Annotated in this window: 53 protein-coding genes and 1 riboswitch (2 of these 54 running past the window's edge); of the genes, 23 read left to right on the top strand and 30 right to left on the bottom strand. The window is 44.9% G+C overall.

Going from position 1 to position 57,671, the window contains the following annotated elements:
• Together GVN20_RS00950 and gcvP are read right to left on the bottom strand one after the other, a co-directional pair.
• A protein-coding gene (locus tag GVN20_RS00950; protein ID WP_114463424.1) for a CBS domain-containing protein crosses the window boundary here: on the bottom strand, positions 1-146 show its start. 271 nt of this gene lie to the left of the window's left edge; the window shows 146 of its 417 coding nt (coding positions 1-146); the start codon lies at positions 144-146; the stop codon falls past the left edge of the window.
• Positions 147-327: 181 nt separating this feature from the next.
• Positions 328-3,213 (bottom strand): aminomethyl-transferring glycine dehydrogenase, encoded by a 2,886-nt coding sequence (gcvP, locus tag GVN20_RS00945; protein WP_166556540.1) that lies wholly within the window; start codon positions 3,211-3,213, stop codon positions 328-330.
• A gap of 195 nt (positions 3,214-3,408) precedes the next feature.
• On the opposite strand from gcvP, the gene GVN20_RS00940 reads away from it, so the two are divergent.
• Together GVN20_RS00940 and GVN20_RS00935 are read left to right on the top strand one after the other, a co-directional pair.
• On the top strand, positions 3,409-5,088 hold the full coding sequence (locus tag GVN20_RS00940; protein WP_166556539.1) for a GH39 family glycosyl hydrolase: 1,680 nt from the start codon (positions 3,409-3,411) through the stop codon (positions 5,086-5,088).
• Between the two features lie 155 nt (positions 5,089-5,243).
• Entirely contained in the window at positions 5,244-5,786 is a 543-nt protein-coding gene (locus GVN20_RS00935) for a hypothetical protein (RefSeq protein WP_166556538.1), read from the top strand.
• Between the two features lie 181 nt (positions 5,787-5,967).
• On the opposite strand, the gene GVN20_RS00930 is transcribed toward GVN20_RS00935, so the two are convergent.
• From GVN20_RS00930 to ygiD, 4 genes are all read right to left on the bottom strand, one after another.
• Entirely contained in the window at positions 5,968-7,482 is a 1,515-nt protein-coding gene (locus GVN20_RS00930) for a 4-hydroxyphenylacetate 3-hydroxylase family protein (RefSeq protein ID WP_166556537.1), read from the bottom strand.
• 94 nt (positions 7,483-7,576) lie between these two features.
• Complete coding sequence (locus GVN20_RS00925) at positions 7,577-8,332, bottom strand: enoyl-CoA hydratase/isomerase family protein (protein ID WP_166556536.1); 756 nt, start codon at positions 8,330-8,332, stop codon at positions 7,577-7,579.
• Positions 8,333-8,379: 47 nt separating this feature from the next.
• Complete coding sequence (locus GVN20_RS00920; RefSeq protein ID WP_166556535.1) at positions 8,380-9,552, bottom strand: hydroxymethylglutaryl-CoA reductase; 1,173 nt, start codon at positions 9,550-9,552, stop codon at positions 8,380-8,382.
• Between the two features lie 146 nt (positions 9,553-9,698).
• Positions 9,699-10,571: a 4,5-DOPA dioxygenase extradiol gene (ygiD, locus tag GVN20_RS00915; protein WP_166556534.1), complete on the bottom strand. Its 873-nt coding sequence runs from the start codon at positions 10,569-10,571 to the stop codon at positions 9,699-9,701.
• A gap of 171 nt (positions 10,572-10,742) precedes the next feature.
• On the opposite strand from ygiD, the gene GVN20_RS00910 reads away from it, so the two are divergent.
• Entirely contained in the window at positions 10,743-11,729 is a 987-nt protein-coding gene (locus tag GVN20_RS00910; RefSeq protein ID WP_166556533.1) for an aldo/keto reductase, read from the top strand.
• Positions 11,730-11,780: 51 nt separating this feature from the next.
• Here the strand turns inward: GVN20_RS00910 and GVN20_RS00905 are convergent, their stop codons facing one another.
• A complete protein-coding gene (locus GVN20_RS00905; RefSeq protein ID WP_166556532.1) occupies positions 11,781-13,985 on the bottom strand; it encodes a family 20 glycosylhydrolase in 2,205 nt (734 codons plus the stop codon).
• 206 nt (positions 13,986-14,191) lie between these two features.
• On the opposite strand from GVN20_RS00905, the gene rhaM reads away from it, so the two are divergent.
• Both rhaM and GVN20_RS00895 read left to right on the top strand, forming a co-directional pair.
• Complete coding sequence (gene rhaM, locus GVN20_RS00900) at positions 14,192-14,506, top strand: L-rhamnose mutarotase (protein ID WP_166556531.1); 315 nt, start codon at positions 14,192-14,194, stop codon at positions 14,504-14,506.
• Positions 14,507-14,553: 47 nt separating this feature from the next.
• Entirely contained in the window at positions 14,554-15,903 is a 1,350-nt protein-coding gene (locus GVN20_RS00895) for a Gfo/Idh/MocA family protein (RefSeq protein ID WP_166556530.1), read from the top strand.
• Positions 15,904-15,951: 48 nt separating this feature from the next.
• Here the strand turns inward: GVN20_RS00895 and GVN20_RS00890 are convergent, their stop codons facing one another.
• On the bottom strand, positions 15,952-16,710 hold the full coding sequence (locus GVN20_RS00890) for a DUF547 domain-containing protein (RefSeq protein ID WP_166556529.1): 759 nt from the start codon (positions 16,708-16,710) through the stop codon (positions 15,952-15,954).
• 183 nt (positions 16,711-16,893) lie between these two features.
• Here GVN20_RS00890 and GVN20_RS00885 point away from each other — a divergent pair, with 183 nt between their 5' ends.
• The 4 genes from GVN20_RS00885 to GVN20_RS00870 all read left to right on the top strand — a co-directional run bounded on the left by GVN20_RS00885 (position 16,894) and on the right by GVN20_RS00870 (position 19,618).
• Entirely contained in the window at positions 16,894-17,682 is a 789-nt protein-coding gene (locus GVN20_RS00885) for an SDR family oxidoreductase (protein WP_166556528.1), read from the top strand.
• A gap of 36 nt (positions 17,683-17,718) precedes the next feature.
• On the top strand, positions 17,719-18,126 hold the full coding sequence (locus tag GVN20_RS00880) for a MaoC family dehydratase (RefSeq protein ID WP_114463330.1): 408 nt from the start codon (positions 17,719-17,721) through the stop codon (positions 18,124-18,126).
• 14 nt (positions 18,127-18,140) lie between these two features.
• Positions 18,141-18,719: a nucleoside triphosphate pyrophosphatase gene (locus GVN20_RS00875; protein ID WP_166556527.1), complete on the top strand. Its 579-nt coding sequence runs from the start codon at positions 18,141-18,143 to the stop codon at positions 18,717-18,719.
• A 119-nt stretch (positions 18,720-18,838) separates the two neighbouring features.
• A complete protein-coding gene (locus GVN20_RS00870) occupies positions 18,839-19,618 on the top strand; it encodes a hypothetical protein (protein WP_166556526.1) in 780 nt (259 codons plus the stop codon).
• Here GVN20_RS00870 and GVN20_RS00865 read toward each other — a convergent pair.
• Positions 19,615-20,979 carry a hypothetical protein gene (locus GVN20_RS00865; protein ID WP_166556525.1) on the bottom strand — a complete coding sequence of 455 codons (1,365 nt, stop codon included), beginning with the start codon at positions 20,977-20,979 and terminating at the stop codon, positions 19,615-19,617. The genes GVN20_RS00870 and GVN20_RS00865 overlap by 4 nt on opposite strands.
• 173 nt (positions 20,980-21,152) lie before the next feature.
• Here GVN20_RS00865 and rpmH point away from each other — a divergent pair, with 173 nt between their 5' ends.
• From rpmH to GVN20_RS00850, 3 genes are all read left to right on the top strand, one after another.
• Entirely contained in the window at positions 21,153-21,311 is a 159-nt protein-coding gene (rpmH, locus tag GVN20_RS00860; RefSeq protein ID WP_013927159.1) for a 50S ribosomal protein L34, read from the top strand.
• A gap of 85 nt (positions 21,312-21,396) precedes the next feature.
• A complete protein-coding gene (rnpA, locus tag GVN20_RS00855) occupies positions 21,397-21,825 on the top strand; it encodes a ribonuclease P protein component (RefSeq protein WP_166556524.1) in 429 nt (142 codons plus the stop codon).
• Between the two features lie 144 nt (positions 21,826-21,969).
• Complete coding sequence (locus GVN20_RS00850) at positions 21,970-22,671, top strand: response regulator transcription factor (RefSeq protein ID WP_114463326.1); 702 nt, start codon at positions 21,970-21,972, stop codon at positions 22,669-22,671.
• A gap of 73 nt (positions 22,672-22,744) precedes the next feature.
• Here GVN20_RS00850 and GVN20_RS00845 read toward each other — a convergent pair whose 3' ends face one another.
• Positions 22,745-23,965, bottom strand: a complete 1,221-nt coding sequence (locus GVN20_RS00845) for an NADH-quinone oxidoreductase subunit D (RefSeq protein WP_166556523.1) — start codon at positions 23,963-23,965, stop codon at positions 22,745-22,747.
• 252 nt (positions 23,966-24,217) lie between these two features.
• On the opposite strand from GVN20_RS00845, the gene GVN20_RS00840 reads away from it, so the two are divergent.
• Both GVN20_RS00840 and GVN20_RS00835 read left to right on the top strand, forming a co-directional pair.
• Positions 24,218-24,784, top strand: coding sequence for a hypothetical protein (locus GVN20_RS00840; RefSeq protein WP_114463325.1), 567 nt, complete (start codon positions 24,218-24,220; stop codon positions 24,782-24,784).
• 127 nt (positions 24,785-24,911) lie between these two features.
• Positions 24,912-25,835, top strand: coding sequence for a sugar phosphate isomerase/epimerase (locus tag GVN20_RS00835; protein WP_166556522.1), 924 nt, complete (start codon positions 24,912-24,914; stop codon positions 25,833-25,835).
• Between the two features lie 60 nt (positions 25,836-25,895).
• On the opposite strand, the gene GVN20_RS00830 is transcribed toward GVN20_RS00835, so the two are convergent.
• From GVN20_RS00830 to GVN20_RS00815, 4 genes are all read right to left on the bottom strand, one after another.
• A complete protein-coding gene (locus GVN20_RS00830; protein ID WP_166556521.1) occupies positions 25,896-28,364 on the bottom strand; it encodes a TonB-dependent receptor in 2,469 nt (822 codons plus the stop codon).
• Positions 28,355-28,451: riboswitch (TPP riboswitch) on the bottom strand. It overlaps the preceding gene by 10 nt.
• Positions 28,452-28,515: 64 nt before the next feature.
• Positions 28,516-29,124 carry a phosphatase PAP2 family protein gene (locus tag GVN20_RS00825; RefSeq protein WP_166556520.1) on the bottom strand — a complete coding sequence of 203 codons (609 nt, stop codon included), beginning with the start codon at positions 29,122-29,124 and terminating at the stop codon, positions 28,516-28,518.
• 25 nt (positions 29,125-29,149) lie between these two features.
• Positions 29,150-29,878 (bottom strand): sulfite exporter TauE/SafE family protein, encoded by a 729-nt coding sequence (locus tag GVN20_RS00820; protein ID WP_310586799.1) that lies wholly within the window; start codon positions 29,876-29,878, stop codon positions 29,150-29,152.
• Positions 29,879-29,943: 65 nt separating this feature from the next.
• A complete protein-coding gene (locus tag GVN20_RS00815) occupies positions 29,944-30,813 on the bottom strand; it encodes a DUF58 domain-containing protein (protein ID WP_206023170.1) in 870 nt (289 codons plus the stop codon).
• A 44-nt stretch (positions 30,814-30,857) separates the two neighbouring features.
• On the opposite strand from GVN20_RS00815, the gene GVN20_RS00810 reads away from it, so the two are divergent.
• Together GVN20_RS00810 and GVN20_RS00805 are read left to right on the top strand one after the other, a co-directional pair.
• Positions 30,858-31,217, top strand: coding sequence for a DUF4296 domain-containing protein (locus tag GVN20_RS00810; RefSeq protein ID WP_114067928.1), 360 nt, complete (start codon positions 30,858-30,860; stop codon positions 31,215-31,217).
• A 1-nt stretch (position 31,218) separates the two neighbouring features.
• Positions 31,219-31,767 carry a hypothetical protein gene (locus GVN20_RS00805; protein WP_166556519.1) on the top strand — a complete coding sequence of 183 codons (549 nt, stop codon included), beginning with the start codon at positions 31,219-31,221 and terminating at the stop codon, positions 31,765-31,767.
• A gap of 79 nt (positions 31,768-31,846) precedes the next feature.
• Here GVN20_RS00805 and GVN20_RS00800 read toward each other — a convergent pair whose 3' ends face one another.
• Positions 31,847-32,239, bottom strand: coding sequence for a biopolymer transporter ExbD (locus tag GVN20_RS00800; protein WP_114067930.1), 393 nt, complete (start codon positions 32,237-32,239; stop codon positions 31,847-31,849).
• A gap of 30 nt (positions 32,240-32,269) precedes the next feature.
• Positions 32,270-32,959, bottom strand: a complete 690-nt coding sequence (locus GVN20_RS00795) for a MotA/TolQ/ExbB proton channel family protein (RefSeq protein ID WP_114067931.1) — start codon at positions 32,957-32,959, stop codon at positions 32,270-32,272.
• 217 nt (positions 32,960-33,176) lie between these two features.
• Between GVN20_RS00795 and GVN20_RS00790 the strand changes: the two genes are divergently transcribed.
• Positions 33,177-33,935: an NrtR DNA-binding winged helix domain-containing protein gene (locus GVN20_RS00790; RefSeq protein ID WP_166556518.1), complete on the top strand. Its 759-nt coding sequence runs from the start codon at positions 33,177-33,179 to the stop codon at positions 33,933-33,935.
• Positions 33,936-33,938: 3 nt separating this feature from the next.
• Here GVN20_RS00790 and GVN20_RS00785 read toward each other — a convergent pair whose 3' ends face one another.
• Positions 33,939-34,430 carry a hypothetical protein gene (locus GVN20_RS00785; protein ID WP_166556517.1) on the bottom strand — a complete coding sequence of 164 codons (492 nt, stop codon included), beginning with the start codon at positions 34,428-34,430 and terminating at the stop codon, positions 33,939-33,941.
• Positions 34,431-34,534: 104 nt separating this feature from the next.
• Here GVN20_RS00785 and ggt point away from each other — a divergent pair, with 104 nt between their 5' ends.
• On the top strand, positions 34,535-36,292 hold the full coding sequence (gene ggt, locus GVN20_RS00780; RefSeq protein WP_166556516.1) for a gamma-glutamyltransferase: 1,758 nt from the start codon (positions 34,535-34,537) through the stop codon (positions 36,290-36,292).
• 9 nt (positions 36,293-36,301) lie between these two features.
• Positions 36,302-37,063 (top strand): alpha/beta fold hydrolase, encoded by a 762-nt coding sequence (locus GVN20_RS00775; RefSeq protein ID WP_166556515.1) that lies wholly within the window; start codon positions 36,302-36,304, stop codon positions 37,061-37,063.
• A 39-nt stretch (positions 37,064-37,102) separates the two neighbouring features.
• Here GVN20_RS00775 and GVN20_RS00770 read toward each other — a convergent pair whose 3' ends face one another.
• The 12 genes from GVN20_RS00770 to GVN20_RS00715 all read right to left on the bottom strand — a co-directional run bounded on the left by GVN20_RS00770 (position 37,103) and on the right by GVN20_RS00715 (position 49,230).
• Positions 37,103-37,765 (bottom strand): TVP38/TMEM64 family protein, encoded by a 663-nt coding sequence (locus GVN20_RS00770; RefSeq protein ID WP_166556514.1) that lies wholly within the window; start codon positions 37,763-37,765, stop codon positions 37,103-37,105.
• A 76-nt stretch (positions 37,766-37,841) separates the two neighbouring features.
• Positions 37,842-38,969 carry a DNA polymerase III subunit beta gene (dnaN, locus tag GVN20_RS00765; protein ID WP_114067936.1) on the bottom strand — a complete coding sequence of 376 codons (1,128 nt, stop codon included), beginning with the start codon at positions 38,967-38,969 and terminating at the stop codon, positions 37,842-37,844.
• Between the two features lie 56 nt (positions 38,970-39,025).
• A complete protein-coding gene (aroC, locus tag GVN20_RS00760; protein ID WP_166556513.1) occupies positions 39,026-40,108 on the bottom strand; it encodes a chorismate synthase in 1,083 nt (360 codons plus the stop codon).
• Positions 40,108-41,523, bottom strand: a complete 1,416-nt coding sequence (locus GVN20_RS00755; protein WP_166556512.1) for a BatD family protein — start codon at positions 41,521-41,523, stop codon at positions 40,108-40,110. The genes aroC and GVN20_RS00755 overlap by 1 nt, the downstream gene beginning before the upstream one ends.
• Positions 41,524-41,909: 386 nt before the next feature.
• Positions 41,910-43,670, bottom strand: coding sequence for a tetratricopeptide repeat protein (locus GVN20_RS00750; RefSeq protein ID WP_166556511.1), 1,761 nt, complete (start codon positions 43,668-43,670; stop codon positions 41,910-41,912).
• Positions 43,671-43,768: 98 nt separating this feature from the next.
• On the bottom strand, positions 43,769-44,692 hold the full coding sequence (locus tag GVN20_RS00745; RefSeq protein ID WP_255455412.1) for a PstS family phosphate ABC transporter substrate-binding protein: 924 nt from the start codon (positions 44,690-44,692) through the stop codon (positions 43,769-43,771).
• Complete coding sequence (locus tag GVN20_RS00740; RefSeq protein WP_166556509.1) at positions 44,685-44,903, bottom strand: hypothetical protein; 219 nt, start codon at positions 44,901-44,903, stop codon at positions 44,685-44,687. Before GVN20_RS00740 ends, GVN20_RS00745 begins: the two co-directional genes overlap by 8 nt.
• A gap of 5 nt (positions 44,904-44,908) precedes the next feature.
• Positions 44,909-45,736, bottom strand: coding sequence for an energy transducer TonB (locus tag GVN20_RS00735; protein WP_166556508.1), 828 nt, complete (start codon positions 45,734-45,736; stop codon positions 44,909-44,911).
• A 36-nt stretch (positions 45,737-45,772) separates the two neighbouring features.
• Entirely contained in the window at positions 45,773-46,342 is a 570-nt protein-coding gene (locus GVN20_RS00730; protein WP_166556507.1) for a biopolymer transporter ExbD, read from the bottom strand.
• A gap of 33 nt (positions 46,343-46,375) precedes the next feature.
• Positions 46,376-47,002, bottom strand: a complete 627-nt coding sequence (locus GVN20_RS00725) for a biopolymer transporter ExbD (protein ID WP_166556506.1) — start codon at positions 47,000-47,002, stop codon at positions 46,376-46,378.
• 104 nt (positions 47,003-47,106) lie between these two features.
• Positions 47,107-47,940, bottom strand: a complete 834-nt coding sequence (locus tag GVN20_RS00720) for a MotA/TolQ/ExbB proton channel family protein (RefSeq protein ID WP_166556505.1) — start codon at positions 47,938-47,940, stop codon at positions 47,107-47,109.
• A gap of 462 nt (positions 47,941-48,402) precedes the next feature.
• Positions 48,403-49,230, bottom strand: coding sequence for an NAD(P)-dependent oxidoreductase (locus tag GVN20_RS00715; RefSeq protein ID WP_166556504.1), 828 nt, complete (start codon positions 49,228-49,230; stop codon positions 48,403-48,405).
• 149 nt (positions 49,231-49,379) lie between these two features.
• Between GVN20_RS00715 and GVN20_RS00710 the strand changes: the two genes are divergently transcribed.
• The 4 genes from GVN20_RS00710 to GVN20_RS00695 all read left to right on the top strand — a co-directional run bounded on the left by GVN20_RS00710 (position 49,380) and on the right by GVN20_RS00695 (position 57,246).
• On the top strand, positions 49,380-51,704 hold the full coding sequence (locus GVN20_RS00710) for a gliding motility-associated C-terminal domain-containing protein (RefSeq protein WP_166556503.1): 2,325 nt from the start codon (positions 49,380-49,382) through the stop codon (positions 51,702-51,704).
• A 63-nt stretch (positions 51,705-51,767) separates the two neighbouring features.
• The gene (locus GVN20_RS00705; protein WP_166556502.1) at positions 51,768-54,239 is read left to right on the top strand and encodes an OmpA family protein; all 2,472 of its coding nucleotides are present in this window, start codon (positions 51,768-51,770) and stop codon (positions 54,237-54,239) included.
• A gap of 145 nt (positions 54,240-54,384) precedes the next feature.
• Positions 54,385-55,875: a GH3 auxin-responsive promoter family protein gene (locus GVN20_RS00700; protein WP_166556501.1), complete on the top strand. Its 1,491-nt coding sequence runs from the start codon at positions 54,385-54,387 to the stop codon at positions 55,873-55,875.
• A 342-nt stretch (positions 55,876-56,217) separates the two neighbouring features.
• Complete coding sequence (locus GVN20_RS00695) at positions 56,218-57,246, top strand: lytic transglycosylase domain-containing protein (RefSeq protein WP_166556500.1); 1,029 nt, start codon at positions 56,218-56,220, stop codon at positions 57,244-57,246.
• Positions 57,247-57,327: 81 nt separating this feature from the next.
• Here GVN20_RS00695 and GVN20_RS00690 read toward each other — a convergent pair whose 3' ends face one another.
• Positions 57,328-57,671, bottom strand: partial view of a YceI family protein gene (locus GVN20_RS00690; RefSeq protein ID WP_166556499.1) — the 3' portion only. Its footprint extends 196 nt past the window's final position; the window shows 344 of its 540 coding nt (coding positions 197-540); its start codon lies off the right edge, out of view — the gene reads right to left on this strand; the stop codon is at positions 57,328-57,330.

Here is a 57,671-nt window from a genome sequence, read left to right as displayed (position 1 = left end):
CCTACCACTTCTGTCCCGTCCAAAACGGGCAAGTGACGAATGTGATTCTTTTTAACTAATTCAATTACTTCGTGTAAATCGTCGGTTACTTTTACGGTAAACACGTTTTTGGTCATGATGTGCGAAACTGGTTCTCTTCTTTTCATTGGGAAATTGTTTTTTGTGATGTTCAATATTCACCATTTCCCGCCAAATACTTTATGACCAACAACATCCCCAAAAAATGCTTTTTGTCATTTTCAATAAAAATCCCCCGACCGCCAAAGCAACCGAGGGATTTATTAATTGGTGTCAGTTATCAACAACCAAAAATCTGGTTTTATTTGATTATGCTTCTGCCTGCGCGTATTCTTCAACTGGCACACATGCGCACACCAAATGACGGTCACCATAGGCTGAATCAATGCGGCTTACGCTTGGCCAAAACTTATTGAAACGCAAATGAGGTAACGGGAAAGCCGCTCTCTCGCGAGTGTAAGGGCGCTCCCAATTTTCGGTCAATACCACGCGTGCCGTGTGAGGGGCATTTTTCAGAACGTTATCGGCTTTATCGGCAATACCTTCTTCTACTTCGCGGATTTCGGCACGGATGCTTAACAGCGCATCGCAAAAACGATCCAATTCTGCTTTTGACTCCGATTCTGTTGGTTCAATCATTAGCGTACCCGCTACCGGGAACGACAAGGTTGGCGCGTGGAATCCGTAGTCCATCAAGCGCTTGGCCAAATCCTCCGCTTCAATACCCGCCGCTTTGAATGGGCGACAATCTACGATCATTTCGTGCGCACAACGACCGTTTGCCCCTGTATACAGGATTTCAAACTGACCGTCACCGGCCAAACGCTGTTTGATGTAGTTGGCGTTCAAAATCGCCATTTTTGTAGCATTGGTAACTCCTTCTGCCCCCATCATAGCGATGTAGGCATGCGAGATGGTCAGGATGCTGGCCGAGCCATAAGGAGCGGCAGAAACGGCACCATGAACTTTATCGGTCGAATCAGAAAGATTCACGTGTCCCGGCAAATACGGCACTAAATGCGCCGCTACGCCGATGGGCCCCATACCCGGACCACCGCCGCCGTGAGGAATACAGAAGGTTTTGTGCAAGTTGAGGTGACAAACATCTGCGCCAATCGTGGCAGGGCTGGTCAAGCCTACCTGTGCGTTCATGTTTGCCCCGTCCATGTATACTTGTCCACCGTGATTGTGGATAACTTGGCAAATTTCAATGATACTTTCTTCAAATACGCCGTGAGTCGAAGGATAAGTCACCATCAAACACGCCAACTCGTTGCTGTACTGCTCGGCTTTGGCTTTGAGGTCAGCTACGTCGATGTTTCCGCGTTCGTCGCATTTGGTCACCACCACTTTCATACCTGCCATCACGGCCGAAGCTGGGTTGGTACCGTGCGCCGACGACGGAATCAAGGCCACGTTGCGGTGGCTGTCGCCGCGCGCCTCGTGATACGCCCGAATCACCATCAAGCCTGCGTACTCGCCCTGCGCACCCGAGTTGGGTTGCAGCGACATGGCCGCGAAGCCCGTGATTTCGCACAGCCAATCGTTCAAATGTTTGAACAACAATTGGTAACCCGCCGTTTGATTTACGGGGGCAAAAGGGTGCATCTTACCGAACTCAGGCCACGTAACGGGAATCATCTCGGCCGTAGCGTTGAGTTTCATTGTACAACTTCCCAACGAAATCATGGAATGAACCAACGATAAATCTTTGCTTTCCAACGACTTCAAATAACGAAGCATATCGTGCTCGGTATGGTACGTGCCGAAGACGGGATGCGTCAAATAATCCGACTGACGGGCCAAATTCTCGGGGAAAATTACGTCCACTTCGCTCGGAACCGTCATCTCCACGCCTTCGCCTGAAGCCGTGGCGAACAAATCCAAGATAGCAATCAAATCACTGAATGACTTTACTTCATCAAACGACACACCTACGTGCCCATTTGCGCTGTAACGTAAGTTAATCCAACGTTTTTCAGCTTCTTCGCGCAAGTTGTCGGCATTGTGCACCTTTACCGTAACGGTATCAAAATAGTTTTGGGTCAACACTTCATAGCCCATGTGCGACACCGAATCGGCAAAGGCTTTGGTCAATCCGTGAATTTTAGAAGCAATCGCTTTCAAACCTTCGGGTCCGTGATAGACAGCGTAAGCCGCCGCCATGACCGAAAGTAACACTTGAGCGGTACAAATATTGGAAGTCGCTTTTTCGCGACGAATATGTTGCTCGCGCGTTTGGAGCGCCATACGTAGCGCCCGATTTCCTTCGGCATCAATAGACACACCAATAATACGGCCTGGAATCTGACGCTTAAAGGCATCTTTTGTTGCAAAAAAAGCTGCGTGCGGGCCACCGTAGCCCATCGGAACCCCAAAACGCTGGGCCGAACCTACGACTACATCGGCGCCCATTTCACCGGGTGCTTTTAGCAAAGTAAGGCTTAATAAATCAGCGGCAACGGCCACAAAAATATTCAGTTCGTGCGCAGCAGCGATAAAATCGGTATAATCAATGACTTCACCGTCGGTAGCAGGATATTGCACCAACACTCCATAAATGGCAGGGTCGGTCAAATCTACCTTGGTATGGTCGCCCACTACTACGTTGATATTCAATGGAGTAGCACGGGTATAGATCAAATCAATGGTTTGTGGATGACAACGGTCCGACACAAAGAACGTTTCCGCTTTTTTCTTGGCCGCAGGGCGAAGGCTGTGGAGCATCGTCATGGCTTCGGCAGCAGCGGTGGCTTCATCCAACAAAGAGGCATTAGCGATTTCCATGCCCGTCAAATCAATGACCGCCGTTTGGAAGTTGAGCAACATCTCCAAACGTCCCTGCGCGATTTCGGCTTGGTAAGGTGTATACGCCGTGTACCAAGCAGGATTTTCCAGAATATTCCGTAAAATCACATTGGGTACATGGGTATCGTAATAACCTGTTCCGATGTAAGATTGAAAAATGCGGTTTTGACGCGCTACTTTTTTCAAATCGTTCAAAAAGTCAGATTCTGACTTCGGGGCGGGTAAGTTTAACGGTTGGGCCAGACGGATAGCCGCCGGCACCGTTTGCTCTATCAACTCGTCGAGCGTAGCTACGCCGACCGTTTTCAGCATTTCCTGTAAATCTTTGGGACTTTGGCCGTGGTGACGGCGCTCGAAGGATTCTTGTTGGTGAAGACTGATTTTCATCCGATTTATCAGAGCGGTATGTGAGTGTAAATTTTCGCAAAAATAGTCAAAAAAGAGGCCGCTTGTTGCCTTCTTTTCTTGGAAAAACAAAATTCAGGAAGTAAAGTTTATTCAATCCTGCTTATTAATAAATAAAGTGGCAAAAAGCCTTAGTTGAGCCGTCATTACGTTCTCTCTTCAGTAATACTAAAAAAAATGAAAAACATACCCTTCGCCAGAATTTTGATTTTGTGGTTTTGCTGCATAAGTGGTTGGGGACAAAAAGCCACCCTCACCGTTGATTTCAGCAAAGAAATCGGCCCCATGCAACCCGCCTGGGCGTGGTTTGGCTACGACGAGCCGAATTATACCTACATGAAAGACGGCAAAAAATTGTTGACCGAAATCGCCGCTCTCAGCCCCGTACCAGTATACGTACGCGCCCACAACCTGCTCACCACTGGCGACGGAACTCCCGCGCTGAAATGGGGTTCGACCAATGCTTATACCGAAGACGCGCAGGGCAATCCGATATATGATTGGACCATTGTGGATAAAATATTCGATACTTACATTGAGCGCGGCATGAAACCGCTCGCCCAGATTGGCTTCATGCCCGAAGCCCTTTCCACCAAACCCGAGCCTTATCGACATCATTTTGTTCCCGGACAATCGTATACAACGATATTTACCGGCTGGACCTACCCGCCCAAAGACTATAAAAAATGGGCCGAATTGGTCTACCAATGGGTCAAACATTCTGTAGCGCGGTATGGGCAAAAAGAAGTGGAAAGCTGGTATTGGGAATTGTGGAACGAACCCGACAGCCCTTATTGGGGAGGCACAGTACAGGAATATTGCAAACTGTACGATTACTCTGCTGACGCTGTGCGACGCGCACTGCCCACGGCCAAAATCGGTGGCCCACACGTGACCGGCCCGGCAGGACGCAGAGGGGGTAATTTCCTGAAAACCTTTTTGAAACACTGCACCCAAGACACCAACTACGTGACGGGCAAAATCGGCACGCCCCTGGATTTTGTGGCTTTTCACGCCAAAGGCGCGCCCAAACTCGTGAACGGGCACGTACAGATGAACATGGGCACGCAGCTGCGGGATATTTCAACGGGATTTGAGATCGTGGCGTCGTTTCCGCAACTCAAAAACATACCCATCATCATCGGAGAGTCTGACCCTGAGGGCTGCGCGGCCTGCGGCATGAAAACCGATCCGCAAAATGCTTACCGCAACGGTACCATGTATTCGAGCTACACGGCGGCTTCGTTTGCGCGAAAATACGCATTGGCTGATCTGCACCAAGTCAATTTCAAAGGCGCGGTTTCGTGGTCGTTTGAGTTTGAAGACCAACCTTGGTTCTACGGATTTCGGGATCTGGCCACCAACGGCGTGGACAAACCCGTGTTGAACGTATTCAGAATGTTTGGGATGATGAACGGAAAACGCGTGGACGTCAAAGGAAACTTGATGTACCCCACGCTGACGGTACGGGATTCCAGCATTCGCCGCGCCACTCCCGACATCGGCGGATTGGGCACCAAAGACGAAGGCACGGCGGCCGTGATGCTTTGGAATTACCACGACGATGATGTCGCGGGCACGACAGCCACAATCGACATAACCCTCAAGAACATTCCGGCTAAAAAAGTCAACATCACGCACTACCGCATCGACAATGAGCACAGCAACAGCTACGAAGTGTGGAAAAAAATGGGCTCCCCCACCAACCCCACGGCGGAACAAATCACCGAACTAGAAAAAGCGGGACAACTTGCCCGTTACGGCGAGTCCAAGCGCCAAACCGTGAAAGACGGGCAATTAATTTTTTCAACTACGTTGCCTCGACAGGGAGTGGGTTTGGTGACTTTGGAGTGGTGAGATTTTAATTCCTGATTTTCATTATCCCAACAGATTAAATATCGTTTAAGTAAGCCTTTGGGGGGCAAAAACTAACATCCGTTAATCATTAATCCCTATTTTTTAGATAAAGTTTAAAGTCCCTTTCAAAACTAAGAAACATTATATCTGAAAATATGAAAAGCCTGAGGTTGCTGATTTTCGTATTGGGTGCTGTATATCTTGTAGGAGGATGTGATCAAAATAAAACAGACCCGCAGTTTCCCAGAAAAATGACCGGCCGACATAACGGAAAAGTTTGGCCAAATCCCAGACTGAACACTTATTATTTGAATTACTGTCTCCCCAAAAAAGACAGATTTGAGCTTTACATTTATGCGGATATAGCTTCTTTCCCCTTTAAGGAAGAAATGAGTATAGTTCATATCCCTACCGTTACGGGACGGTATACAGTTGTAAAAAAGATATTTCCCAGAAATTGCAACCAAGTTGAGGGATCAGTTATTTGGCTAGATTTTGACGAGGCGGTCAGCAGATACGATATTTTTGAAGGAAAAAATGAGCGCAATGAAATCATTATTTCAAAAATAGATACCGTTGCCAATACCGTAGAAGGCTCCTTCAGCTTGTCATTTGTAGTTACTGAAAAGGATTTCAGGAGTCTGACGGATACAATCCGGGTAAGTGCTGCTTTTCAGTCTCCTATTTCTAAAATTTAGGATATACTGAAACTCTCAACACATTGGTCTGCATCCTCGAAGACCTAAAATCGTTTGAGTGAGTCTGTGTAGAACAAGGCTTAAATTAACAGATAAGTCCTAATTATATTCGCTGATTTTTTTATTCTGCGAATATCAGCACAACCAAATCTGTGAACATCTGCGGGGAAACCTTTTACCTTCAAATCTCAAACACCCGTCCAAAATAACTCCCCGCCTCTTCCACCACCGCCTCTGTATCAGTTACTTCAATCCCTGCCAACACTTTCGCCAGGCGTTTTTTGTATTCCAACTGCATTAAACGCGCAATTTGAATCCGCTGGGCTTGGGGCGAACCGGCACCGTGCATGGACTCGGTGAGGTAGCCCACGGCATTGCGGCCCAAGGTCATGTTTTCGATAAGGCGAAACATGCGAAAACGGTCTTCGGTCGGTACGTTGGGCTTTCCTTTGAGGTATTTTTTGAGGAGTTCGTGGGTTTCGGGGTTGTTGTAATCCTGCTCAGAAGGCAGCGTGACCATCAATCCACCCGCCAAATCCTGCGCCAAACGGCTGATCTCGTAGGGGAAACGCGTCACGTGGTGTTTGCAGACATTGGCCAATACATCGTCGGGTAAATACGCCCCCGATTCGGTCGGATAGCCTTGGTACGACGCCGCAATGCCCGTGCCGTAAATGGTTTCGTTGAGGTGCGTCATTTCCACCAATTTATCTTTGATGTGGCTCGCTTTTTCGGCTCCGTTCATTTCCACGATATTGGCTGCGGCCCCAATCAACACATCGCCCACGCCACTTTTACAGACATAACTCCGACGGTGATAGCACGTAAAACGCTCCACCAACATCGACGCAAATTCATATTCCCCATCCATGAAAATCAGCGGATTAGGAATGAATACATCTTCAAAAATCACCATTGCTTCCTGTCCGCCAAAGTTGGCATTGCCCGCATCCATGCTGCCGCCTTCCATGCTGCGCGTATCGCACGATTGTCGTCCGTAGATGTACGTAATGCCCGGCGCCTCCACGGGTACCGCGCCTACAATGGCGTAGTCTTTGTCTTGTTCGCCCAAGCGCATGGTCGGCATCACCAGCAGCCAATGCGAATTAAGACAGCCCGTTTGGTGCGCTTTAGCCCCTGTTATATAAACTCCTTCGGAGGTACGGCGGGTAATGTGGACAAACAAATCAGGGTCAACTTGCTCGTGCGGGGCTTTGCTGCGGTCACCTTTGACGTCGGTCATGGCTCCGCCAATGACAAAATTACGACGGTGCATCTCAGTCAAAAAGTCCACAAACCGCTCGTGATAGGTTGTTTTGTATTTTTTGTCCATTTCAAACGTTGTCGAAAACAGCGCATTGAACGCGTCCATCCCTACGCAGCGCTGGAAGCAGGTGCCCGTATTTTGACCGAGTTTGCGCTGCATTTTATTTTGCAGGACCAAATCGTTGGCGCTCGTCGAAATGTGCAGAAAGCGATTGATGCACTCGCCCGTAAAAGGTGAAATCACCGACGCCAATTCGGGCTCCCGAAGCGCCAAATCATAGGTTTCGGCCACGGCATTCACCGACGGACGAATCATGGGGTGCTCGGAAGGTTCTTCAACCAATTCCCCAAACAAATACACTTTCAATTTGCGGCCTTTGAGACTTTCGCGGTAGTCTTGGGAGGTTTGGATTTTGGTTTGAACAGGCATAAAAGCAGCAATTTTAAAGTACTAAAAAGATGAGACACAGACTTGGGAAGTTTCGTATTCTTATGAGTATAAAACTTTCCAAGTCTTCGCATGCTTATTTATTCTTCTCAAAATTTCGTAAAAAATCTTCTCGGTCCGTGATTTTAAAATCGGCATCCCATTCGTATTCCAAGCCGCGGTGCAGGCCGTGATGTGCCCCGAAATAGTACATCTTTTTCATGGCGGCAATGGTCTGAGCGGAGTTGCCCTTAATTTTTTCGGCCACCTCATTCACCGTAGTTTCCAACTCCGCCAAGGGTACTGATTTATTGACCAAACCGATGCGTTCGGCTTCTTTCCCCGACACGGGTTGCGCCGTAAACGACATTTCCATGGCTTTCATCAAACCCACTTTTTGCTGTAACCGTTGAGTCATTCCCCACTTGGGAGCAATGCCCCATTTGGTGTGCGTATCGCCAATTTGTGCCTCGTCGGCGGCATAGACCAAGTCGAATGCCATCATCAATTCCGTCGCCCCAGTATAGCAATGTCCATTTACCTGCGCGATGGTCACTTGAGGCATGGATTGAAGCGCCAAAATAAACGCAACGCCCATTTCCATCACTTCAAAATTGGAGAAATGCCCGCTCTGAATACTTTCGTTGAGGGCTTTTAAATCTACTCCAGCCGACCACGCTCTGCCCGTACCCGTCACGATGAGTACTTTGACGGATTCGTCCAAAGCTACTTTTTGGGTCGCGTCAGTGAGCTCGGCGATGAGATTAGGACTGAGGGCGTTGAGCACCGATGGGCGATTGAACGTAATGCGGGCAATGCCGTCGGTTTGCGAAAAAAGAATGTCTTGATACATGATTTCAGGAGTTAGAAGTCAGAATTCAGGAGTGAGAATGACGTGTTTTAACGATTGCGGCCGTATTGTTCGTGGCTGCTGACCCATTCGTTGGCGACGATGGCCGCGCCCAGTGACAATTCGCCGCACAATACCGTAGCGGCAACAATTTCGGCTAATTTATTCACTTTTCCGGCACCATAGCAATCCATCATTTCCAAACATTCCCGTTGCGTGGGTAACCCCGTACCACCGCCGTAAGTAGCCACGATGAGCGAGGGAAGGGTAACGGAAAAATAATAGTCTCCGTTGGGCTTCAGTTCTACATACACTATTCCTGCCGAAGATTCGGCTACGTTGGCCACATCCTGTCCCGTGGCGATAAAAACAGCCGTGATGCCATTGGCAAAATGTGACCCGTTGCTGATGGCATTGGACAACATCGACCCTACGTTGGAATAGTTTCTTTGTTTAAACAAGGCCTCACTGCTCACGTGCATAATGCGCTGCAACAGTTCGTTGGGAAGTGTGATCTCGGCCACCACCCGCTTACCTCGGGTTTGGAGCGTATTCAGGTGGGAGTGTTTTTTGTCGGTATCCATATTGGCCGCCATCGTAAAATGCTCCAATCCTTCGATGTTTTGTTCCAATACCCAATGACACGCCCGGTGCGTGGCTTTGGTGACCATGTTCTGCCCGGCAGCATCACCGGTAGAGTAATTGAAGCGCAGCCAATGGAGTTTTCCAACGGTATATTGCTCAATGTCAATCAGTTTTCCAACGGAGGTTGTTTCTTCGGCCTGTGCTTTAAGTTGGTCAAAATGAGCGGCTACCCAGTCGCCGAAAGCTCTTGAACAGCGGGCATTTTCAAAAACAAACAAAGGAGCGCGTTGCATGGCGTCGTCCATTACGGTGGTAACTATGCCCCCTGCTTCGCGGCACAATTTCATGCCCCGGTTGTAGCTTGCCACCAGTGTACCTTCGGTAGTGGCCATGGGAACGTAAAAATCACCTTGGGCATATTCGCCGAGTACTTTTAAGGGCCCTGCAAAACCAATCGGAACTTGGGCGACACCCGCAAAATTTTCAATATTTCCTTTCAATACGGAGGGGTCAAACGAGTGTTTGTCAATGTGCTGAAAATCAACGCCTGTTTGCTCAGTCACAAACGTCCGACGCGCTTGCGCTATTTCAGATGTATAATTATCGGTCTTATCGATCGGTAGTTTTGCGTTACTCATGGGTAGAGGGTTGGAATACCAACAAAAATACCTTTTTTCTCTGGAAGAAAATAGTGAAATCATAAACCCATCACCAACCCTTTTATAAACCAAAAATGCGCTCGTTTGTCAGAAAAAGAGCGCATTTTTAGTACTTAGTTATGGCATTATCCTACTTTTACCGAAGTCATTGAAATAGCCCCTAACATGGTTTTATCGTTGAAGAAACTTACTTTGTCTTTCTCTTCTTTAAGTCCCAAAATATACAACAGCGGCAGATAGTGTTCTGGCGTAGGAATAGACAGTTTTCCGGCTTGCCCCAAACGCTCGTAATTAATCAGCGCCTCATGTTCATTGCGGATAATCAACGACTTAAAAGTCTCATTCATTTCAATCGCCCAATCGTAGCCTTTATCACGCAGGTGCCAGTCGATGATGCGAAGGTTATGAACCATGTTGCCGCTACCGATAATCAGTACGCCTTTTTTACGCAATGCCGCTAGTTCTTTTGCCAACTCATAGTGATAGCGCGGTGGCTTTGTATAGTCGATACTCAACTGCAAAACGGGAATATTGGCTTTGGGGTACATGTGTCGCACCACCGTCCAAGTACCGTGGTCGAGGCCCCATTCATGGTCGAGGCCTACCTTTGTTTTATGAATCAGCGACGCGGTTTCTTGGGCCAGCGCTGGGCTGCCCGGCACGGGATATCGGACATCAAACAGCGCCTTGGGAAAGCCCCCGAAATCGTGAATCGTACGAGGAGCATTCATGGCCGTTACCTTGGTGCTAGGGATATACCAGTGTGCCGACACAACCAATACGGCCGTAGGTACGGAAATTTCGGTCCCAAATTTCTTCCAGTTTTGACTGAATTCATTGTTTTCAATACCGTTCATGGGCGAGCCATGCCCCACAAACAGCATCGGCATTAGACTGTCTTTAACGGCCAGTTGTTCGTTCCATTTATACAAATCTTTTAACGATTCCATCGCAATAGCCCCTCCCAGGGCACTTTTTATAAATTCGTTTCTTTTCATTTTGCGGTGCAAAATCAATTCTACAATAAATATATGTAGATACATATAAATTACAAAACAATGCCCCATTTAGTTCCTAAAAATCCACTCCCGTTAAAATGAGTAAGTAGAAATTTCCGCGACAACCTATTAAATAGTAAACTTGAAGCAGACCATTAAAATTAATTACTGATGAATTATCGAAGATTAGGAAAGACAGGATTTGACATTTCAGAAATCAGCCTCGGTACGTGGCAGGTAGGCGGCAAATGGGGCGACGATTTCAGCCACGACAACGCCGAGAAAATCCTGCACGCCGCCGTTGATGCGGGCATTAACTTCATAGATACGGCCGACGTGTACGGCGCGGGAGAAAGCGAAAAAGCCGTAGGCAAATTTGTAAAAAGCCGCTCAGAGCGGATTTATGTAGCCACCAAATGCGGACGTCAGCTCAGCCCGCACGTCAGCGAAGCCTATCAGCCAGCGGTGCTACGCAAATTCGTAGAGGACAGCCTTCAAAACATGGGCCTCGAAACCCTCGATTTGATTCAACTCCACTGCCCGCCCACGGAAGTGTATTACCGTCCCGAAATCTTTGAATTGTTTGACCGTCTGAAAGACGAAGGGAAAATCCTGAACTTAGGCATCAGCGTCGAAAAAGTAGAAGAAGCCCTTAAAGGCATTGAATACGAAAACGTTACGACGGTCCAAATCATTTTCAACATGTTTCGTCAGCGTCCTGCCGAGCTGTTTTTTGAACAAGCGCAGAAACGCAACGTAGGCATCATTGTACGGGTACCGCTGGCGAGCGGCCTGCTCACAGGAAAGTTTTCCAAAAGTTCTTCATTTACCGAAGGCGACCATCGTTTCTTTAACCGCAACGGCGAACGATTTGACAAAGGAGAAACCTTCTCGGGGATTGATTACGAAACTGGCCTAGCCGCAGTGGAGGAACTAAAGTGCGTTTTCCCCGCCTACGCTAACCTCGCGCCCGTAGCCTTGCGTTGGATATTACAATTTGCGGCCGTCAGCACGATTATTCCTGGGGCCTCTAACCCCGAACAGGCAACTGCCAATTTGGAAGCATTGCGTATTCCCAATTTGAGCGCGGAACAATGCGCGGCTGTCAACGGTATTTATGAAAAATACATCAAGCCGCAAGTGCATCACTTGTGGTAATAACGGAGTCTTTCCAAGGTCTTGAAACCTTGGAAAGACTTTAATATATGGTTAGTTAACGATCAATTCATCCGTAAAAAGCCAAGCTTCACCGCCAGCGCCATTGTGCCCAACGGGGAGTTTACCGTACGGAATAGCTTCTACCTTTAAGTATCTTTTTTGAATAGGCTGCTTCGACTCATAGCCCACCGTTTCTTTCACGATTCCATCCAATAAGGGCTTCACGTCAAAGGTTTTCTCAATAAGAGTTGTAAAGATTATACCATCGTCAGAAGCGGAGATTTTGACGCTTTTAGGCAACAATATCCATGATTTTGCTTCCTGAATAAAATCAATTTTTACCGAACGGAACGTTGTTTTTTCGCCCATGTCAACCACTGCATCCACGGGCCGCCCCGACCAACCCATCCAAACTCCGTCGCCAAAAGATTCTCCACCTTTCAAGCCATCCACCAAACCGTATTCACCAGGTTTAGCGTACTGCGCATCGGGTTTACTATTCCAAGTGGTCTTTTTGGCCACGGCCTTATTTTCAATGATTTGGTAGCTTTGCGCGTCGCGGTACTGTTTATCTCCCCTAAACGGCGCAAACGTAATCTTGCCGGGCTTCGTTACCGTCAAAACTTCCTGCGCCTTGGGCGACTGAGCGGTGGGCTTGGTGCCGTTGAGGGTGTACCGAATGGCTAAGTCTTTCATGCCCAAATAACTGCGCAGCGACCATGATTTATGAGCCGCATCAAATTCTATTTTAGTATCAATCAAGCTTTTGTCTTCGGCACCATAGGCTACTTTTAGGGCCGTCAGAATGGGATAATGCTGCTGCACTCGGGCCCGAAACTCCTCAAAATTGCGCGTACCGTTGTTCCAAAGGCTTTCGCTAAATGCCAACATTCTAGGATACAACATATATTCGGCGTTGTAAGTCGTGACGCGCTCTGTCCACAATGGACACTCAGCTCCCCAAACTTGAGTGCTGTTTTGTCGGTAGGCTGGGTCGCTGAGGTTATCGTACTCGTAGACTTTTTTGAGGGTCAAATTGGCGTTGGGAGAATCGAAATAATAAGGCCCTGCGTGAATAATCCGATTGCCATTTGCCAGTGCTTTTCGGCCTTCGGCTTCACCCCGCCACACTTCCACAATGGCGTCTTTGTCGGCTCCGCCTTCCAAGATTTCGTCCCACCCAATGAGCGTTTTTCCTTTGGATTGCAGGTATTTTTGAATACGTTTTATAAAATAACTCTGCAATTCATGTTCATCTTTTAAGCCTTGGGCTTTCATCAACGCCTGACATTCGGGCGAAGCCTGCCACGCAGTTTTGGGCACTTCATCGCCACCGATGTGAACATAGCGACTCGGAAACAGCGGCATAACTTCATCCAGTACGTTTTGCAAAAACACGTATACGTTCTCTTTACCAACGCAAAACACATCCCCAAAAACACCCCAACTGTTGGGAACCACCCGTTTTTCATTGGTACAGGCCAATTCGGGATAAGCCACCAACGCCGCAACGCAATGGCCCGGCATTTCGATTTCGGGAATCACCGTGATGTTGCGCCGGCGGGCATATTCTACCACTTCTTTAATTTCGGCTTGGGTATAAAAACCACCGTGTATGCTACCATCGGGCTCTTTTCGCCACGCACCTACGGAAGTTAGTTTAGGATATTTTTTGATTTCGATGCGCCAACCTTGGTCGTCGGTCAGGTGCCAATGAAAAATATTGAGTTTATATAACGACATCAAATCCAGTTGCTTTTTGATAAAACTTACGGGAAAGAAATGCCGCGCTACGTCCATCATATGCCCGCGCCACCGAAAACTAGGCGCATCTTCCATCATCTGACAAGGAATTTTGGCCGAAGTCGTTTTCTGAAAAGGCAACAATTGACGCAATGACTGCACCGCCCAGAAAAACCCCTGATTGGTTTTGGCCTCAATCAAAATGCGCTCAGCAGTAACCGTAAGGCGATAGGCTTCATCGTTTTGCAGAGAGGCATCTGATTTAAGATAAATAAAAGGCAACGATTTGGCGTTGGGCAAGAGTTGTATTCCCGTTTGTGCCTTGACCGATTCGACCAAAAAACGAACCACTTCTTCTGCTTTCACCTCAGGGGCGGTCTGAATCGCCGTGGAGGGCGTCAGGGTAAATTCTCCCGTATGAAGTTGGAGGAGTTGCGGTTTGGGAATGATTGAAACTTGAGCATTGAGTTGGACCGTCAACACAATCAATAATCCGACAAAAATCTGCTTCATTGTTAGGTAATATGGTTTAAAAACAATGCGATTTTATAAAATATTTTTTATTTAAACCTGTATTTTATAAAATATATTACAAATAAGAATTTTTGCGAATAGAAATTAATTTCAAGCCATATAAGTACAGGAGGGTTGGTTCAAAACATCCTTTTCTATTTGTGTTATAAACGCCTTGCCACTTTTAAAGTAATCCATCCGATACCATGCAAAAAATTGCCTTTTTGATGAAACTCAAACCTGGTTTTGAGGAAGAATACAAAAAACGTCACGACGAAATCTGGCCCGAACTTTCGGCAGCACTGACCGAAGCTGGAGTAAGCGACTATTCAATTTATCTCGACCGTACTACGGGCGTGCTGTTTGCCGTTCAGAAACTAACGGAAAACAATACCGCCAATAATTTACCCCAACTCCCCATCGTAAAAAAATGGTGGGCCTACATGGCCGATATAATGGACACCAATCCCGACAACTCGCCCGAGAGCACGTCTTTGGAGTGCGTTTTTCACATGGATTGATTCAAATAAGCAAAATAATAACCTATTGTAAATCAAAACCTTCAAACATGCATAATCTTCAAGAAACCCTTAATCGACGGGAGTTTTTACAAAAATCAACCTTGGCCAGCGCGGGCGTGTTGGCCTCTGCTTCCGTATTTGCAAGCGGTACTTCGGCCAAACGCAAAGTAGCAATGGTAGGTACTGGCCACCGTGGTACGAGTATGTGGGGTGTAGCAGTGGTCAGAGAATTTAGCGATGTCATCGAGTTTGTGGGGCTTTGCGACATCAACCCTGGCCGCGCCGAAACCGCCCGTAAAATGCTGAATGTGAACTGCCCGCTGTTCACTGATTTTGAAAAAATGATGCGGGAAACCAAGCCTGACATCCTCATCGTCACCACCGTTGACGCCACCCACGACCAATTTATCATCAAAGGCATGGAAATGGGAGCCGACATTGTGACGGAAAAACCCATGACCACCGACGAAGGTAAATGCCAGGCCATTTTGGACGCCGAAAAACGCACGGGCAAAAAAGTAACGGTGACGTTCAACTACCGTTATTCTCCACACCGCCAAAAATTATACGAACTGCTGCGCGAAGGAGCCATTGGGAAAGTTACTTCCGTGGATTTTCACTGGTATCTTGACACCAGCCACGGAGCCGATTATTTCCGTCGTTGGCACCGTTTGGAAGAAAAAAGCGGTTCGCTTTGGGTACACAAAGCAAGTCACCATTTTGACTTATTAAACTGGTGGCTAGAATCTGAGCCCGAAAGTGTATATGCCCAAGGAGCATTAGAACACTATGGCAAAAATGGCACTATAAGAGGCACCAACTGCCGCAGCTGTGCGCATAAAGCCGAGTGTAAGTTTTATTTTGACGTCACCAAAGACAAACGACTTACCGCGCTGTACGTGGACAACGAAAAATACGACGGCTATCACCGCGACGGCTGTGTATTCAAAGAAGACATCAATATTTATGATAAAATGGCGGCCACCATTCACTACGCCAACGGCGTGAACGTGAGCTACTCTCTAACGACCTATTCGCCATATGAAGGCTACAGAATCGCGTTCAACGGTACCAAAGGGCGTTTGGAAGCATGGGTTAAAGAATCAGGAAAAATGACGCGTGAACCCTACGATGAATTGATGCTTTCCAAGAATTTCGGCGAAGTAGAATACATCAAAATTCCGCAAGCCGAAGGGCACGGCGGCGGCGATGCACGCTTACGAGACAAAATTTTCCGCAATCCCAACGCAGCAGACACCTTCCGCCAATCGGCAGGAAGCCGCGACGGAGCAATGGCCATTTTGGTAGGAATCGGTGCCCGTAAAAGCATGAAGACGGGCCAACCCGTCAAAATTGCCGACCTTACCGACTTAAAACCCGTAGCGATAAAATCATAATCGAAGATTTAGCTTCCCGAAAGTTGACTACTTTCGGGAAGCTATCAATTATTTTCCGTTCAAATCCCAGTCGTAATCCATGTGCGTAACGCTGGCTTTTTTGTCGGCTTTTACCGTTGAATATTTATTTACCCAATCAATAATGGGCATTGTCTTCGTAAAATCTCCCCCGTACCAAGACAAAATTTTCGATAAATCTGCCTTGTTTTTAGTGACGTTATTCTTGGTTTTATCATTGATAAAATCTCGTCCTTGCTCATCCAACTGCTTATCCAAACGCTCCGCCACAAATGCTTCATTGCGCAACGGTGGGCACGATTTGGCCGCGCACACCAGCGCAAAGTGAATCCGAGGCTCATCAAATTTTTTACGGATAATCCCGTGTTCGATGTTATTCAAATCCATTTTTTTTCCGCCAATGGTAATAAACTTTACATCCCAAGGGGTATTAACAAACGGAATCTTGATTTTTGAGCCAATGTCTTTGATGCTCGTGATACCCGGATAATTGTCTAATATCAACTGAATCGTAAATGCATTGTAGGCATTAATCCAGTACGCCAACTGCTCATCTTTGCTCCATTTGTCGTTGGGAGCGCTCGCACTGAGCATATCTAGGTATTTTTTAAGTTCGGCGTAATCTTTTTTGAATGCAGTGTAATTGACAAAACCTTTGTCGTTTACGTGTTTTTTCAGAAGTTTGTCCCAAGCCGCGTGGTCAACGGGGGCCGCAGTAGACGTGGGCGTAGCGGTACAGCTACTAAATACTGCCATCACCAAAAAAACAATTAAAACAAAACAGCGCATAGTTTTAAGAAGTTGAGTGGTACAATTGATATGATGTTAGTACAATGTCACAAAGCAAATAATTCACCATCAGCAGAAAACGTTTTCAGAAATCAAATCAGCATACGTTTTAGAATACATACTTAATTTTTAGCCAAAAGGATTTCCACCCGTAAAACAGCCTAAAAAATTGGGCCACTAGCTATGAATCTTGATTTAACCAAAAAAACCGCCATTGTCTGCGGCAGTACGCAAGGTATCGGGCGCGCATCGGCGGTAGAATTGGCCCTGATGGGTGCCAATGTAACGCTTATGGCGCGCAATGAAGCCGCATTGCAACAAACACTCAGTACGTTGGACGTGAGCAAAGGGCAAACGCACCGCTATATTGTGGCTGATTTTTCCAATCCTGAAAACGTAAAAAGCGCCATTGACACCTATTTGGCGACGGTTCCAGAAGTCCACATTCTCATCAACAACACAGGAGGCCCAACGGGCGGCCCCATCATTGATGCGACTCCAGAGCAATTTATGAAGACCTTTGAAATGCACCTCGTCAATAATCAGGTATTGGCGCAGGCGGTTGTTCCAGCCATGAAAAAAGCGGGTTTCGGGCGCATTGTAAACATCATTTCGACGTCGGTCAAACAGCCGATTGTGGGGTTAGGGGTTTCTAATACCATCCGCTGGGCCGTGGCGAGTTGGGCCAAAACGCTTTCGCTGGAGATTGGCAAATTCGGCATCACGGTCAATAACGTTTTGCCAGGCTACACCAAAACGGGACGTTTGGATTCGATTAATAAACAACGCGCCGAGGTTACTGGCAAAAGTGTCGAAGAAATCGCGGACCAGCTCCAATCCGAAATTCCAATCGGGCGCTTTGCCGAACCAGAAGAAGTCGCCGCCGCCGTGGCTTTTCTGTGCAGTCCAGCCGCCGCCGCCATCAGCGGCATTAATATTCCCGTTGACGGTGGAAAAACGGGGTCATTATAAAACCATATTTTTATCAAACGCTAAAACCCAACTTCTATGAAACTTTCCCTCGGCGATACCTACGAATACGAATTCCGTTTTTCTCAAGATGATGTTATTGCCTTTGCCCAACTCACCGGCGACGACAATCCGTTGCATTTAGACCCCGAATACGCCGCCACGACGCCCTTCAAACGACCCATCATTCACGGAATGCTGGGCGCGAGCGTATTCACCAAAGTGATCGGTACAAAGTTTCCAGGCTATGGCTCCATCTACGTCGGACAAACTTTCCAGTTTTTGCGACCGATGTTTGTGGATACCGATTATAAAGTAAAATTTACGGTCATCACGCTAAATCCTGAAAAACATACGGGTGAGATTTTGGGCGAAGTTTTTGATGTAACTACCAATAAAATCACCACCAAAGGCGTGGCTACGCTGATGCACAAGGAGAAAATCTAACGCCTACTATTTAAATGCTGCTGCTCACCCACCCCCTCGTTCTTGCCTCCAACTCTCCGCGCCGTCAGCAATTGTTGCGTGAGTTGGGGTTTGATTTTACCGTTGAGGTTCGCCCCACCGATGAGCTTTTTCCTGCCGATATGCCCGCCGCCGAAGTGGCGGGGTATTTGGCAAAACACAAAGCATCACAATTTGAGTCAGATTTAAGCAAATGCCTCGTCCTCTGTGCCGATACGATTGTGGTGGTAGACAACATGATTCTCAACAAACCCGCCAACGCCTTCGAAGCCAAAGCCATGCTCCAGCAGCTTTCAGGACGCAGCCACGAGGTCATCACGGGCATTTGTCTGTTGAGCAGCCGTGGTTACCAAACCGTCAGCGATGTAGCCAAGGTGGAGTTTAAAACCCTTACCGACGCCGAAATTGACTATTATATTCAGCATTATCGCCCCTTCGACAAAGCAGGTGCTTACGGTGTGCAAGAATGGATTGGCATGATGGGAATCAATCGCATTGAAGGTTCTTTTTATACCATTATGGGCCTGCCTTTGCATAAAGTATATGAACTGTTGCTGCCCTTTGTGCAGTCATAACCGTTTATCAAAAATCTGTTTGAAACGGCTGAGTGAATATCTATTTTTGTCAAACAGCAATACGATTGATTTTGAAACCATCAATCGTTCATCCAGAACAAAAAAGTATAATTCCTGCCATGAAAAACAAACTAAACATTCTTTTATGCGCGAGCCTTGTCTGGCTGGCTGGTTGTACCCCAAGCTTTTATCATTTACGCCCTGCTTCGGGCGACATCGCCTGGATTGATGGACGTGAGGTGACGCGGGTGGAGCAAAACGGGGTGGTATTGGTGGCTTCCTACGAGTTTGAAGATCCGCATCATTTGGTATTGGATGTCGAAATCAAAAACCGAACCACCGCCCCATTATTGGTTGACCCCAACGATTTCACTTACTTTCCTTTTGAAGAAAAAGGCGACACCTTACGCAAAAAAACTAATTCTCCGTACTCCGCCACTTACCGCGCTACCGACCCAGAGCAAAAAATTGAACAGGCAACCCTGGAAATAAAACGCCAAAAACAACGCTTAGTCGCGGCATCTATTTTTAATGGGGTGATGTTAGTGGCGACTATTGCGAGCGATATTCACAGTTCAAATCGCAACGACCGCTCATGGCAGCAACAGGCCAACAATCGCTACAATCATGCGCAGGCGTACAATTTTATTATTCAAAAGCAGATTGCCGACGTACAGCTTCAAAAAATACGTACCGACCAATTGCAACATGAGCGCGCCAATTGGCAAGACATGGCACTCCGCAAAACCACCTTGCCCGTGGGCGAATCGGTACGTGGTTTGCTGTTTTTACCCAAAGATACCCGCGCGTCTTACCTGTGGCTCAATTATGAAACGCCCGCCGATTCAACGAATTTACGGGTGAAGTTTTTGCAGGAAAAAATTAAGCATGAACACTAAACATCCTTTGTTGGGGCATTCCAATCAATCCCTTTTACGAATAGCTCATACACCAGACAGCCAATCACCAGGATATACTCAAACGCCACAATCCGCAGGTTTTCTTCATAAGGCTGTGAAGCGTACACAACGTAAGTAAGCGGCAACAACGCCGACCAAACCACGGGGTACCAACGCCCAGTGAGCGCCCCCAAAGCCACCAAGGTAGTGATGTACCAAGGATGGACGGTCGTGGCGCACAAAAAATAAACGGTCAGCCCCAGTAGCATTTTTTCGAGTAAACTTCGACGCTGAAACGTTATTTTAGCAATACAAACCAACGTCACCAGCGACAGCAACGGGCCCAATAAATGGATGATATTATAACCCGTAATCCAATAACCCACCTTCCGGAACAAATAGTAAAAGCTGGCGTTAAATTCAAATTTCTGAAAGTATAAATCAAGGCTTTTGCCGAAATTGACAAACAGTTCATGGCCCAGGAACGGAGCAAACAATGTCAATAAAATCAAGCCTACAATTACACAATAAACAAGACCTTGACGAAATCCAAGTCGTTTGAAAATAAGCGGTAGGAAAATCAACGGCAACAGTTTTACGGCGGCTCCCATTGCCAATGCTCCTGCCGACCCGACATTGTATTTATCTCCACGAAACGGCCTGTCAATCCACCTCACTGCCAACAAAACACAAAACAGCGTCACCGCTTCAAAATGCAAATTTCCCGTCAATTCAATGATAACGAATGGATTGAGTGCGTAAATCAGCACCGCGTTTTGCATGCCCTTTTCTTTATATTTAGGAAATCTGAAAGTAGTTAATAGGTAAATAGTGCCGAGCTCGGCCATAAAAATAAATGACCGCAATGCCATAATGTTGAGTAAGACACTATCGCCCGCCATCCAAGCCGACAGGCCAAACATCCATTGATTCAGGGGGGGATAAACCGTGAAGTAATTCGGAGAATTAAGCCCCTGAAAAAGTACTTGGTTTAGGTGCGCATCGGCGGCGACAGAAGTAGTGATTATTTCGGAAGGTAGATACAGATAGGGGTTGTAACCCGCTGATAACAAACGTCCATCCCAAATAAACCGAAAATAATCGTCGGACAGTGCAGGTACCGAAAACAGCAGTAAAACGCGGAAGCTAATGGCGTACCAAATCCATTTTTGGGTTTGTCGTTTGTCCCATTTTTGGCTAATAACTAATGCATACATCAAAAATAATCCCCCAAAGGTCAGAATAAGTTCTCCCGCTTGGGTTCGTTTCCAATGATACCCCACCAAGCTATATCCCGCCGTACTAACGAGGATAAAAAGAAGAAACCACAGAATAGAGGCATTTTGGGGGGCTTTGGGCATAGCAAACGCAGTATTTCTCCGCTCAATTAATACCCGTGAAATAACAATTAATTCACAGGCCTTCCAAATTTCGACCGTTCAATCAAAAAATAGTTTGTAAACTTTTGGAAGTTTCCGTACCTTTGCGGACTCTTTTGAAATCAAGGATTTACAAGAAATAAAAGGTCAAAAAAATGAAACGTACATATCAACCTTCAAACCGCAAAAGACGTAACAAGCACGGTTTCCGTGAGCGGATGGAATCAGCCAATGGCCGCAAGGTGTTGGCCGCTCGTCGCAAAAAAGGCCGTTGGAAACTTACAGTTTCGGACGAAAAACGTCACAAGCAATAATTTGTTTGCGTGTTTGGGGAGTTTGTTTGTTTGAAAGTTGAAGAAAGCTTCTCAAACAAGTGCAGTAGTTCAAACGATTCAAACATTGAGACAGACATTACAAAAAATAGAACGGTTAAGCAGCCCAAAAGTAATTGGCCGTTTGTTTGAAAAAGGTAGCACGGAAACCCAAACGTCCTACCTTTTTCCTTTTAAGGTATTTTACCTTTACGAACTTTCTCCCTCTGCACAGGCACTTCCTCAAGTGCTGTTTACAATTTCGAAGCGAAATTTTAAGCGGGCCGTTGACCGCAACCTCCTGCGCCGCCGCTGCCGCGAAGCTTATCGCAAAAACAAACACCTTTTTTTTGAAACACCCGCGCACCGTGCTCCTTCCTACATTGCGTTTGTATTAATTGCCAAAGAAAAAGTAGAATATGAAGTCATTGAGCGCTCGATGCAAAAACTCATTGGTCGGATGGCAAAAGCGATGGATGAAGCGGCAAATCCTTCCGCTGAGCGTTTAGATGCTTAAAAAGTGAAGAAATTACCTTTTATAACCTTTTTTCAACCTTCCATTTATACAAATCTACTGTTAACTTTGTGTTAAGAATGAATAAGCGGTGTTAAAATTCCTGACACGTCTCGTACTTTCGTCCTCGAAATCAACTCCCATGCCATGAGCGCAGCTAAATCGGCTCAAATTGCACACAAAGTATTAGTCGTCGACGACGACCCGGATATTGTTGAGCTTCTTGCTTACAATTTGGAAAAAGAAGGCTACGAAGTAGCTACGGCTTCCAACGGAAAAAATGCGTTGGAAATCGCCCGTACTTTCATTCCTGAGCTTGTCGTACTCGACATTATGATGCCCCAAATGGACGGCATCGAAACCGCCCGCCTGTTGCGGGACATTCCCGATTTTCGGAACACGTATCTCTTGTTTCTGACCGCTCGTTCGGAAGAGTATTCGGAGGTAGCCGCCTTCGAAATCGGCGCGGATGATTACATTACAAAACCCATCAAACCACGGGCCTTGATGAGTCGTATCAATGCATTGTTTAGAAGAGAGGCCCAAAAAGCCGAGCCTGAGTCGCAGATTGAGATTGCGGGTCTGTCTATCAACCGAAAAAACTACACAGTCACGAAGGCCGATAAATCGGTGGTTTTGCCCAAAAAAGAGTTTGAATTACTCTTTTTCTTAGCCAACCACCCAAACAAAGTATTTAATAGAGAAGAATTGCTCCAAAAAATCTGGGGAGCTGATATTTACGTTCTCGAACGAACCGTAGACGTGCACATCCGAAAAGTGCGGGAAAAAGTAGGCGAAACCTACATCAGAACGCTCAAAGGTGTGGGGTATATGTTTACCGACGAATAGTTTTAGCGTAAGTAGTTTGCAGTAGGCAGGTAGTAATTATATCATTTTTAAATTACCTACTGCAAACTGCCGCTTATCTATCTACCTCTCCCATCACTACATCAATAGAGCCGATAATTGCTACCAAATCGGCGAGCATTGCACCACGGGAAATTTCGGCAATCACCGAGAGATTATTAAATGAACAAGCCCGGGCTTTGCAGCGAACAGGAATATCGGATTTGCCATCCGTACGAAAGAAAAAGCCTAATTCTCCTTTGGGATTTTCAGCGCGTACATAGTAATCCATTGCCTGCGGACGAATTTTTTTGGGAACAAAAGCCTGCGGGTCAAAATCAGGCGTACGGCGGTGTTCACCCAGCAATTTCTCAACGCATTGCTTGATGATTTTAACAGACTCTCTACATTCTAGCACCCGTACATAATTTCGGTCCCAACAATCTCCGACGCTTCCGACCAGTCCTTCTCCCATCGGTACGTCAAAATCCAATTCGGGATAAACCGAATAACCATCTACTTTACGTAAATCCCATCGCAATCCCGAACCACGCAATACGGGTCCTGAGCAGCCATAATTTATCGCAACTGATAAAGGCAGTACACCTACATTGGCCGTGCGTTGTACAAAAATTTTATTGTCAATAACCAGTTGTTGAAGTTCTTCTAATTTAGGTTTGAGATAATTAACAAACTCCAAACAACGCTCCTCAAAACCCACGGGGACATCATAAAACAAACCACCCACCCAGATATAATTGTAGAGCATTCTTGCGCCCGAAAGCCACTCCAACATCCGCAAAATATGCTCACGGTCGCGCATCATCCAGAGGAAAGGCGTATACGCTCCAATGTCCATGGCGTAGGTGCCTATGGCTACAAAATGCGATGCCAAGCGGTTGAGTTCAGCCACCAATACCCGAATGTATTCGACGCGCTTGGGTAGGTCTTTATCAATGCCGAGCATCCGCTCAACGCCCATCACGTAGGCGTGCTCGGAGTTCATGGCCGCTACATAGTCCATACGGTCTACGTAAGGAATGATTTGATTGAACGGCAACGACTCGGCGTGTTTTTCGAAACAACGGTGCAGGTACCCAATATGGGGCACCACATCGACAATGATTTCTCCATCCGACACCACCTCCAGTCGCAGCACACCGTGGGTAGATGGGTGTTGCGGGCCAATATTAATGACCATTTCTTCGGTACGAAGATGCTCGGAGGTATATTTACCAGGTTCCGAAACCTGTAAATGTTCGGGACTGTACTTATATTGAATAGAATCAGTAGGCATCTCAAAAAACAATTCAAACTGCTTTGTTAAGCCAAAAGTAATAGATTTTACCAAAGAACAGGTCCAATTTTTTAACTTGCTCTTGGCTATTAGCAGAAAAATAATACCTGCGTAAGCAAGTTGTCTACGCCTTTTTTATAGCAACTGACTTCGAAATAAATAAGCCCTTCTCCCAGTTATCCTTTGCTTCTCAGATTGTATATTTGTTATTATTTGTGGGATTGCCCACCTGGGCTTTGACCGTGGTGAACTATGCATGAAATTGAGCCTTTTTATAATTGGGAAAAACACTATGTAGCCGCTGAAGACCGTAAATCCCCTTTTTATGGCCGCGACTATAACATGAATCAATACGAACACGACATTTACGGTTATTATATTCATCCTCTTTGGGATGACATCGACTCTGAAACACTCTACGTGAAAATTCTTTTTGCCGACTATAAAAAGACTTTTGCGGTCATTGAGTTGTTTGGCGAATGGAACGATACCCTCCACAACGACATCATGTATTTCAAGCGTAATGTCATTGACCATTTATTGGCCGAAGGTATCAGCCAATTTATTTTGATTGGAGAAAATATTCTTAATTTTCACGGCTCCGACGACGAGTATTATGCCGAGTGGTTTGAAGAAATTGAAGACGGATGGATTGCCGTGGTTGGCTCCCGCGACCACATCGAGCGCGAATGGAAGCGCTATCGTTTAGATTATTATCTCAATTTTGGCGGCACACTCCACTTGGAAAACTGGCGTACCATGCAGCCGCAACCCTTTTACGAACTAGTCAAAAGTTTGATTATAAGGCGATTAATGTAAATTTAACCGAAAAATAAACTTCAATTTCTGGTAAATTAACAACTGCCACGTCCCATGAAAATAGTTCCTTTGTAGCATATTAAAGTAAGTTTAGGTGCATGTAGGCCTTTTTCTTAAAAATACGCACATGCATTACAATCGTCGTCGTTTTATAGAAACCCTTACCGCCAGCAGCGCGGTCTTATTGACCAACTCGGCCACGGCTTTTGCTCCCAAAGCGAGCCCTATTTCTTCCAACCAATATGCGTGGATTACATTTTATAACCGCGACAAACGCGATTGGAACGCCGATTTGGATGCGTCTTTGGCCGAATACGTCAAATCGGGACTAACGGCCTACGAGCCCAGTTTCTCTAACGTAGAAGAGGTAAAAAGGCTGGCTCCGTTGCTCAAAAAACATAATTTGACCATGCCTTCGGCTTACGTAGGCAGTGTCTTGCACGACCCCACGGAGGGGAAACGTTCTATCGAAACGGCATTGGCAATTGCTGAAGCAGCGCAACCTCTAGGACTGAAAATATTGGTTTCCAACCCCAGCCCGTTGAAATGGGGTAGTAGCGACATTAAGAATGACTCTCAACTGATTGAGCAAGCCAAAAATCTGGAGTTTTTAGGTAGTGAACTTCGCAAACGCGGCGTGATTCTCGCTTATCATACCCACGATGTGGAGCTGCGCGCTGGTGCCCGCGAGTTTCACCACATGCTTCAAAATACCGACCCAAAAAATGTAGGTTTCTGTCTGGATGTACATTGGGTTTACAGAGGCGCAGGCAACTCACAAGTGGCCCTTTTTGATGTAGTAAAAATGTACGGCAAGCGCGTAGTAGAATTGCACATACGCCAATCTGTCGGCAACGTTTGGGGAGAAATTTTTGGTGAAGGCGACATTGACTATCCACGGTTGGTACGTGAGCTGCAAGCCCTGAAAGTAAAGCCGTTGCTTGTATTGGAGCAATGTCTGGAAGGTCAATCACCCAATACCGTAAAAGCCGTAGAAGCACACCAACGCGATTTGGCCTACGCAAAACAAGTTTTTGCGGGCTGGCTGTAAACCAACGTCGGCGAGGCCCAAAGCCTCGCCGACGTTAAATTGTGTCAATATTTCTTTTTCTTAAAACTTCAAACCAACACTCACCAAGAAATTACGCCCAGCCTGCGGGTAGTAGAAATTTTCGGTGGTAGTCTGACCGCCGTAAATATAGCTGTAGGTGTATCCGTTGGATTCGTACAACTCATTGAAAATATTGTTGGCCAAGGCACTCACCGTGATTTCATTCATCCATTTAGGCTTAATGCGATAAATCAGCCGAAGGTCATTGGTAAAATACGCGTCCAATTTACGGCCTTCGTTAGAGGTATTGTCCAAATATTGTTTCCCTACGTACTTGGTCAACAACGCCACCTCTAGGTTCTTCACGGGCGTGTAAATAAGTTGGCTTCCTACAATCACATTTGGCGAAAGCGCAATGTTTGTATTTCCGTGGTTTGTGGTCTGATAACCACCATTTTCGTCGTCGTAATTAACAATGTATTCGGTAAAATTCTTGATTTTATTTTGGCTGAACGTCGCGTTGGCATTCCATTTCCATTGTTTACTCAACTGCGCCCCAAACTCCAATTCAATTCCTGCACGATAGCTTTCTGGCACGTTGATTTTAATGGGATTTCCTACGTCGTTCAACTGCCCCGATACCACCAATTGGTTCTTGTAATTCATATAGTACCCACCAACAGACGCCGCGACGCGGCCTTTTTGGAAACGATAGCCAAACTCTAAGTCACGCAATACCTCGGGTTGGGGCTGAATCTGACGCGTAGATTCCGTAAAATCATCACGGTTTGGTTCGCGGTGCGCCAAGCTGAAAGAGGCAAAAGCTGTGCTACTTTCTGACACCTGATAGGTTAAACCTGCTTTAGGATTGAAAAAAGTATAATTGACATCATGCGATTGCTGCCGTTGCTGGTTGTCGTCGCCTTTTACAAAATAACCGATTTTTCTGACTTGGGCATCGGCAAACACGTTCAGTTTGTCAGTGAGTTGATAATACACCTTACCGTAAAGATTGAAATCCGTTTTCATTCCAACGTTTTGATAATACCGCTGACGAATGCTGCTATTGCTCGCAAAGCGCGCCCAAATCACTTCCCCAAAGTGGTTACCATCGTATTGATTCCATCCTCCACCGATGTTGGCGGTGAGTTTTTGGAAACTGTTATAGTCCAACGAAAACGTAGTACCGTAGAAAGAATTATCCAACCACCTACGACGAACCAAATCGCTGCGCGTAATGGTGTCTCCGCCCACAATTACTGAGGGTAATTTATAGTTTCTGAGCCTATCGTTGTCGCGGTATTGCTCATAATACCCACGGCCTTTCACCAAAAATCCATTAAGGTTAAATGTCCAGTTTTTGCTGAGCGTATGCGACGAAATCAGTTGATAATGGTCTTGCTGATAGTTATCTACTTGATTATCGTACAAATAAAGATTGTACGTCCGACTATCGGAATTTAAGAGATTTTGGGCATCACGCTCATTTAGGCCGTTGCGGTCGATGTAAGCCAACATTCCTTCTCGGTCGCCTTTAATTCGCGCTTCTGGGGTTCCTTCCCATGCCTGATACGTTATTTCTTTCCCCGAAAACACGTTCAAACGCACCGAGCTTTTCTTTCCAAAATAAGCCCCAGAGACATAAAACGACCCCAAATCCGACTTAGCGCGGTCAATGAAGCCGTCGGAGGTGATTTTTGATAAACGAGCGTCCAACGTAAATTTGTTGTTCAACAAACCCGTACCCGCCATAACGGTATGCTTACGGGTTTTGAAAGAACCCACCGAATTGTTGATTTCGGCGTAGGCTTCTTTTCTAAATTCGTTGGTGTTGATGTTGACCGTAGCCCCAAATGCGGCCGCCCCGTTGGTAGAAGTCCCTACCCCACGCTGAATCTGCACACTGCTGACCGACGAGCTGAAATCGGGCATATTTACCCAAAACGTTCCCTGACTTTCGGCGTCGTTGTACGGAATTCCGTTGATGGTCACGTTGATACGCGTGGCATCTGTGCCACGAATACGTAATCCCGTGTACCCAACCCCCGCTCCCGCATCAGAGGTAGTGACAAGTGAGGGCGTAAAATTGAGCAATACGGGCAAGTCTTGCCCTAAATTCTGCTTACTCAATTCAAGTTTTCCGACATTGGTAAACGCCACCCCAGAATTTTGATTGGCCCGGGTAGCGTTGATGACCACTTCGTCAGCCGAGAAAGAACTGCGGACTAATTTAATTTCTACGTTTGAATTCGAACTTTGAAGGGAAGCCAACACCATTTTCTGGTTCTCATAGCCTACGTACGAAAACTCCAGTAAATCAGTATCTTTAGGAAGATTTTTTAGCGAGAATTCGCCTTTTTCGTTTGTCACCGTTCCCCGAAAACTTCCAGCTCGGATGGTTGCCCCCGGTAGCGGTTTGCCGTCTTCGGCGTCAACGATTTTGCCCGACACAGATAGTTGGGCAAGTGCAGGCACGTACAGCAACACTCCCGTTGCCACGGCCAAAAACCAAGATGTAAACTTTAGCATTTTTAATTCCCTCCGCCGGCATTACCCGGTTCAGGTGGTAAGGGTATAATCTCAGCCCGTCATGTTAGGGCACCCCGTTTTGTAAAAAATTCTGCGCGTCAGAACTGACCGCAAAGGTAAGAGGATAACTTAGAAAAATGCAAATATGTTTTTAGTTGGGTGTTTTTCGCTTCGTTCTATTCAACCATTTCTGCTGAATTTTGTACGAAAGCCACGCGCTTGCTGCACCTGTGACTGCAGCCCCCAAAATATCACTCGGGTAATGTACCCCCAAACGCATTCGTGAATACCCCACCGCTCCTGCCCACGCATAAGCCGGCACGATGACGTACCATTTACGATAATTGATGGCCAAGGTCGTAGCCGTTGAAAACGCCACCGTGGTATGACCCGACGGAAATGAATAGTGCGGCTCTTCACCTTCTACCCGCGCCGCAAAAAGCGTAGGATGCTCAATAAAAGGCCTGTCTCTCAAGACAATTCGTTTGGTCACTTGCGTAATACCCGTCCCAATCACAAACCCGCCCAACGCCTGCCAGCCCTGCTGTTGCAAGGTCTTATTTTTGGTTGAAAAACCCGCAATCAACAAGCCCGCTGGAAGCGCCAAACTCAACGGCTTAGCGGTGGACGAAATGAACTTTGCCGCACTTACATCGGTGGGTTGGTTGGAACCATACACGTCTTGCAGCAGGCGGGTATCTAAATTTTGGGCGCTTATTTTCCACGAAAACAAACACAAAAAGAAAAGGTATTTTTTCACTGACAAAACGATTGTAGGCGAGAAGTTAGGTCAAATATAGTTTTGCTACCGCAATCAACAATACCGAAGCCAAAATATAACGTAATGTTTGCAGATTAAACTTAAAACTTCCCTGATAGGCCCCAATAAACCCACCTACCAAAGCCGCTACTAGCCAAGAAGTTAGTTGACCATTGGGTTCAAATCCTTTTTGAAACAACCCGTACAACCCCGACATGGAATTAACAAAGATAAACAAAGCCGAAACTGCGGCCGTTTCTTTCACGCGTCCCCAGCCCAACAACAAAATGACTGGACTCAAAACAATGCCCCCGCCAATGCCCAGCATCCCCGACAATAGACCAATGACCGCCCCAATTGCAAATGCACCCATCAAAGGCACAGGTTTATTTTCGGCTTTTTCCACGGGTTGAAATAGCATCCTCGCAATAGCAATGGCCAAAGCTACGGCCAATAATTTTTTATAAAGTGAATCTGTAATCGGCAGCGTAGCACCAATGTAGGAAAGGGGAATGCTCGCAAGGGCAAAAGGCCAGAATAAATTCCACCGAAAATGCCCCGCTCGGTAATATTGAATGAACGCAACGAGAGAAACAAATACGTTGAGAATCAACGCCGAAGATTTCATCAAAGCAGGAGAAGTGCCAAAAATAGCCATCAGCGCCAAATATCCACTCGCCCCACCATGCCCCACAGAAGCGTACAAAAAAGCCATGATACCAATCAACAGCGGTTGCCAATACTCTTGCATCATTCAGAAATTCGTTATTCCCTCAAATATATAACGCTTTCTGATTCTTAGCAACCCGTTACGCAATCCTACTTTTTTCGGCGTATGCGAAAGAGTTTAACCAACGGCTCAACATAGTCTTGTTGGGAATCAATGGATACGTAATTGATGTCGTTTTGACGAGCAAATTGTTCGATTTTTTTTCCCACCTGCGCAAAATCTTCTCGTACCCGTTTGCGAAACCACGGAGAAGAGGCATTTACCCAAACGGTACGGTTAGATTCAGGATCTACCATCGGAATAATGCCCAAACGCGGCAAATCAGTTTCTCGTTTGTCGAGCAAGTGCACCATGACCAAATCGTGCTTACGCGCCAAGGCCCGCAGATTGTGCTCGTAGTTTTTATCGATAAAGTCTGAAATAAAAATCACTACGCTGCGGCGTTTGAGTACGTTGAGGGTAAAAAGTATGCCTTCTGCTAAGTTGGTTTTAGAGGAGACAGGTTTGAGTTTGTACAATTCAGTAATCACCTCGTAGCCGTGTTTCATGCCGTTGGAGGGGCGAATGTATTTTTCTTTTTGGTCCGAAAAACACAGCAAACCCACATGACTTGCTTCTTGAATCGCCGATAAAGCTAGCACGCCACAGATTTCTTTGGCGGTATCCAATTTTGAATGATTGGCATGACCCACTTGTTGAGAGCCGCTCACGTCTAAAATAAAAAAAACCGTTTGCTCTTTCTCTTCCCTGAAAATCTTCACGAACGTTCCGTGGCCTTTGGCCGATACGTTCCAGTCGATGGTACGCACATCGTCGCCGTATTGGTATTCGCGCAAATCCGCAAACTCTACCCCCGAGCCTTTAAAAACCGACCGAAAGCTACCGCGCATGTCGGCATTGACGGCTTTTCGAATCCGAATCTCGTACTGACGAATCTTTGTAATAAATTGCTCAATCATGCGTATTTTTGTAGCTCAGTACCTCAAAAATACAAAATTCAGTCATGATACGCCGTACCCTCCTTTATTTTTCCGTCTTTACTTTGCTACTCTATGGCTGTCAGGATGAACCCGAAATCCCTGCGGGCACCGTACCCGAAGCCAAAATGGCGCAAATTTTAACCGATATTCACATTATCGAAGCAAGAGTGAGCAGGCTAGGAATGACATCCCTCGATTCTTCCACGATTGTTACTGAGTACATGAAGGCTAAGGTGTTTAAAAAATACGGTGTCGATTCGGCAACTTACAATCGCAGCTATCAATTTTATTCCACCAACCCTGTTTTTATGGAGCGTATTTATAACACTGTGGTGAAAGATTTAGAAATCCGCCAAAAGAAAAAAAATTACAAAGGTTTGTAAGATGACTATTCCAGAAGAACTAAAAAAGGCCATTGTCCAAATGCCACAAAAAGAAAAAGACAAACTTCTTCTTCGATTGATTGGAAAAGACGACAACCTTGTGCAACGGCTTGAATTTGAACTGATTGAAATGGGCGACACCGTTCAGAGCCGTCGCGACGACATCAAACGCCGAATTCTGAAAAGCGCCCAAATGACCCACAATACGCCAGGCTGGATGATGATGGACATGCGAAACCTGTCGGGGGATATCAGTCAACACCTAAAAATCACCAAGGATAAATACGGCGAAATTGAATTAACCATTTACCTTCTTTTAACTTTTTTTGAACAGCAGTCTTCGCTCCTCCTGATTCATAACAGCAAAAGCGATTCTTGTGCCGAATACATTGCCAAGCGCACCGACAGCGTGCTAAAAAAGTTGGCAAAATTTAACCCAGATTACTACGTAGATTTTGAAAAAGATATGCAGCAACTGCTGAATTATGTGCACAGCCATTGTCCCAGAAACTACGCCCGCCAATTAGATATTCCCAAAAATTGGCCATAAAAAAGGAGCTTGTGAGATTCACACGCTCCTTTTTTATAATTCAACTAAAAGATAATCAAGTCTATATTAATCTTCAAGACTATTTCTTCACCGCCATCACCATCTTAATATCAAGCTTGGCTCCTACCGCCAGCACGTCTATTAAATCTTGTACAGAAATACTTTGGTCTACCTGAAGAATGATTGTCTTTTCCTCAACTCCCGCAAAAGTAGACGCTAAAACACTTTCCAGCTGCTCTTTAGGCAATGGCTCACGGTCAAGAAAATAATTTTTTTCTGCATCTACCGAGAGGGTAGTCTGCTTTTTCTGCATTTGTTGGGTAGCCGATGCCTTTGGGAGCATCAACTTAATCACATTGGGGTTCACCATCGTCGAAATAATCAGGAAGAACAACATCAAGAAGAACATGATGTCGTTCAGCGATTGGGTGAACACTTCGGGGGCGAATCTTGCTTTACGGCGGATTTTCATAGTTTAGTCATTTCGGTCATGCATTATCTATCATGAACGACTCGTAATGGGTTTCTGTAAAACGTCAATAAAATCAAACGCCCCAGCCTGAAGTTTTAGCGCAATGCGGTCAATCTTCATGTTCAACAAGTGATAACCCATATACGCAACCAAACCTACAATCAGACCTGCGCCAGATGTTACCATTTTCTCATACATCCCGCTCGCAATGGTGCTGATGTCGAAATCATTAGACAACGAGATGCTATAAAAGATGTTAATAATCCCTGAGATTGTTCCTACGAAACCCAACATCGGCGCAATACCCGCAATCACCCCAAGGTAGGCAAGGTTGCTTTCCATGCGTGAAATTTCAATATGGCTGGCGTTTTCGATGGTACTTTCAATGTCTTTGATGGAATAGCCAATACGCCCAACGGCTTTTTCAAAAATTCGTCCCGCGGCAGAGCGTTGATTACGACACAATGATTCGGCAGATTTGATATTTCCTTGTTGCACAAAATCTTTCATGTTATCAATAAAACTCTCTTCGAGTTTGCCGTTGGAATTGATGGCCAACCAACGTTCAAAAATCAAAAAAAGCGTCAGGAAGAACATAATCAGGAGGGGAATCATCACCCAGCCTCCTTTTAATAATAAATCGAATAACGAGATTCCTTGGGCAGAAGTAGCAGAAGTAGCTACGGAGTCAACGGCAGTTTGCGCTTGGAGTAAAATCATTACTGGTTTGGTTTTTGCTGTGTCAAAAACGGAATGGATTAAAGGAATATTGTTTATAAGGGCCAAATATACGAATTTCTAACCGTTACGGTCAAAAATACCTGTTGAGTTACACGGCAAATAGAAACTACATTATAAACGAAAAATGTGGCAACACATTGGTATTTTTCATCGTCTATTGCCTTTTTTATTCAATATAAAAAAAACCACATTAAGGATGAGCGAACCTTCGACCATCAATCAAAAAAACAGGCCGTTTGTTCGTTTTACCGGACATCCCACCCCACACTATCACAAAGAAGAAACTGGTCTACTTAACTCTGTAGACTGCGTTATTTTTGGATTTTACGGCACTGAACTCCATCTTTTATTGCACCGTTTTCCCTACGAACCCTTGGTTGGACATTGGGCGCTTTTGGGTGGTTTTGTGCATCCCGAAGAAAGCATCGACGACGCAGCGCGCAAAACCGTGGTAAAACTTACGGGCCTTCAGGATGTGTACATGGAGCAGGTATATACGTTTGGAGATGTGTATCGAGTCCCTACCGACCGGGTCATCACTACGTGCTACTACGCCCTTATTGAAGTAGAACCCACCCTCAATCAGCTTTCCCACGAATACGGTGCTACGTGGCAACCAATTTCGAAGGTGCTTCAGTTGGAATTGGTGTATGACCACTTTACGATGTTTGAGAAAGCACTGGAACAGCTCCGCCGCAAAGTGCGCTATCAACCCATTGGATTTGAACTTTTGCCCGAAAAATTCACCATGTTGGAGTTGCGAAATCTGTACGAATCCATTCTAGGACGCCCGCTCGACAAGCGTAATTTTAGCAAAAAAATCCTAAACATGAATTTGTTGGTCAAACTCAAAGAAAAGCAAAAAGGCACTTCACGACGAGGAGCGTACTTTTTTCAGTTTGACGAAAAACGCTACCAAGAGCTAGTCTCCAGAGGATTTTTGTTTGAAATATAAACGCTAACGAAACAGATTACCCCAATTATCGGAGATATCGTTTGTTTTGTCAAAACCCTCAACCCACTCAAGAAATAGCAGTCGAAACTCCTCGATGGCGTCGCGAAGCACTTGAAGGTAACGCACGTCTTTAAAACCAAGCATTTTCAAGCCTGAAGTCTGAGCCAACAGGTTACGCGCATGGATTTTGATTAATACCGCATTTTCCATGCGCAGGCTGTACAAATCTCCCCCTTCGGCCCCCGCAATTTTGGCACAAATGATGCTTGCATCTTCAAACAACATACTGCGGTAATGAGCGATAAACGCATCATCGTCGTCAATTAATTCGACGAGCGAATCCACAATATCGAAAATCTCCCGCGCTTTTTTCATAATCGGCAGATTGTCTACCCGCTCATTTTCTCGCTGAAATTCTCGCCTCGATTCTTCCGAATTGAAATCCTCTTCGCTAAACCCAAAATCCTCGTCATCGTCATCGTCAAAATTATCCATGTTGGTCATGATTTTATGGGCCGCAATTTCTAAAACTTTTGTTATGGAAGCAAAATGAAAGACTTTTTGTAAATTGAAAGCGTAAACTTTCCAATGCCCACTTTATGAACAAATTTTTCATCAACGTACTGGCCGTATGTATCGGCTTTTCTGCTTTTGGTCAAGAAGTAAAAGAAAACAAAGGTTTTTACCAATTTCTCACCGACGACCCCAACCAAAAACCATTTTATTCAGACCGTCAGGGAGTTATTGCTTCCAATGGCATGGTCGCAACGGCTCATCCAGAAGCCTCACGAGTGGGAACTGAAATTTTAAAAAAGGGAGGCTCCGCTGCCGATGCGGCCGTGGCCGTTCAGTTTGCATTGGCGGTGGTACATCCGTCAGCAGGTAACATTGGTGGGGGCGGCTTTTTTGTCTATCGTTCCAAAAAAGGCAAAAACTACACCCTTGATTTTCGCGAAAAAGCGCCCATCCAAGGCCATAAAGACATGTATTTGGATGCCCAAGGCAACGTAATCCCTGGATTAAGCATGACGGGCCACCTGGCAAGCGGGGTTCCTGGTTCAGTAGACGGCATGGTGCAAATCCACGAAAAATTCTCAAAACTTTCTTGGGCTACCTTATTACAACCCGCCATTGATTTGGCGGAAAAGGGCGTCATTCTTACCACCAAAGAAGCGACTGGTCTCAACCGCATCAAAGGTGATTTGTTAAAAATCAACGCCGATACCACGTATTTTCGGCGCAATGATGGCCGCGATTGGCAAGCGGGTGATACCCTCATCCAAGCAGATTTGGGGAAAACGTTACGGCGTATTCAGGAACGCGGCAGGGCAGGTTTTTATGAAGGTGAAACGGCAGATTTGCTCGTGGCCGAAATGCAGCGTGGCAAAGGTTTTATTTCGGCCGAAGACTTAAAGCAATACCAAGCCGTTTGGCGTAAGCCACTCGTTGGCAAGTACAAAGACTACAAACTCATTACGATGCCGCCCGTTTCGAGTGGTGGCGTGGCTTTATTGCAATTGATGAAACTGGTTGAACCTTATCCTCTCAAACGTTGGGGTTGGCATTCAGACTCTACCGTTCAGGTCATGATTGAGGCCGAGCGTCGCGTTTATGCCGACCGTGCCAAGTTTTTGGGCGACCCTGATTTTGTGAAAGTACCCATCAAACAACTCATCGCTTCCAACTACCTGAAAAATCGCTGGAAAGATTTTGATTTCGCCAAAGCAACCGATAGCAAGGCCATCAAAGGCGGTGATATTTCGGGTTATGAAAGCATGGAAACAACGCATTTTTCGATTGTAGACCGTGAAGGCAATGCTGTTTCGGTGACGACAACCCTCAACGGCGGCTACGGCAGCCGCGTGATTGTCAAAGGAGCGGGCTTCTTTATGAACAATGAAATGGACGATTTCAGCATTAAACCGGGTGTTCCCAACATGTTTGGATTGATTGGCAACAAAGCCAACGCCATTGCTCCCGGCAAACGAATGTTATCCTCCATGACCCCTACGATTCTCGAAAAAGACAAAAAATTATACATGGTTGTCGGAACGCCCGGCGGGTCAACAATCATCACGTCAGTCTTTCAAACCATCCTGAACGTGGTAGAGCACGGTATGACCATGCAACAGGCCGTAAACGCGTATAAATTTCACCATCAGTGGCTTCCCGATAAAACTACTTTTGAAAACGGTGCTTTTACGGAAGGCGTTCTGCAACGATTGCTTTCAAAATCATACATTCTTGAAATGCAACGCAATACCATCGGACGCATGGACTGCATTTTGGTACTGCCCGACGGTCGTCTCGAAGGTGGCTCTGACCCCCGAGGTGACGATACGAGTGTTGGCTACTAAATCCTTCAAATGCGCCTCCATTATCAAACCTACGGCGATGGCCCACTGCCTCTTTTGGCATTTCACGGCATTGGACAAGACCATCGCTGTTTTTTGCCCTTGGTCAATGTCTTGAAGAGACAATACACATTTTACCTTTTTGATTTACCATTTCACGGAAAAAGCCCCGCCATGGATACCGAAAAACTGTCCATGGCGGAGTGGCAAGACACCCTAGAGGTCTTTTTGGCCGAAAATCACCTGCAAACTTTTTCGGTTGTCGGGTTCAGCATGGGAGGCAAATTTGCCTTGGCTACGCTACAACTATTCCCAAACCAGATTATCTCCTGCTGGCTATTGGCTCCCGATGGAATTACTGAAAGCCCGTGGTATCGGTTGGCAACGCGATTTTGGCTAACAAAAAAACTCTTTAAATTCGTTGTTGGGAACGTCGAACACTTTAAAAAGTTGGCTTACCCATTTCTGAAATTAGGATTGGTGGAGAAGAGCGCAGTAAAATTTGCCCAGTCCACCCTTGCCACTGCCGCCCAACGCGAGCGCATTTACCGCTCATGGGTTGGTTTTAGCACCATCCAGCCTGATATTCCCGCAGTAGCAAGTATCATTCTCAAATATAAAATTGATTTAAAGCTATTTTTAGGGCGGTTTGATGCGGTATTACCCGCTTCTTATGTACAGCCTTTAATGAAACGCCTGCCAAATTCAGCACCAATTATTCTTAAAACGGGGCATCACCGTTTAATTGAAAAAGTAGCGGAGTGGTTTGTTTAAAACCCTACTTTTACGACTCAAAGCCCGTAAACATTAAGGCTACCGCTTCACAAATACTCGGGTAAGGCCAATTACAGATACAATCACTAGAATGATCACTACCACCCGGCTGGTTATATTTTCGTTGGGATTTTCAATCAATTGACGTAATCCTTTTGCTTCAAGTCCGACCCAAACTGCCAACGCCGTACGTGGAATCATGCCAAGGAAACCGCCCAAAATGACGTTGGAAAAGCGTATTTTCAATAGTGAGAATATAAGATTGGTCAGTGCAAACGGAACAACGGGGGAGAGTTTGGTAAAAAAAACGAATTGTAATTCATCTTTCTGAATACGATTCAGCATCGACACTACCCGCGGGAAATGCGAAAGATAACGCAGTAGCACCTCACCATTCAAACGTTTGGTGATCTCGTACACGAGGGCAATGGCCGCGAGATTGAGCAAAATCAACGGGACCAATGCCCACCATCCCAGAAAATACCCAAAAGCAAAAGCCAGCAAAGTAGGCGGAATTAACGCCAATGCACACGCCAATGCACATACAACGCACACAATTGCCCAATCTTGTAGATTAAAACGCTCAATAAGCGCTTCATTTCTGATAATCCAAGCCCCTAATATCGAACTCGTAATGAAGGGTAATACCGTTAAAAAAAAAGCCGAGAGACTCGGCAGTAAAGGTGTTTTTTGCGTCGACATGGCCCATAAGCTACTGAAAAGTTGAAGGTTAGAAAACACAACAAGTCCCCTAACCTTCAACTTTTATCCTTATATATTAAGCATAGGTATTCAACATCACTGGCATGACCAGCATCAGAATATCCTCATCATCTTCTTTTTCCAACGGCACTACAAGCCCTGCACGGTTAGGTGCCGACAACTCAAATGACAATGTACTTGTATCTAAGTTATTCAGCATTTCAATTAAAAACTTGGCGTTGAACCCAATCTCCATTTCATCGCCGTTGTATTCACACAACAGGCGCTCATTGGCTTCATTAGAATAGTCTAAATCTTCGGCCGAAATGACAAGTTGGTTTGGTGGTGTGAGTTTCAACCGAATTTGGTGCGTAGTCCGGTTTGAGTAAATCGAAATACGACGCAATGAATTCAGTACCTCACCCCGACTGATGGTCAACACGTTTGGATTATTGGTTGGAATCGCGTTTTCATAGTCAGGAAAGCGCTCATCAATCAACCGGCAAATCATGCGAATATTGGCAAAACTAAAAAAGGCGTTGGCTTGGCTGAACTCGGCTTTGACGGGTACACTCTCCGAGGGGAGCGAAGTCTTCAATAGATTCAACGCTTTCCGTGGAATAATCATGGTAGTATCGACCAACGACTTGACATCATATCGACGATATCGAATCAGCCGGTGGCCGTCGGTAGCCACAAACGTGGCGTAATCAGCGCCGAGTTGCAAAAACACCCCTGTCATGGCAGGACGCAACTCGTCGGTACTGGTCGCAAAGAGCGTATTGGCAATGGCATTTGAAAGGGCATGAGACGATAACTCAACCGAGAACGCCCGATTGACCGAAGGTATCTTCGGAAAGTCGATGGGGTTTTCTCCCGAAAGTTTATAACGGCCATTGTCAGAGATAATTTCAATACCAAAGGTATCACCATCTATGTTGAGCGTAATCGGCTGCTCTGGTAAACCGCGCAGGGTATCTAAAAGCAGTTTGGCAGGAATCGCAATCGCCCCTTTATCTGATGATTCCACTGGCAATTCTGTTACCATCACCGTCTGTAAATCCGACGCTGTAACAGTAAGCAGGTTGTTATCTAGCTGAAACAGAAAATTTTCAAGAATAGGAACAATCGGATTAGTGGAAACGACGCCGTTAATCGCTGCGAGTTGTTTAAGCAAAACCGACGACGATACAGTAAATTTCATAGCTAGGAAAATATTTATTTATTAACAAATTTAGCAAAGATACGGCTAAAGTCAAACTATTTATGCCGGATTGTCCTATCTCTCAGGTAGAAATCTACCAAGACCAGCGCGGCCATAGCTTCCACGATTGGGACGGCTCTTGGCAACACGCACGGGTCGTGCCTTCCCTTGCCCTGTACCAAAATTTTCTCTCCTTCACGGTTTACACTTTCTTGCTCCTGCATGATGGTCGCTACGGGCTTAAAAGCCACGTTAAAGAAAATATCTTCACCGTTGGAAATTCCGCCCTGAATCCCTCCTGAATGATTGGTACGGGTACGTACTCTGCCGTCCTCGTCGGTATAAAAAGCGTCGTTGTGTTCAGAACCCAGCAATTCCACGCCCGCAAACCCACTGCCGTATTCAAATCCTTTAACAGCATTGATACTGAGCATTGCTTTCCCAAGCTCCGCATGAAGTTTATCAAATACGGGCTCGCCCCATCCTACTGGAACACCTTTGAGTACGCAGCTTACAATACCACCGATGGAATCGCCTTCCTTACGAATAGCGTCAATGTAGTCAAACATTGATTGCGCCATCACTGGATCGGGACAACGAACGGCGTTAGAGTCGGTCAGCGATAGGTCAAGTTCGTGATATTCTTTATCCAATTTCAACTTTCCAACCTGCGAAACATACCCCTGGACCGTTACACCGAGGTCAGCAAGTACTAATTTTGCTAAGGCTCCCGCAGCCACCCTGGCCGCCGTTTCGCGGGCAGAACTACGCCCTCCTCCCCGATAATCCCGAACACCATACTTGGTTTGATAGGTAAAATCCGCGTGTGACGGCCGATATTGATCAGCAATGTGTGAATAATCCTTGCTGCGCTGGTCTTCGTTCCAAATCACCATTGAGATGGGCGTACCCGTTGTTTTTTCTTCAAACACCCCTGACAAAACCTGCACCGTATCAGCTTCGCGGCGTTGGGTTGTAATGCGCGATTGGCCAGGTTTGCGACGATCTAGCTCTTGCTGAATAAACGCCAAATCAAACGTTACGCCCGCAGGACATCCTTCTACAACTACCCCAATGGCGGCGCCGTGTGATTCGCCGAAGGTGGCTATTTTAAATATTTTTCCGTACGTACTGCTCATTATTTTCTAAACATAAAAATCATTACAATCAACATTATTACAATTAAGATGTTGGCAATATTGCGAATAATGGTCTGGTAATCAACCACTGGTTTCATACTGTCCCATTGCTCAATGCCCGTATAAACCGACTCGGCATCCGAAGTCAACAATTGCGTATTCTGAACATTTTCTCCAACAATCGTCAGATTCAGCGTTGAATGCAGCGTATCGTATTTTTGCTTCTGAGGGTTAAAATAGACCCAAAATACCAAATTGTTTAACGAATAATTACCACTTTGTTTTGGAATCACCTGATACTGAAGCGTTTTTGCACCAGCAATCCTGTTTTTTTGTCGCACTATGTTATTTTCAATATCAGGCGGGTATACATCAAATAATGCCATATTCGTAAATGTTGGTTCACGAATAGATTGAATATTTCCTTCGCCCACTATGCTAAAATTATACCGATAACTATTTCCAGTCTTAAGTTGACTGCTGTTAATTTTTTCTTCTAATCTAAAATTTCCAACGATGACCTGATTTCGTAGCGGGTGAGGCGGAAGACTCATTACTTCAATCGTGAGCGGTTTAGAGGTATAGGTTTTTAATTCTATCACATCTTTTCCTTCTTCCGACTTTGTTATCATTTTCATCATCCAACCCACCGAAGGAAGTCTAATAGATTGGTTATTTAGAGGAAAAAAGGAAGCCTGATAAATCCGATACTCAGTAAATCGTTTTCCATTAATAGTTATCGGAATATCAGGAATTTCCTGAATACCGAAATTTTCTTCCCAACAATTGGCTGGCTTGAGTAGTTTGAGGACTTTTTCCAGCTGCTTTTCTACTTCGTAGAAATCCATTTCTGCGGCATTGTTCTCAGAAACGAGCAAGGAAAGTCGCAAGTTAAAACCCTGTTGCACATATACCCGCTTTTTATCTACACTAACCGCTAAAAACACTCCTTGTGAAGCCTCTTTTTCCAATTCTGCACTTATTTCAGCCGATTCTTGAGAGATTTCTTCTGTTTCTTCCTCAGTGGCAGATTCAACCGTCACTGTAGTCCCTTCTGAGCGCAGGATTTGCTTATTTACTAAAATTTCAAGTGAACCTATTGTAAACGTCCCCGTTTTTATCGGATAATAATTCTGTGAAATGGTGTATGTCACAATCGTTTTCCCACCCACCTGATTTGTAAGACTTGACCGCGAACTTTCTCGTTTTTGAAAATTTTTGATATTGTCAGGGAATGAAATCAATGGTACTTGTTCAAGTCCCGTTACTTTAACTGAGATGGTAAAAGGCTCCTGTACGTTAATTTTTGTACCGCTAAATTCAATCTCAAAGGGGTTTTCAGGCACTTGAGATTGAGCTATGGATATAGTCCAAAAAAAAATCAAAAAAAGTATATATCTGTTTTCTTTTTTCATCGTTATATTTAATGCAAAATTAACAGACTCGTACGACATAATACCTACACCCAGTTCGTTAATTTACCAAAGGTCCATCCTCTTATCCATTTCTTTAAAATTATGAATCTACTATGGCGACTATGTTAGAGTTTATTAAGACTGTGCTTGTGAAAGTAAGTTTTGACAAAAAGCTGTTTGAAAAAGAGTTACGAAAGGCGCTGAAGGTGCTGTTGCCTGAAGATGTAAAACGGCTTAAAACGTGGTGTTATGAACATTTTAATGAAAAATACCACGTTGTATTAAATCAGTATTTTAGTAGACAACAATTGGCTCTTTAATTTTTTAAGCGCTACAAAAAAGCCCCTCGTGATCGACACGAGAGGCTTTTTTTATACATAATGTTTTTATGCTTTTTTCTTCACTGGAGGCTTAGCTGCTGGTTGAGCAGGCTGCTCTGGTGCTGGCGGGTTCAGGAAGTCATTCGCTACTTTATTGCCTGGATCAATCTCCAACAATTTAGTAAACCATTCCTTCGCTTTGGCTTCATCCTTAAGCGTAATCACACTGTATGCCCCAAGCACTTGGTAAAACAACTTGAAGTTGGCCTTTATAGCATCGTCCATTGGAACGGCCGAAGCAAGCTTGATATAGTTTTCCATGAGCGGAATCGCAATACCATTTGTCATCGCTTCTTCACGGGTGTAGGCAAAGTAATTAGCTTTTGCCCGTTGGCCGTGAGCGTATAGATAATCTGGCTTACGCTCAATCATTTTTATATACAATGAATCTGCCGCTAAGAAGTAGTTACGCTTTTTCTCACGCAAAGCAAGAGAGTCAGGCCCCGAAGCAAAGGTTCTGTTGGCAACGTTATACAAAGGCAAAGAGAGGTTTACATAATCTTGTAAGCCTGGCGTTTTTTCGCGAGCAATTACTTTCTTGTAGTAAACAATCGCTTTTTCGTAATCCTTGGCAGCATTGTAAAACGCGGCAATTTCTTTGTAACCGTTATCAACGGTGTCCATTTCTGCTGCTTTCTCCAAATTCGCCACGGCGGCAGCGGTATCCGCTGGAGAAACACGCAACATCGCATTTCCAAGGTAGCGATAATCGTTATCAATTGCTTTTTGTGGTGCCTGTTTCAAAAACTTATTCAGGTTTTCGATGGCTTTCTCATACTGATTTTCTTTGTACGCGGCCCATCCCATCATACGATACAGCACATCGCTGGTGCGGCCACTGCTCATTACTTTCGCAATTTTCGAGTTTACTTTTGAGAACTCCTCCGCTACGAAGTTAAACTGCGCACTACGCAACACTTCATCATCTGAAGCACACGCCGCAATCTTTTCTATGTAAGCGTCCATGTAACGAGATGCTTGCTTATATTGACGAACGTAGAAGTACAGTTCAGCGTATTCTTTGTTGGCAGGTGCATAATTGGGGTCTACCTCAATTGCTTTTTTAAAGTTGGTTTGGGCCAATTCGTAATTGCGGCCACCCCAATAAATTTTAGCCACTTTAGCGAAAGCTTTTCCTAAGCCTGGAGTGACATTAATGGCATCTTCATAAGCCGACACCGCAGGTCCTGCTTCGCCTTTAATGTAAAATGCATCTCCCTTGGCCATGTAAACTTCCTGATTTTTATCTCCGCCTTTCAGCATCAATGCAATCGCAATATCAGCTAATTCTACCGCCTTGGCTGGGTCAGTTGTTTTGTAGATAGGTTTCATTGAATCTATCACCACATAGCCAGTGTACGCTTCGCTGATACGTTGCAGTACATTTACATTCTTGTTTTTGGTTGCCTTTAGCACTTCGGCAAAAATCGTTTGGGCGCCTGTACGGTCACCTTGGGCCAAAGCAACAGCTCCCATTCCTACCTTATTGAGGTTTTCTTTGCTCTTGGGGTCTGCGGCTAAGCCTTTTTCAAATGCAGCTTTTGCGAGATCAGGCTGCTTGGTGCGGAGGTAGTAGTAGCCTAAGTAGAACTGGTTGTCGGCAGAAGGGGTGGCAGTGGCCAACTTCTCAAATGTTTCTTTCGCCAAGCAAGCCTGGTTGCCGTCCAATTGCTTTAGACCGGTGGCGATGTCTTGAGCAGAAGTCTGACTGTAGACAAACGCACTTGCTGCAAACGCTACCAACCACGATTTGAATCTAATGTTCATCTTTCAGTAGGTTGAAAATGGAGGTGATATAAAAAAAAGTTTAAATGACTCAAACAACGGGTAACAAAACTATGAAATTGTTAGATAACCGAAAAATTTTATATTTCTTTCTTTAAAATTACTTCCCGATTAAATGGTTTTGCCGGCCACAGACCGCACTTTTCAATAACTAAACTCCCCACATCCCGCATAATATAATTGACCAATCCACTGCCTAAGCCCGAGTGCATCTCACGACTTATAACGTACACTTTCCGATGCAGCGGGTATCTTCTCCACTTTAAATCATCCTGAAAAGGCTGATAATAATCTTCTTTGGCAGGATTTGGTTTCTCAGCTACTCCCATTACGCGCAGCCCTTGAGAAAGTTCGGCCGTAAGTGGCGCCTCTCCATCACTTATCCAACTTACCCCAATAAACCCTAAAGCATTGGGGTGTTGCTTTACATATTCTATGACTTTTTTGTTGGAACCTGCCGAAAAAATATTAAGTCCTTTCACATCCGACAGGCCAAATTTTTTCATGATAAAATTAAGGTTACTCGAATTGGCATTGTCAAATACCAGAACAATATCCTCTGCATGATTAGCCCTTCCAAGCTGCCCCCATGTTTTGATTGTTCCTTTAAATACCCCTGATATTTGCTCTAGCGTAATCAGTGTATCGGGATTAGAACGATTTATTAACAAAGCCACCCCATCCGTGGCAATGTGTTGAGGATTGTATTTTATTCCTTTAGACTTAAAAACTTTCTGTTCTTCGGACGTGAACTCACGGGTCACAAATGCCAGACGAGCGCTGTCTTTCAACATAAAAGCAGCCGCTTGATGTTCAGGGAGATACCGAACATCAAAATGCGTTTCTGGAAAGGTATGCTCATAAGCCTGATACACCTGATCAAGCATGGGTTGGAGAGACTCATCCGCAGTAATAGTAACCCGGCCGTGAGACGTTGAATCTTCTGGCCTCTTGCAGGAAACTGCCCAAAGTACAGAAAGTATAAATAATGAGGCTCTAAACATCTTCATTTTGGTACTGAACATATCCACGATAAAATCGATATCCACCATACACAACCAGCATTCCCCCAAATAGGTACCTGATTAATCCGGAAGGTAACATCCCAAAAGTAGCAGAGGAGGCCACCAAAAAGAGGCCTCCTCCGAAATATGCCAGCCCTATACTCATCGAAAGCATCGACGAAAGTTGCCGGTAAAATGGTTTACGCTTCATGCTACTTATTCCAATACAAAACTGATTGGTAAGTTGTATTTTACCCGCACGTTACGGCCAGATTGTTTTCCTGGCTTCCATTTAGGCATACCTTTTACAACTCGCATAGCTTCTTCGTCGCAACCGAATCCCAAACCTTTGAGTACTGCAATATCCTGAATACTACCATCCGTATTTACAACGAATGTTAAAAATACTCTTCCAGATACGTTGGCACGGGAAGCAGCAGCAGGGTATTTGAGCGTTTTCTGCAAATACTGCCCTAATGCAGCCATCCCACCTGGGAATTCTGGGTTTTGCTCTACGACTTGGAAAACTTGTTCTTCAACAGGAGCGGCTTCCACAACTTTTACCTCTTCTTTTACAGGAGCGGTTTCTTCAGGGGCGATAATTGCTTCTTGGGCATTCTCATCACCTTCCTGTGTTTTGTCAGCAACTACTGCTTTTTCAAGTTCTTCCACCACTGGTGGTGGCGTTTCTTCTGGTACTTCTTCATCTTTCTTCACTTCAGGAGGAAGAAATTTGATGGTAGCCACTTTGGGCACCTCAATTGGCGGAGGTGGCGGCGGAGGTGGCTCGTTGGGGTCGATTGGCGGTGGCGGAATCTTCATCAAGTCAATTTCCGACATGAATTGTTCTTCTTCTTTCTGCGGAATCAGACTGATGAGGGCCGGAGAAAGCATCGCCAGTACAAACAGACCGATACCAATAAACATGGATTTGGTCAGCGTTGGACGGTATACTTTTCTCAGGTCATACGCACCATACGCTTTATTGCGGTTCTCGAAGATAATATCGTCGAGAGTTGCCGCGGATGCTTTATTTTCAGCCATTGCGTTTGGTTATTTTTTTAATAAAATAAGATACAATTATTCTACTTTATCGCCTAAAAGTTCTTTCTCAGCGGTCGTAAGTGCATCTACGAGGGCGTAACGTTTACTTCTAGTTACCGCCATCTCATCCAGAGCGTCTACCATATTTTTGTAGGTACTACTCTTTAAAGGCTTAATAACGACTACAAATTGACTTAAGCCTTTATCATCTTTTCCGTGTTCACGATCTACCTGTGCCTGTGATTGAAAAATCAACGTGCGCAAATCAGGACCGAAAGAGACTTTCTTCAAATCAGTTTTGGCTTTGTCGTCGTCAGCCGCAATCCGATCAAGTGCCCATACGGTATTGTCTTTCCCCAAAAACAAAGTCAATACTTTGGAAGCTTTTAGAGGCTCCGTTTCTTGAGGAGTGTCTTTGTTTTGCTTATCGGGCACCGCCAATGACATCGAAGAAGGCTTGCTGAGCGTAGTAGCCAAGATGAAGAACGTAATGAGCAGGAAGCCCAAGTCCACCATCGGGGTCATATCTACGCGTGTAGAGGCTTTTTTACTGCGGACTTTCTTATCACCGTGTCCGCCACCACCACCTTGTGCTATATCTGCCATTTCTTAAAAGAGTTTTAATAGTGGTTTGGTTAATTATTCTGCTTTCCAGCCAGCGGGGGGGGCCTCAGTTCCTGTAATCAAGTTAAACTTGTTGATGTTTTGTGCTTGTAGTGAGCCCATTACATCTTTAAATACAGCAAACTTAGAAACGTTATCACCTTTGATAGCGATACGAAGTTGGGGATTGGCACGGCGTGCCTGATAAATCCACTTAGCCAACTCGTTTTGTGCGGTTGAGTCCGTTGGAATACCAGGTTGTGGCACATCCTTCATTTTATCAGGATTAGTCACCCCTACGTTAAGCCACTGAGGTAAAGAGCGGATTGGAACACCAAAGTTAGCTTGAAGAGAAAATACTTTTTTCTGTTTGTCAGTAAATTGTACTCCTTCCGTTTGGGTGATATTATCGAGCATAGCAAGGCGCGTTTGCTGATTATCCACTCCAAAATAAACTTTTCCGTCTTTGCCTATGCTAATAATCATAATGTCCTTATCGGGAACTTTTATAGCCGATATAGACGAGGGCGTTTCGATGGTTGCCGCATCTTGTGCTTTGAACTGAGCCGTCAAGATAAAGAAGGTCAGCAGCAGAAAGGCTACGTCACACATCGCCGTCATGTCCATCATCGGATAATTCCGCTTGGGTTTTAGAGCAGGCATATTACTTTCGTTTTAAATTGACAATACAAATGTAGAACACGAACAAATACAAAGCAAATATTTATATATAATTTTTCTATATATAACATTTACCCTGCCAACTCTTAGTTATGAGCTGAGAAATTTTGCTGGATGCTCAAACCGATTTCGTCAATTTTGTAAGTCAACGTATCAATACGGCTTGTAAAGTAGCTGTACATGATTGTAGCAATAGCCGCAGTACCGATACCGAGAGCCGTGTTTACAAGTGCTTCCGAGATACCTGTTGCAAGAGCACCAGTATCAGGAGCACCAGTGTTACCCATAGCGGCAAACGCACGAATCATACCCAATACCGTTCCAAGAAGAGCCGTCAAGGTAGAAACAGACGCCAAGGTTGCGATAATGGTCAAGTTTTTCTCAAGCATAGGCAACTCAAGGCTGGTTGCTTCTTCAACTTCTTTCTGAAGAGCCGCCAATTTTTGATCTTTTGTCAGTTCGGTTTCTGTACGAAGTTCAATGAACTTGTGAAGCGCTGTTTTTACAACGTTACCAACTGAACCTTTTTGCTTGTCACACTCTTTGATAGCCGCTTCAATTTCATTTTTGTCAAGAAGGCTTTTCACTTTGCGAACAAACTCATCAATTGAACCTGAACCATTGGCACGGCCAAGAATAAAGAAACGCTCAATTGAGAAAACTAATACCGTTAAGAAACAGGTAAACAACAATGGTACGATAGGTCCCCCTTCATAAACGATACCGAAATAATCGCCAGATTTTGGTCCTTTTTCGTGGTCTCCATCTACAAAGTGACTAGGGTCACCGCAGATATACTGATAAACGAGGTAAGCGATAACCAACAATACAGGAATGACCAGAATGGGGTTAAGACCACCAGCTGATTTTTTGGGAGCGGCCGCCTTGGCCGGTGCGGGAGATGTAGCCTTCTTTTCCATCAGACTTACTTTTAGGGTTTAATTGAAAAATAGTTTAAGTGTTTGCGCTGTAAAGAAAACGAAAATTTTAAACGGTTAATGCTTTAACCAAGAAAATTTTTGTTGGTGATTTCTTAAAATACTTATAAAAAATGCGGTACAAAGCTATAAGATTTCAGAAAAAAAACTGTCAATCTGATGGTTAGTTTTTTTAAACTTTTTTAAAATCTTTCTCTTTCAACCATCCATTATACAAAAGATTTCATCTTTCTAAGTACGTTTTACCAATTGCCTCCTCCAACGTAACTGCTGTATTATCAAGCAAAATACTTAGTTTGACAATAATATCAGGTACAATTTCAAAAGCTTATTCCAAAGTAATTGGAAATCATATTTTACTCTATATAAATTTCCTTCCTCACCAAAAAAACCAGAAAAATTCCTTTGAGGGCCGAACCCAAAAGGAGATTTTGCTAGTTGAAATTAAATAAAAAAATCTGGCAACAGTTCGCTGTCATTCACTTCTGTGTACTTGTACATGTCGAAATTTGTGATTCCACTTTCACGCAAAACTTCTTCATCAATGAAAAAATTGCCTGTACACTCGCGGCTGTGTTTGCTCAAAATTGCATGGGCTGCATCAGCCATAATTTCTGGTTTCCGGCATCTTTGAATGGACTGTTCTCCGCCCAAAAGATTCCGAACTGCGGCCGTTGCGATGGCGGTTTTGGGCCACAATGCATTGAAAGCCACGCCTTGTTTTCGAAACTCTGCCGCCATCCCCAAGACACACATGCTCATACCGAATTTGGCCATGGTATAGGCTACATGAGGAGCAAACCAACGAGCCTCCATATTGAGCGGCGGCGACAGGTTCAATACATGGGGATTGTCTGCTTTGAGTAGATAGGGCAAACAGGCTTTGCTCGTAAGAAATGTGCCTCGGGTGTTGATTTGATGCATTAAATCATAACGCTTCATATCAGTCATTAGGGTGGGAGTCAACTGAATAGCGCTGGCGTTATTGACTAAAATATCAATTCCGCCAAAAACCTTTACAGCTTCTTCCACTGCGTCATATACCTGTTGCTCTTCTCGAACATCCACGATTAAGGGCAAGGCTTTGCCGCCGGCAGCCTCAATTTCCGCCGCAGCCGTGTAGATGGTCCCAGGCAACTTGGGGTGGGGTTCGGTCGTTTTGGCCGCAATGACGACATTGGCTCCCTCCTGCGCCAAACGCAGTCCAATTGCTAATCCAATACCTCGGCTGGCGCCCGTAATAAAGGCCGTTTTTCCTTGAAAATGGTTCATGTTTCCGTAAATAGTAAGGGTTTTAACGCAATTATGAAAGTACTATTGGCACGATTTATGATTTAAGTTTAAACTAATGTTTACACGAAGGTAAGTGACCTCAATTATAGAAAAAATATAATTGCTAGATTGAGTCTAAAAATCAATGTATGAAATTACGCTCGGCATCATATTTGGTTGTAATAGCTGTCCTGTTTAGTTACCACTCCTCCGCAACCGCGCAGGAAAACTGTGATAGTTTAGCCGCGCCCTCTATCAGTTGTCAAAAACAAGTCAGTTGTGCAGGGCAACCGGTAGTGTTAAAGGCTACGGGATGCGATGGAACTGTTGAATGGTCAACTAAAAAGACGGGAGCAACCCTCACTGTTTATCCGACTCAAACGACGACATTCCAAGCGGTGTGTCTAAAAGGAGTGTGTAAAAGCAAAGCCTCAAATGAGCTAGCCATTACGGTCTCCACCCCCGCTACTCCAGTTGTTGAGGCTACAAAAACCAAACTCTGTTTCGGCGATTCTGTTAAATTAACCACGAAAGGATGCTCTGGTGAGGTGATTTGGTCTAATGGGATGGTGGGGAAAGAAATTATTATTTATCCAGTAGCAACTACTAAATACACTGCTACATGTCGTACCGAAGGATGCGTCAGTTGTTTTGCAGATGATATCATTATTGCGGTTATGGGAGGTGAACCTTTAAGGTTAAAGGCATCTCAATCTACTATTTGTGAAGGACAAAGCACTATTTTATCGGCCACTGGCAACTGTGCAGGACAAGTAAAATGGTCAACAATGGAAACGGGGAGCACCATTACGGTCAAACCCAACCATACCACTGAATACTGGGCCCGTTGCGAAACCGACGGATGCGAGCCTGTCAAAAGTACCCTCACCATTCAAGTTGCACCTCCCCAACCACCCGTCTTAACATCCACTAAAAGTGCTGTTTGCGTTGGTGAAAGTCTCACAATTACGGCCGAAGGGTGTTCGGGAATCGTCAAATGGAACACGAAAATGGAAGGGCAAACCATCACTGTCTCTCCAACCGAAACAACAACCTATTCAGCCGTTTGTGTTCAAGGCACCTGCCAAAGCAATTTCTCTTCACCTATTATAATATATACCAAAGAGTCCACTCCAGCCCAACCGCAAGCAATACAGGAATTAAAGAATGAATGCCCTTACACAACCGTTGATTTATCTTCTGCTATTATAGTAAAAGCAGCGACAGGGGTTTACCATGAGGCCCATACAGGCGATTCTCCCACTTCGCCTTTGGTCGCAGAAGTAGGAGCTATTGCCGAAAGTCGCACCTTCTACTTGTTTGCTCGAAGCAAAGAAGGTTGTTACAGTGAAGCAACCCCTGTTAAAACAATAATCAATGCCTGTCAAAATGCCTTGCCGCTTTGCAGTACAAACCCTGCAACGGCTGCGATTGTCAAAGCCGAGCTGACGACAGCCAGCAATTATTCACTAGAAGGCAAAATTGGAGGCATCGCTGATCATGGTCAATGGAAAACCAACGGCACAGGAGTCTTCAATACGATGGTTGGGCTATCGGTGATTTACACCCCGTCACCAGAAGACCGTCAGGCAGGAAAGGTGTCCATTCATTTTTCTAGCAACGACCCTGATGGCGAAGGCCCCTGTAAAGCAGGTGTGGATATAAAAGAATTGGAAATTAAGGCGGAGCCATCGTCAACCAAAGAAATTATTGGCATCAATAAATTAGTAAAAGGATGGTCACAACTTTCGGCACAATTGTTTGAAATTGAGTACACTATTCAAATTGTCAACATGGGCAAGAATGAACTTAAGCGAATTGAACTCTTAGACAGTTTAGATACAGTTTTCAAAAATGGCGCAATTATTGTAGGAAAACCAATCGTAAAGGCCCTTGACTTTGTTTCAGCACTTACCATTGACACCGCTTACACAGGGCAAAATGGTCATTACAACCTCTTGGCCCCTGATTCAGGCTCTCTATTGTCAGGACAAACTTATAGCGTAACCATCAAAGCCGTTATCAATACTGCCAATGCAAAAGATAGTTTATTTTACAATACCGCTTATGCAAGGGCGCAGGATGTCAATGGAAATTTTTGTAACGACAAATCGACCAACGGAAATTGGCCTGACCTTAATCAAAATGAAGACCCAACCGACGATTCAGTGCCTACCGTTGTGGCGCTAAATACCTTGAAAGATGCAGGACTTGACTTATTTTTTCCAGAAGGATTTTCGCCCAATTCAGATGGCATCAACGATTTTTTTGTCGTAAAAAAACCAATCGGCCTGACCGCCTTGCTGGAAGTTTATAACCGATGGGGTGGCTTAGTGTACCGAAACGAAGATTATAAAAATGATTGGAACGGGGGTATTGATTCCCAAAATAATATCCCTACTGGTACTTATTTCTATATTATAAGATTAAGTGACGGACGGGAATTTTCGAAGTTTTTAACAATAAATCGCTAAAACCCGTTCGTTAAAACAATATCTCAATTAGCTGATATGCAAGGGACTTAAAAGCATATACCCATGATAATTAAACTTAAATATCTTTGTTTGGCATTACTTTTCTCCACCTTTACACTGGCACAAACTCCAGGGAGAGAATCGTTATTACAGCAAGCCAACCGGCACTTCGACACCCAAGCTTATGCCAAAGCAGTAGCTCTATATCAGGAGATACTGAGTCAAAATCTATTACCTATTCCGCAGCGCCAACAAGTACTATTGAACTTAGCTTCATCTTACTTCAATCTAGGAGACCACGTAAAATCGGAAGAATTTTATAAAACTATCCTCAGCGAAAGCTCCGTAGGTGAGTTGCCCGCCTTCCACTATTTGAATTTTGCAAAAGCGCTTGCCAATAATGGTAAAATGCAGGAATCCGAAAAATATTATGACCTCTATCAAAGCCGTAAATTGGCCGAAACTCAAAGAAATCAGGGAGCAGAAAACTTTACCAAGAAACGCATTACGTATCGTCTCGACTACCTTGCCATCAATACCCCCAACGCCGAGTTCAGTCCCATGTATTACAAAGATGGATTGGTTTTTGTTTCGGGGAAAGCCGCTGGGGCAGTTTCTTCAGAATCTACCGAAAAAGGGTATTTAGATTTATTTTTTGTTAACAAAGAAAGTGAAATCAAATCCTTGACTACGCTGAATGCTGATGGAACCGAAGCTGAAATAAAAGATGCACGCCGGATACCCACTCCCACTCAGCCAAGAAAGCTTGGCAGCGACTCATACACAAAAAATACCTCCAATGATTCCCGTACCCTTGGCTCTTACAGCGGCTATGGCTTGAATGACGAATCAACCACAGGGCAAAAGTCAACGGCTAAATCAGGAAAAGCATTCCCGTTTAGCAAGGAATTGAATACAAGGTTTCACGAAGGTCCAGTCACGTTTTCGGCCGACGGCTCCCAAATAATTTTTACGCGCAATAACTTTAACGAAGGCCAAAAAGGAGTAAGCGAAGATAATAATATCAAACTCAAACTCTACAGTGCACAGTGGGGAAATGGCGACTGGACCAATGTGCAGGAACTCTCCTTCAACAGCAACGATTATTCTACCGCCCATCCTTCGTTGAGCAAAGATGGCTCGCTACTATATTTTGTCTCAGATATGCCCCAAGGAATGGGAGGCAAAGATATCTACGTGTCGAGGTATAATAATGGACAGTGGTCAACCCCTATTAATTTAGGAAAAGAGCTAAATACAAAACAGGATGAAGTCTTTCCTTTTGTCGACGCCCGTGGAAACCTGTATTTCTCAACTGCTGGCCGCAAAGGAGGCTACGGTGGTTTGGATTTATACTATGCAATACTGAGTAAAGACGGTACAAAAGTCATTGAAGTGATTCATTTAGATGCGCCTATCAACTCCAAAGCCGACGATTTTGGGCTCATCACTGATGCATCCCGAACGACAGGTTACTTAAGCAGTAATCGCCGCGAAGGAGATGACGATATTTATCGCTTCACGCGTGAGAGTTCCCTTTATGAATGTCGTGAATTGCTTGTACGGGTCTTTGATAACCAAACCCAGCAGCCTCTCGACAGTGCCACCATCACCCTTAAATCAAAATCAGAAAGCCCCGAAGCCGACAAACCGTTGCAGACAGACGCCAACGGTTGGGCACATTTATGCCTCGCCTCCAACAACGATTTTATCTTTAATATTTCTAAAAATGGTTATTTGGACAACACAATCGGTTTTTCGACCCGCTATTTGACCGACGATAAACCAACACGTTTAGAGCTCGGCATGGAGACTTTCACAGTAAGCAATATTATTTCTTCGACTACTACCGAAACTGCACCAAACAAGACACCAATCCGTGACGACGTCTCTGAATTAAAGCACTCTCGAGTAAGGGGAATCGTCCGCACCGAAACCGACCGGCAACCCATCGAGGGAGTGTTGGTTAAGCTACGAAACGAATGTGATAAAAAAATATACGAATCTATCACTGGCCCCGACGGTCGTTATGACTTTGAGATTGCGGAGGGATGTGATTATACTTTGATTTATTCCAAAGATACCTACGGAACAAATACGGTTAAAATCAACCGAGTTCCCAAAAAAGCGGAGCCCAAAGTGCTCTCCAAAGATATTGGCCTTTTGAAAAAGGGCGACATTGTCAAACTTGACAATATTTATTACGACCAAGGCAAAGACGGAATTCGTCCAGACGCGGCTCGTGAATTGGAAAAGGTAGTTGCTACGATGAAACGTTATCCTTCTCTTCAAGCCGAAATCCTCTCCCATACTGACAGTCGGGGCGATGCTAACTTCAATCGGGTACTTTCTCAAAAAAGAGCGCAGGCGGTTGTAGATTACATGGTTTCGAAGGGCATTAGCCGAAATCGCCTTAAACCCACAGGAATGGGCGAGAGCACCCCTGTCAATGGTTGCGTAGATGGCGTTATTTGTACGGAAGCTGAGTACCAGAGAAATCGACGCACTGAGTTTAAAGTACTAGAAATCAGATAAATAAATGTTTTTAATTTAAAAAGAGGGCCCCTGATTAGGACCCTCTTTTTCTTTTTTATTGAGCGTAATCCATAAAACGCCTATTTTTGAGGTTTCGGTCCGTGTATTTATTTTTGCAAAGACCCCAAACCATAAAGACTCAACAATGGGCTTCCGCTCTTTTCTCAGCAAACCGCTCGCAAAATACATTTTTAACAGTCAGCAAAACTGGATGTATAATGCCCCAGCAACTCAAAATCAATGGCGAACAAAATTGGTCTCAACTGCCGCAAACACGGCCTTTGGGCGCGATCATTTTTTTAAGGATGTGGCATCATACGAAGATTTTAAGCAGGCCGTTCCCATTCGGGATTATGAAGACTTAAAAGGATACATTCAACAGATAATCGACGGCCAGGAAAATATTCTATGGCCTGGAAAACCTATCTATTTTGCTAAGACATCGGGCACCACATCGGGCACAAAATACATCCCAATCAGCAAAGACTCTATCTCCAATCATATCAATTCCGCCCGCGACGCACTGCTCAACTATATTCATGAAACTGGCAAAGGGGCATTTTTAGACAACAAACTCATTTTCTTATCGGGCAGCCCAGTGCTAGATACCAAAGGAAGCGTGCCTACGGGGCGGTTATCGGGTATTTCTAATCATCACGTTCCTGCCTATCTGCGTACCAATCAACTACCAAGCTACGAAACCAACTGCATCGAAGAATGGGAAGAAAAATTGGAACGGATTATTGACGAAACCATTTCGCAGCCCATGTCGCTCATTTCGGGGATTCCCCCGTGGGTACAGATGTACTTTGATCGCATCATTGCCCGAACTGGCAAACCCATCAAAGATGTTTTTCCCGAATTTCAACTCTTCGTTTATGGAGGGGTCAATTTTGAACCTTATCGGGCTAAGCTATATGAGTCGATCGGAAAAAAAATAGACTCTATTGAGATGTATCCTGCCTCCGAGGGCTTTATAGCATACCAAGATTCTCAGTATGCGGAAGGGCTGTTATTGCTGGCTGATACTGGTATTTTCTACGAGTTTATTCCTACGGAAGAGTTTTTCAACCAGAAACCAACGCGGTTGTCGCTGGAAGAAGTCGAAGTAGGCAAAAACTACGCCCTCATTATCAACAATAACGCAGGTCTTTGGGGCTATTCTATTGGTGACACCGTTAAATTTGTTTCCAAAGACCCCTATCGTCTGTTGGTCACGGGACGCATCAAGCATTTTATTTCTGCTTTTGGCGAACACGTCATTGGTGAAGAAGTAGAAAAAGCGCTTAAATACGCCATGGAACGACAACCCGAAACCGAAGTCGTTGAGTTTACGGTAGCTCCGATGGTTACCCCGAGTGAGGGACTCCCTTACCACGAATGGCTCATTGAATTTGCCACCCCACCCAACGATATAGAGCGTTTTTCGCTCGACATCGACCACCGGCTCGCTGAGTTAAACGTTTATTATGACGACCTCGTGTCGGGCAGCATTTTGCGGCCTTTAAAAATCACAAAATTGGCAAAAAATGCCTTCATTGACTACATGCGCTCGCAAGGCAAATTAGGGGGACAAAATAAAGTTCCTCGCCTGGCTAATGACCGAAAAATTGCTGATTTTCTATCCGTAGGCTAACAAAATTTTCTCTAAATCTTCATTGTCTAAGCCGTCGTATGCGACGGCTTAGCTGTTTTATTCCATCAATTATTTGTTGATTTCTTCCGAATACAAATTTACAAAAAGTACAAGTTTGGTCCGTTTTTTGCTCTGTATCTTTACCGTTAAATAATTATTTTACTACGATAAAATATAGACCGCTATATTGCAAGTGCCTGATAATCTATTGGTAAATTTTTAGGACATTGAACAATTTTTACGTATCTTTACGTTAATGTAGCTTTACAGCTACAGAAAAGCGAGGTACTTTACCCTTCTTAAAAGGCATACCTAGCAATGTTTCACTAACCAAAAATCGTTTTGAAAAGAAGACAATGTATCATTCTATCAACGCTTTTGTTGTCAAGTTTAGGAGCTGAAGCCGAGGGCTTCAATGAATCCTCATGTATTCGCTTTTGTAATGAGCCACTCCCAGTTTATGAAAGCCAAGTACTCAAGTATTTTCAGTCTGCTTTGCTCCATACGGCGAGTATGCCCCTGCATCAAATCAAGCCAAGAGCGCAGAAATTCTTTCAGGTCATTGACCCAATTTTAAAACAATATCAAGTTCCACTGGATTTTAAGTACTTGTGTGTAGTAGAAAGTGCGCTCAACCCTAAGGCCATCTCCCACAAAGGAGCTTATGGCTATTGGCAGTTCATGCCCCACACAGCTCGTGCGATGGGCCTCATTGTTGACGGCCCAAAGGATGAACGCGAAAATCTGGTCAAATCTACCCACGCTGCCTGTCAGTACTTTTTAGACCTTCATCGTCAACTCGGCTCGTGGTCGTTGGTAGCAGCTGCTTACAATGCCGGTCCTACAAAAGTGAAACGGTATTTGTCAGCGCGCGGCAAAACAAGTTATTACAACCTTCGCATCAGTGCCGAAAATCGCCGTTATTTATACCGAGTTTTGGCCGCTAAGGAGCTTTTTACCCGTCCTGAACTGTATAAGTCGGTGATTAGTGAGGAAATGACTCTCCAAAAATTCATTCGACAACACGGACTGGCACTGGGCTTGATTGCCCCATTAAAAATAAAAATAAAGTCTCCTAAGACAAACGGGTTTCTTACCGAAGAAACGACCGCTACCTTGGATGAAGGGCTTTTAACAGGTTTTGACGATTTGATTTCGTTATCGTTTAAGCGAAACGGGATTTTCCGTTACACGCCTCCTGAGCCAATCGACGAGTTGGAGTTTGCCCAAAGTACTGACTCTAAAACGAATCTGTACTGGTGGAGAGCGCCCCGAGTTAATACTCGCCGACGAAACGACCTGAAAGCCTTACTGGCAGAGGCTCGTAGCAGAGTGGCACGTACTCCTCACTTAAACTCCAGTTTAGTTTAGCTAGCACGTTGTATTTTCAAACAAAAAGCGTCATCTTCTTCGAGATGACGCTTTTTGTTTGAACCAGAAGTTCTAATTCTATCAGGCTTGCTTAATCAACTGGATATTGATGTGCAGTTTTACTTCGTCGCTTACCACAATTCCGCCCGCTTCAGTGACAGCCGCCCAGTTTAAACCAAATTCTTTACGATTGACCTTGCCCGCAATTTCAAATCCTACTTTCGTATTACCATAAAAATCAACCATTTGTCCACCGTACTCGGCAGAAAGGGTTACCGATTTAGTAACACCCCTCATGGTCAAATCGCCCGTCAAAACGTATTCATCACCACTTTTTTTAGTCAATGAGGTAGATACAAACGAAAGCGTAGGGAAATTTTCGGCATCAAAAAAATCGGCACTTTTAAGGTGGGCATCGCGCTGTT

This window comes from Runella sp. CRIBMP, from assembly GCF_009905605.1.
In the GTDB taxonomy this organism is placed as follows: Bacteria; Bacteroidota; Bacteroidia; order Cytophagales; family Spirosomataceae; genus Runella.
The sequence above is the reverse complement of the archived record's forward strand: the minus strand, read 5'-3'. Positions and strand labels throughout refer to the sequence as shown.

Bases quoted from the DNA above. Each gene is read 5' to 3' on its own strand.
- GVN20_RS00840 (WP_114463325.1), top strand. From the start codon at position 24,218: ATGCATGAAATTGAGCCTTTTTATAATTGGGAAAAACACTATGTAGCC.
- GVN20_RS00790 (WP_166556518.1), top strand. From the start codon at position 33,177: ATGAGCGAACCTTCGACCATCAATCAAAAAAACAGGCCGTTTGTTCGT.
- GVN20_RS00705 (WP_166556502.1), top strand. From the start codon at position 51,768: ATGATAATTAAACTTAAATATCTTTGTTTGGCATTACTTTTCTCCACC.
- GVN20_RS00935 (WP_166556538.1), top strand. From the start codon at position 5,244: ATGAAAAGCCTGAGGTTGCTGATTTTCGTATTGGGTGCTGTATATCTT.
- GVN20_RS00755 (WP_166556512.1), bottom strand. From the start codon at position 41,523: ATGAAAAAAGAAAACAGATATATACTTTTTTTGATTTTTTTTTGGACT.
- gcvP (WP_166556540.1), bottom strand. From the start codon at position 3,213: ATGAAAATCAGTCTTCACCAACAAGAATCCTTCGAGCGCCGTCACCAC.
- GVN20_RS00820 (WP_310586799.1), bottom strand. From the start codon at position 29,878: ATGATGCAAGAGTATTGGCAACCGCTGTTGATTGGTATCATGGCTTTT.
- GVN20_RS00725 (WP_166556506.1), bottom strand. From the start codon at position 47,002: ATGCCTGCTCTAAAACCCAAGCGGAATTATCCGATGATGGACATGACG.
- GVN20_RS00730 (WP_166556507.1), bottom strand. From the start codon at position 46,342: ATGGCAGATATAGCACAAGGTGGTGGTGGCGGACACGGTGATAAGAAA.
- ygiD (WP_166556534.1), bottom strand. From the start codon at position 10,571: ATGAAAAGAAACGAATTTATAAAAAGTGCCCTGGGAGGGGCTATTGCG.
- GVN20_RS00745 (WP_255455412.1), bottom strand. From the start codon at position 44,692: ATGTTTAGAGCCTCATTATTTATACTTTCTGTACTTTGGGCAGTTTCC.
- GVN20_RS00940 (WP_166556539.1), top strand. From the start codon at position 3,409: ATGAAAAACATACCCTTCGCCAGAATTTTGATTTTGTGGTTTTGCTGC.
- rhaM (WP_166556531.1), top strand. From the start codon at position 14,192: ATGCAAAAAATTGCCTTTTTGATGAAACTCAAACCTGGTTTTGAGGAA.
- GVN20_RS00785 (WP_166556517.1), bottom strand. From the start codon at position 34,430: ATGGATAATTTTGACGATGACGATGACGAGGATTTTGGGTTTAGCGAA.
- GVN20_RS00895 (WP_166556530.1), top strand. From the start codon at position 14,554: ATGCATAATCTTCAAGAAACCCTTAATCGACGGGAGTTTTTACAAAAA.
- GVN20_RS00850 (WP_114463326.1), top strand. From the start codon at position 21,970: ATGAGCGCAGCTAAATCGGCTCAAATTGCACACAAAGTATTAGTCGTC.
- GVN20_RS00740 (WP_166556509.1), bottom strand. From the start codon at position 44,903: ATGAAGCGTAAACCATTTTACCGGCAACTTTCGTCGATGCTTTCGATG.
- GVN20_RS00920 (WP_166556535.1), bottom strand. From the start codon at position 9,552: ATGAGTAACGCAAAACTACCGATCGATAAGACCGATAATTATACATCT.
- ggt (WP_166556516.1), top strand. From the start codon at position 34,535: ATGAACAAATTTTTCATCAACGTACTGGCCGTATGTATCGGCTTTTCT.
- GVN20_RS00925 (WP_166556536.1), bottom strand. From the start codon at position 8,332: ATGTATCAAGACATTCTTTTTTCGCAAACCGACGGCATTGCCCGCATT.
- GVN20_RS00885 (WP_166556528.1), top strand. From the start codon at position 16,894: ATGAATCTTGATTTAACCAAAAAAACCGCCATTGTCTGCGGCAGTACG.
- GVN20_RS00875 (WP_166556527.1), top strand. From the start codon at position 18,141: ATGCTGCTGCTCACCCACCCCCTCGTTCTTGCCTCCAACTCTCCGCGC.
- GVN20_RS00865 (WP_166556525.1), bottom strand. From the start codon at position 20,979: ATGCCCAAAGCCCCCCAAAATGCCTCTATTCTGTGGTTTCTTCTTTTT.
- GVN20_RS00810 (WP_114067928.1), top strand. From the start codon at position 30,858: ATGATACGCCGTACCCTCCTTTATTTTTCCGTCTTTACTTTGCTACTC.
- GVN20_RS00700 (WP_166556501.1), top strand. From the start codon at position 54,385: ATGGGCTTCCGCTCTTTTCTCAGCAAACCGCTCGCAAAATACATTTTT.
- GVN20_RS00880 (WP_114463330.1), top strand. From the start codon at position 17,719: ATGAAACTTTCCCTCGGCGATACCTACGAATACGAATTCCGTTTTTCT.
- GVN20_RS00805 (WP_166556519.1), top strand. From the start codon at position 31,219: ATGACTATTCCAGAAGAACTAAAAAAGGCCATTGTCCAAATGCCACAA.
- GVN20_RS00720 (WP_166556505.1), bottom strand. From the start codon at position 47,940: ATGGAAAAGAAGGCTACATCTCCCGCACCGGCCAAGGCGGCCGCTCCC.
- dnaN (WP_114067936.1), bottom strand. From the start codon at position 38,969: ATGAAATTTACTGTATCGTCGTCGGTTTTGCTTAAACAACTCGCAGCG.
- GVN20_RS00800 (WP_114067930.1), bottom strand. From the start codon at position 32,239: ATGAAAATCCGCCGTAAAGCAAGATTCGCCCCCGAAGTGTTCACCCAA.
- GVN20_RS00710 (WP_166556503.1), top strand. From the start codon at position 49,380: ATGAAATTACGCTCGGCATCATATTTGGTTGTAATAGCTGTCCTGTTT.
- GVN20_RS00870 (WP_166556526.1), top strand. From the start codon at position 18,839: ATGAAAAACAAACTAAACATTCTTTTATGCGCGAGCCTTGTCTGGCTG.
- GVN20_RS00890 (WP_166556529.1), bottom strand. From the start codon at position 16,710: ATGCGCTGTTTTGTTTTAATTGTTTTTTTGGTGATGGCAGTATTTAGT.
- GVN20_RS00770 (WP_166556514.1), bottom strand. From the start codon at position 37,765: ATGTCGACGCAAAAAACACCTTTACTGCCGAGTCTCTCGGCTTTTTTT.
- GVN20_RS00715 (WP_166556504.1), bottom strand. From the start codon at position 49,230: ATGAACCATTTTCAAGGAAAAACGGCCTTTATTACGGGCGCCAGCCGA.
- GVN20_RS00830 (WP_166556521.1), bottom strand. From the start codon at position 28,364: ATGCTAAAGTTTACATCTTGGTTTTTGGCCGTGGCAACGGGAGTGTTG.
- GVN20_RS00905 (WP_166556532.1), bottom strand. From the start codon at position 13,985: ATGAAGCAGATTTTTGTCGGATTATTGATTGTGTTGACGGTCCAACTC.
- GVN20_RS00815 (WP_206023170.1), bottom strand. From the start codon at position 30,813: ATGATTGAGCAATTTATTACAAAGATTCGTCAGTACGAGATTCGGATT.
- aroC (WP_166556513.1), bottom strand. From the start codon at position 40,108: ATGAGCAGTACGTACGGAAAAATATTTAAAATAGCCACCTTCGGCGAA.
- GVN20_RS00750 (WP_166556511.1), bottom strand. From the start codon at position 43,670: ATGAACATTAGATTCAAATCGTGGTTGGTAGCGTTTGCAGCAAGTGCG.
- GVN20_RS00775 (WP_166556515.1), top strand. From the start codon at position 36,302: ATGCGCCTCCATTATCAAACCTACGGCGATGGCCCACTGCCTCTTTTG.
- GVN20_RS00845 (WP_166556523.1), bottom strand. From the start codon at position 23,965: ATGCCTACTGATTCTATTCAATATAAGTACAGTCCCGAACATTTACAG.
- GVN20_RS00795 (WP_114067931.1), bottom strand. From the start codon at position 32,959: ATGATTTTACTCCAAGCGCAAACTGCCGTTGACTCCGTAGCTACTTCT.
- GVN20_RS00930 (WP_166556537.1), bottom strand. From the start codon at position 7,482: ATGCCTGTTCAAACCAAAATCCAAACCTCCCAAGACTACCGCGAAAGT.
- GVN20_RS00910 (WP_166556533.1), top strand. From the start codon at position 10,743: ATGAATTATCGAAGATTAGGAAAGACAGGATTTGACATTTCAGAAATC.
- rpmH (WP_013927159.1), top strand. From the start codon at position 21,153: ATGAAACGTACATATCAACCTTCAAACCGCAAAAGACGTAACAAGCAC.
- GVN20_RS00835 (WP_166556522.1), top strand. From the start codon at position 24,912: ATGCATTACAATCGTCGTCGTTTTATAGAAACCCTTACCGCCAGCAGC.
- GVN20_RS00735 (WP_166556508.1), bottom strand. From the start codon at position 45,736: ATGGCTGAAAATAAAGCATCCGCGGCAACTCTCGACGATATTATCTTC.